Annotated in this window: 54 protein-coding genes and 1 tRNA gene (1 of these 55 running past the window's edge); 17 read left to right on the plus strand and 38 right to left on the minus strand. The window is 66.2% G+C overall.

The features are described 5' to 3' along the window. From ACO6D6_RS13160 to ACO6D6_RS13175, 4 genes are all read left to right on the plus strand, one after another. On the plus strand, positions 1 to 204 hold a 204-nt coding region (locus tag ACO6D6_RS13160; RefSeq protein ID WP_484785701.1), incomplete at its 5' end, for a TOBE domain-containing protein. Beyond that, complete coding sequence (modA, locus tag ACO6D6_RS13165) at positions 201 to 1010, plus strand: molybdate ABC transporter substrate-binding protein (protein ID WP_484785702.1); 810 nt, start codon at positions 201 to 203, stop codon at positions 1008 to 1010. The genes ACO6D6_RS13160 and modA, both read left to right, overlap by 4 nt. Beyond that, complete coding sequence (locus ACO6D6_RS13170; RefSeq protein WP_484785703.1) at positions 1007 to 1771, plus strand: ABC transporter permease; 765 nt, start codon at positions 1007 to 1009, stop codon at positions 1769 to 1771. Before modA ends, ACO6D6_RS13170 begins: the two co-directional genes overlap by 4 nt. Continuing rightward, positions 1768 to 2478 (plus strand): ATP-binding cassette domain-containing protein, encoded by a 711-nt coding sequence (locus tag ACO6D6_RS13175; RefSeq protein WP_484785704.1) that lies wholly within the window; start codon positions 1768 to 1770, stop codon positions 2476 to 2478. Before ACO6D6_RS13170 ends, ACO6D6_RS13175 begins: the two co-directional genes overlap by 4 nt. A gap of 139 nt (positions 2479 to 2617) precedes the next feature. On the opposite strand, the gene ACO6D6_RS13180 is transcribed toward ACO6D6_RS13175, so the two are convergent. Genes ACO6D6_RS13180 through ACO6D6_RS13190 form a run of 3 tightly spaced genes read right to left on the minus strand, consistent with a single transcriptional unit; the run spans position 2618 to position 5799 of the window. Further along, complete coding sequence (locus ACO6D6_RS13180; RefSeq protein ID WP_484785705.1) at positions 2618 to 3418, minus strand: ABC transporter ATP-binding protein; 801 nt, start codon at positions 3416 to 3418, stop codon at positions 2618 to 2620. A gap of 30 nt (positions 3419 to 3448) precedes the next feature. After that, positions 3449 to 4624 carry a FecCD family ABC transporter permease gene (locus ACO6D6_RS13185; RefSeq protein WP_484785706.1) on the minus strand — a complete coding sequence of 392 codons (1176 nt, stop codon included), beginning with the start codon at positions 4622 to 4624 and terminating at the stop codon, positions 3449 to 3451. Then, the gene (locus ACO6D6_RS13190) at positions 4621 to 5799 is read right to left on the minus strand and encodes an ABC transporter substrate-binding protein (RefSeq protein ID WP_484785707.1); all 1179 of its coding nucleotides are present in this window, start codon (positions 5797 to 5799) and stop codon (positions 4621 to 4623) included. Before ACO6D6_RS13190 ends, ACO6D6_RS13185 begins: the two co-directional genes overlap by 4 nt. A gap of 276 nt (positions 5800 to 6075) precedes the next feature. Here ACO6D6_RS13190 and ACO6D6_RS13195 point away from each other — a divergent pair, with 276 nt between their 5' ends. Then, entirely contained in the window at positions 6076 to 6450 is a 375-nt protein-coding gene (locus ACO6D6_RS13195) for a hypothetical protein (RefSeq protein WP_484785708.1), read from the plus strand. A 1-nt stretch (position 6451) separates the two neighbouring features. On the opposite strand, the gene ACO6D6_RS13200 is transcribed toward ACO6D6_RS13195, so the two are convergent. Further along, on the minus strand, positions 6452 to 6733 hold the full coding sequence (locus tag ACO6D6_RS13200) for a hypothetical protein (protein WP_484785709.1): 282 nt from the start codon (positions 6731 to 6733) through the stop codon (positions 6452 to 6454). Between the two features lie 124 nt (positions 6734 to 6857). Here ACO6D6_RS13200 and ACO6D6_RS13205 point away from each other — a divergent pair, with 124 nt between their 5' ends. Then, positions 6858 to 7853, plus strand: a complete 996-nt coding sequence (locus ACO6D6_RS13205; protein ID WP_484785765.1) for an ISL3 family transposase — start codon at positions 6858 to 6860, stop codon at positions 7851 to 7853. Positions 7854 to 7871: 18 nt separating this feature from the next. Here the strand turns inward: ACO6D6_RS13205 and ACO6D6_RS13210 are convergent, their stop codons facing one another. The 8 genes from ACO6D6_RS13210 to ACO6D6_RS13245 form a co-directional block, all read right to left on the minus strand. After that, a complete protein-coding gene (locus tag ACO6D6_RS13210; RefSeq protein ID WP_484785710.1) occupies positions 7872 to 9011 on the minus strand; it encodes a glycoside hydrolase 5 family protein in 1140 nt (379 codons plus the stop codon). Positions 9012 to 9081: 70 nt separating this feature from the next. Continuing rightward, on the minus strand, positions 9082 to 9969 hold the full coding sequence (locus ACO6D6_RS13215; protein ID WP_014845895.1) for an alpha/beta fold hydrolase: 888 nt from the start codon (positions 9967 to 9969) through the stop codon (positions 9082 to 9084). A gap of 347 nt (positions 9970 to 10316) precedes the next feature. Then, positions 10317 to 10448, minus strand: a complete 132-nt coding sequence (locus ACO6D6_RS13220; protein WP_484785711.1) for a hypothetical protein — start codon at positions 10446 to 10448, stop codon at positions 10317 to 10319. Positions 10449 to 10471: 23 nt separating this feature from the next. After that, positions 10472 to 11245: a hypothetical protein gene (locus tag ACO6D6_RS13225; protein ID WP_484785712.1), complete on the minus strand. Its 774-nt coding sequence runs from the start codon at positions 11243 to 11245 to the stop codon at positions 10472 to 10474. A 12-nt stretch (positions 11246 to 11257) separates the two neighbouring features. Next, on the minus strand, positions 11258 to 13303 hold the full coding sequence (locus ACO6D6_RS13230) for a beta-galactosidase (RefSeq protein WP_484785713.1): 2046 nt from the start codon (positions 13301 to 13303) through the stop codon (positions 11258 to 11260). 24 nt (positions 13304 to 13327) lie between these two features. Next, a complete protein-coding gene (locus tag ACO6D6_RS13235) occupies positions 13328 to 14302 on the minus strand; it encodes an ABC transporter permease (RefSeq protein ID WP_484785714.1) in 975 nt (324 codons plus the stop codon). After that, a complete protein-coding gene (locus ACO6D6_RS13240) occupies positions 14299 to 15774 on the minus strand; it encodes a sugar ABC transporter ATP-binding protein (RefSeq protein WP_484785715.1) in 1476 nt (491 codons plus the stop codon). Before ACO6D6_RS13240 ends, ACO6D6_RS13235 begins: the two co-directional genes overlap by 4 nt. A gap of 74 nt (positions 15775 to 15848) precedes the next feature. Continuing rightward, positions 15849 to 17009: a substrate-binding domain-containing protein gene (locus tag ACO6D6_RS13245; RefSeq protein WP_484785716.1), complete on the minus strand. Its 1161-nt coding sequence runs from the start codon at positions 17007 to 17009 to the stop codon at positions 15849 to 15851. 141 nt (positions 17010 to 17150) lie between these two features. Between ACO6D6_RS13245 and ACO6D6_RS13250 the strand changes: the two genes are divergently transcribed. Beyond that, positions 17151 to 18176 (plus strand): LacI family DNA-binding transcriptional regulator, encoded by a 1026-nt coding sequence (locus tag ACO6D6_RS13250; RefSeq protein ID WP_484785717.1) that lies wholly within the window; start codon positions 17151 to 17153, stop codon positions 18174 to 18176. Positions 18177 to 18526: 350 nt separating this feature from the next. Here ACO6D6_RS13250 and ACO6D6_RS13255 read toward each other — a convergent pair whose 3' ends face one another. Genes ACO6D6_RS13255 through ACO6D6_RS13305 form a run of 11 tightly spaced genes read right to left on the minus strand, consistent with a single transcriptional unit; the run spans position 18527 to position 29763 of the window. After that, positions 18527 to 18766 carry a MoaD/ThiS family protein gene (locus ACO6D6_RS13255; protein WP_484785718.1) on the minus strand — a complete coding sequence of 80 codons (240 nt, stop codon included), beginning with the start codon at positions 18764 to 18766 and terminating at the stop codon, positions 18527 to 18529. Continuing rightward, positions 18763 to 19608, minus strand: coding sequence for an NTP transferase domain-containing protein (locus ACO6D6_RS13260; RefSeq protein WP_484785719.1), 846 nt, complete (start codon positions 19606 to 19608; stop codon positions 18763 to 18765). The genes ACO6D6_RS13255 and ACO6D6_RS13260 overlap by 4 nt, the downstream gene beginning before the upstream one ends. Further along, a complete protein-coding gene (gene moaC / locus ACO6D6_RS13265; protein ID WP_484785720.1) occupies positions 19601 to 20071 on the minus strand; it encodes a cyclic pyranopterin monophosphate synthase MoaC in 471 nt (156 codons plus the stop codon). The genes ACO6D6_RS13260 and moaC overlap by 8 nt, the downstream gene beginning before the upstream one ends. Further along, complete coding sequence (locus tag ACO6D6_RS13270) at positions 20068 to 21303, minus strand: molybdopterin molybdotransferase MoeA (protein ID WP_484785721.1); 1236 nt, start codon at positions 21301 to 21303, stop codon at positions 20068 to 20070. The genes moaC and ACO6D6_RS13270 overlap by 4 nt, the downstream gene beginning before the upstream one ends. A gap of 1 nt (position 21304) precedes the next feature. Beyond that, the gene (locus ACO6D6_RS13275) at positions 21305 to 22051 is read right to left on the minus strand and encodes a HesA/MoeB/ThiF family protein (RefSeq protein WP_484785722.1); all 747 of its coding nucleotides are present in this window, start codon (positions 22049 to 22051) and stop codon (positions 21305 to 21307) included. Then, positions 22051 to 22305, minus strand: a complete 255-nt coding sequence (locus tag ACO6D6_RS13280) for a DUF6457 domain-containing protein (RefSeq protein WP_484785723.1) — start codon at positions 22303 to 22305, stop codon at positions 22051 to 22053. The genes ACO6D6_RS13275 and ACO6D6_RS13280 overlap by 1 nt, the downstream gene beginning before the upstream one ends. Then, complete coding sequence (gene narI, locus ACO6D6_RS13285; protein WP_484785724.1) at positions 22302 to 23039, minus strand: respiratory nitrate reductase subunit gamma; 738 nt, start codon at positions 23037 to 23039, stop codon at positions 22302 to 22304. Before narI ends, ACO6D6_RS13280 begins: the two co-directional genes overlap by 4 nt. A gap of 3 nt (positions 23040 to 23042) precedes the next feature. Beyond that, a complete protein-coding gene (gene narJ, locus ACO6D6_RS13290; protein ID WP_484785725.1) occupies positions 23043 to 23750 on the minus strand; it encodes a nitrate reductase molybdenum cofactor assembly chaperone in 708 nt (235 codons plus the stop codon). Beyond that, positions 23750 to 25339: a nitrate reductase subunit beta gene (narH, locus tag ACO6D6_RS13295; protein ID WP_484785726.1), complete on the minus strand. Its 1590-nt coding sequence runs from the start codon at positions 25337 to 25339 to the stop codon at positions 23750 to 23752. Before narH ends, narJ begins: the two co-directional genes overlap by 1 nt. Before the next feature lie 21 nt (positions 25340 to 25360). Then, positions 25361 to 29065 carry a nitrate reductase subunit alpha gene (locus tag ACO6D6_RS13300; protein WP_484785727.1) on the minus strand — a complete coding sequence of 1235 codons (3705 nt, stop codon included), beginning with the start codon at positions 29063 to 29065 and terminating at the stop codon, positions 25361 to 25363. Further along, complete coding sequence (locus ACO6D6_RS13305) at positions 29062 to 29763, minus strand: helix-turn-helix transcriptional regulator (protein WP_484785728.1); 702 nt, start codon at positions 29761 to 29763, stop codon at positions 29062 to 29064. The genes ACO6D6_RS13300 and ACO6D6_RS13305 overlap by 4 nt, the downstream gene beginning before the upstream one ends. Before the next feature lie 187 nt (positions 29764 to 29950). On the opposite strand from ACO6D6_RS13305, the gene ACO6D6_RS13310 reads away from it, so the two are divergent. From ACO6D6_RS13310 to fni, 8 genes are all read left to right on the plus strand, one after another. After that, the gene (locus ACO6D6_RS13310) at positions 29951 to 31249 is read left to right on the plus strand and encodes an MFS transporter (protein ID WP_484785729.1); all 1299 of its coding nucleotides are present in this window, start codon (positions 29951 to 29953) and stop codon (positions 31247 to 31249) included. A 19-nt stretch (positions 31250 to 31268) separates the two neighbouring features. Continuing rightward, positions 31269 to 32627: an MFS transporter gene (locus ACO6D6_RS13315; protein ID WP_484785730.1), complete on the plus strand. Its 1359-nt coding sequence runs from the start codon at positions 31269 to 31271 to the stop codon at positions 32625 to 32627. Between the two features lie 74 nt (positions 32628 to 32701). Further along, positions 32702 to 32777: transfer RNA gene (locus ACO6D6_RS13320), tRNA-Arg, on the plus strand. A gap of 298 nt (positions 32778 to 33075) precedes the next feature. Beyond that, positions 33076 to 33228, plus strand: coding sequence for a hypothetical protein (locus ACO6D6_RS13325; RefSeq protein ID WP_484785731.1), 153 nt, complete (start codon positions 33076 to 33078; stop codon positions 33226 to 33228). A 328-nt stretch (positions 33229 to 33556) separates the two neighbouring features. Next, positions 33557 to 34519, plus strand: coding sequence for a mevalonate kinase (gene mvk / locus ACO6D6_RS13330; RefSeq protein ID WP_484785732.1), 963 nt, complete (start codon positions 33557 to 33559; stop codon positions 34517 to 34519). Then, positions 34516 to 35499: a diphosphomevalonate decarboxylase gene (gene mvaD, locus ACO6D6_RS13335; RefSeq protein ID WP_484785733.1), complete on the plus strand. Its 984-nt coding sequence runs from the start codon at positions 34516 to 34518 to the stop codon at positions 35497 to 35499. The genes mvk and mvaD overlap by 4 nt, the downstream gene beginning before the upstream one ends. Further along, the gene (locus tag ACO6D6_RS13340) at positions 35496 to 36590 is read left to right on the plus strand and encodes a phosphomevalonate kinase (protein WP_484785734.1); all 1095 of its coding nucleotides are present in this window, start codon (positions 35496 to 35498) and stop codon (positions 36588 to 36590) included. Before mvaD ends, ACO6D6_RS13340 begins: the two co-directional genes overlap by 4 nt. Beyond that, on the plus strand, positions 36587 to 37675 hold the full coding sequence (gene fni / locus ACO6D6_RS13345) for a type 2 isopentenyl-diphosphate Delta-isomerase (RefSeq protein ID WP_484785735.1): 1089 nt from the start codon (positions 36587 to 36589) through the stop codon (positions 37673 to 37675). Before ACO6D6_RS13340 ends, fni begins: the two co-directional genes overlap by 4 nt. Positions 37676 to 37945: 270 nt before the next feature. Here the strand turns inward: fni and ACO6D6_RS13350 are convergent, their stop codons facing one another. Together ACO6D6_RS13350 and ACO6D6_RS13355 are read right to left on the minus strand one after the other, a co-directional pair. After that, on the minus strand, positions 37946 to 39310 hold the full coding sequence (locus tag ACO6D6_RS13350) for a tripartite tricarboxylate transporter permease (RefSeq protein WP_484785736.1): 1365 nt from the start codon (positions 39308 to 39310) through the stop codon (positions 37946 to 37948). Continuing rightward, positions 39307 to 39597: a hypothetical protein gene (locus ACO6D6_RS13355; RefSeq protein WP_484785737.1), complete on the minus strand. Its 291-nt coding sequence runs from the start codon at positions 39595 to 39597 to the stop codon at positions 39307 to 39309. Before ACO6D6_RS13355 ends, ACO6D6_RS13350 begins: the two co-directional genes overlap by 4 nt. 325 nt (positions 39598 to 39922) lie before the next feature. Here ACO6D6_RS13355 and dsdA point away from each other — a divergent pair, with 325 nt between their 5' ends. Next, positions 39923 to 41278, plus strand: a complete 1356-nt coding sequence (dsdA, locus tag ACO6D6_RS13360; protein ID WP_484785738.1) for a D-serine ammonia-lyase — start codon at positions 39923 to 39925, stop codon at positions 41276 to 41278. 70 nt (positions 41279 to 41348) lie between these two features. On the opposite strand, the gene ACO6D6_RS13365 is transcribed toward dsdA, so the two are convergent. Together ACO6D6_RS13365 and ACO6D6_RS13370 are read right to left on the minus strand one after the other, a co-directional pair. Beyond that, the gene (locus tag ACO6D6_RS13365) at positions 41349 to 41567 is read right to left on the minus strand and encodes a CsbD family protein (RefSeq protein ID WP_484785739.1); all 219 of its coding nucleotides are present in this window, start codon (positions 41565 to 41567) and stop codon (positions 41349 to 41351) included. 113 nt (positions 41568 to 41680) lie between these two features. Continuing rightward, a complete protein-coding gene (locus ACO6D6_RS13370; protein WP_484785740.1) occupies positions 41681 to 42340 on the minus strand; it encodes a TetR/AcrR family transcriptional regulator in 660 nt (219 codons plus the stop codon). A gap of 83 nt (positions 42341 to 42423) precedes the next feature. On the opposite strand from ACO6D6_RS13370, the gene ACO6D6_RS13375 reads away from it, so the two are divergent. Next, positions 42424 to 44667 (plus strand): FAD-dependent oxidoreductase, encoded by a 2244-nt coding sequence (locus ACO6D6_RS13375; RefSeq protein ID WP_484785741.1) that lies wholly within the window; start codon positions 42424 to 42426, stop codon positions 44665 to 44667. 10 nt (positions 44668 to 44677) lie between these two features. Here ACO6D6_RS13375 and ACO6D6_RS13380 read toward each other — a convergent pair whose 3' ends face one another. The 11 genes from ACO6D6_RS13380 to ACO6D6_RS13430 form a co-directional block, all read right to left on the minus strand. After that, a complete protein-coding gene (locus ACO6D6_RS13380; protein WP_484785742.1) occupies positions 44678 to 45529 on the minus strand; it encodes a hypothetical protein in 852 nt (283 codons plus the stop codon). Positions 45530 to 45830: 301 nt separating this feature from the next. Then, a complete protein-coding gene (locus ACO6D6_RS13385) occupies positions 45831 to 46736 on the minus strand; it encodes an ABC transporter substrate-binding protein (protein ID WP_484785743.1) in 906 nt (301 codons plus the stop codon). Then, complete coding sequence (locus ACO6D6_RS13390; protein ID WP_484785744.1) at positions 46733 to 47425, minus strand: ABC transporter permease; 693 nt, start codon at positions 47423 to 47425, stop codon at positions 46733 to 46735. The genes ACO6D6_RS13385 and ACO6D6_RS13390 overlap by 4 nt, the downstream gene beginning before the upstream one ends. Beyond that, complete coding sequence (locus ACO6D6_RS13395; RefSeq protein ID WP_484785745.1) at positions 47422 to 48132, minus strand: ABC transporter permease; 711 nt, start codon at positions 48130 to 48132, stop codon at positions 47422 to 47424. Before ACO6D6_RS13395 ends, ACO6D6_RS13390 begins: the two co-directional genes overlap by 4 nt. Further along, on the minus strand, positions 48129 to 48974 hold the full coding sequence (locus tag ACO6D6_RS13400) for an ABC transporter ATP-binding protein (RefSeq protein ID WP_484785746.1): 846 nt from the start codon (positions 48972 to 48974) through the stop codon (positions 48129 to 48131). Before ACO6D6_RS13400 ends, ACO6D6_RS13395 begins: the two co-directional genes overlap by 4 nt. Continuing rightward, on the minus strand, positions 48971 to 49528 hold the full coding sequence (locus ACO6D6_RS13405; RefSeq protein ID WP_484785747.1) for a MarR family winged helix-turn-helix transcriptional regulator: 558 nt from the start codon (positions 49526 to 49528) through the stop codon (positions 48971 to 48973). Before ACO6D6_RS13405 ends, ACO6D6_RS13400 begins: the two co-directional genes overlap by 4 nt. A gap of 127 nt (positions 49529 to 49655) precedes the next feature. Continuing rightward, positions 49656 to 50669, minus strand: a complete 1014-nt coding sequence (locus ACO6D6_RS13410; protein WP_484785748.1) for a dihydroorotate dehydrogenase-like protein — start codon at positions 50667 to 50669, stop codon at positions 49656 to 49658. Continuing rightward, the gene (gene nifJ, locus ACO6D6_RS13415) at positions 50657 to 54244 is read right to left on the minus strand and encodes a pyruvate:ferredoxin (flavodoxin) oxidoreductase (protein WP_484785749.1); all 3588 of its coding nucleotides are present in this window, start codon (positions 54242 to 54244) and stop codon (positions 50657 to 50659) included. The genes ACO6D6_RS13410 and nifJ overlap by 13 nt, the downstream gene beginning before the upstream one ends. Further along, the gene (locus ACO6D6_RS13420) at positions 54244 to 55875 is read right to left on the minus strand and encodes an NAD(P)-binding protein (RefSeq protein WP_484785750.1); all 1632 of its coding nucleotides are present in this window, start codon (positions 55873 to 55875) and stop codon (positions 54244 to 54246) included. Before ACO6D6_RS13420 ends, nifJ begins: the two co-directional genes overlap by 1 nt. Before the next feature lie 245 nt (positions 55876 to 56120). Next, entirely contained in the window at positions 56121 to 56486 is a 366-nt protein-coding gene (gene trxA, locus ACO6D6_RS13425; RefSeq protein ID WP_484785751.1) for a thioredoxin, read from the minus strand. Between the two features lie 79 nt (positions 56487 to 56565). After that, positions 56566 to 57215 carry the 3' portion of an iron-dependent transcriptional repressor DtxR gene (locus ACO6D6_RS13430; RefSeq protein ID WP_484785752.1) on the minus strand. The gene runs 40 nt beyond the window's last position, so 650 of the gene's 690 nt are visible here — the last part of the coding sequence; the start codon falls outside the window, past its right edge — the gene reads right to left on this strand; its stop codon occupies positions 56566 to 56568.

Genomic DNA, 57215 nt, shown 5'->3' on the forward strand with positions numbered 1-57215 from the left:
CGCAACCGCCTGACCGGGTTGGTGATGGCCGTCAAGAAGGACAAGGTGATGGCGGAGGTGCAGTTGCGATGCGGTCCCTTCGTCCTCACATCCCTGATGAGCACGGAGTCCGCGGATCGGCTCGGGCTGGCACCGGGAACGCTCGCCACGGCCGTGGTGAAGGCCACCACGGTGATCATCGAAACCCCGGAAGGACTCTCGTGAAGAAACTCGCCCTGGCTCTCGCGGGCCTGCTGGCCCTGACCGCCTGCGGCTCCCAGACCGCGTCCAATACCGAGCAGAGCGCAACACAACAGGCGGCGTCCTCCGCCGCACCGGGCGGCACCGACCAGACCAGCACGACCCTGACGATCTTCGCCGCGGCCTCCCTGAAGAACGTCTTCCCGAAGATCTACGAGGAGTTCAAGAAAACCCACCCGAACTACACCATCGAGTTCTCCTTCGGTGGTTCCTCGGAGCTGGCCACCCAGATCAACAACGGAGCCGAGGCCGACATCTTCGCCTCCGCCAACGAGAAGCAGATGAAGGTGGCCTCCGACGCCGGGAACGTCGATGCCGCAGGCACGAAGATCTTCGCCACCAACACCCTGACGCTGGTCACCCCTCCCAGTAACCCGGCGGGAATCACAAAACTGGAGGATGTCACCAAGGAGGGCGTGAAGCTGGTCGTGTGCGCCGAGCAGGTTCCCTGCGGCGCGGCCACCAAACAGCTCGCGGAGGCCACCGGTTTCACCTTCACCCCGGTCTCGGAGGAGCAGAAGGTCACCGACGTGCTGGCCAAGGTCACCTCGGGTGAGGCCGACGCGGGCCTGGTCTACGTCACCGATGCCGCGGGCGCGGGGGACAAGGTCAAGGTCGTCGAAACCCCCGAGGCGGACAAGATCGTCAACAAGTACCCGATCGCGGTGACGAAGTCCGCGCGCCAAGGAGCCCAGGCCTTCGTCGACTTCGTGCTCGGCGAACAGGGCCAGTCCATGCTGCAGGACGCCGGTTTCGGCGCACCCAGGTGACAACCCCCAGATGGGTGGTGCTGCCGGCGGCACTCGGCATGCTGCTGGTGGCGCTGCCCCTGGCCGGGTTGCTCAGCAGGGTGCCGTGGCCCGGTCTGTGGGAGCTGCTGACCTCGCAGTCGTCGCTGGCGGCGTTGCAGCTCAGCATCTTCACCGCGAGCATCAGCACCGTCTTCTGCATCGTCCTCGGCGCGCCGATGGCGCTGATCCTGGCGCGTCACGGGTTGCGCTGGCTGCGCCCCCTGGTCCTGTTGCCCCTGGTGCTGCCCCCCGTGGTCGGGGGTCTGGCGCTGCTGTTCACATTCGGGCGGATGGGGCTGATCGGGCAGCACCTGGAGGCCGCCGGCATCAGGATCGCCTTCAGCACCGTGGCCGTAATCCTGGCGCAGACCTTCGTTTCACTGCCCTTCCTGGTGATGGGCCTCGAGGGGGCGCTGCGCACCGCCGGGGACCGCTACGAGAGGGTGGCCGCCACCCTGGGGGCCTCCCCCACCCGGACCCTGTTCACGGTGACCCTGCCGCTGGTGTTCCCGGGGCTGCTGTCGGGGGCCGTGCTCAGTTTCGCCCGGGCGCTGGGGGAGTTCGGCGCCACCCTGACCTTCGCGGGCTCCCTGCAGGGCAGGACCCGGACCCTGCCGTTGGAGATCTACCTCCAGCGGGAGGCCGACCCGGATGCAGCCATCGCCCTGTCGCTGCTGCTGGTGATCTTCGCGGGGATCGTCATGGTGATCGCATACGGAAAGGGAAGGATCAGGTCGTGAAGGGACTGCACTGGGAAGGAACCCTCAATTCCCGCAACCACGAAACCGGCCTGGATGTGCCGCCGGGGCGGGTGCTCGCCGTGGTCGGCCCGAACGGGGCCGGGAAGTCGACGCTGCTGGATCTGCTGTGCGGGCTGCTGAAACCCGACCGCGGCCGCCTCGACATCGACGGCCAGGTCCTGGTCGACTCCCGCCGTTTCGTTCCCGCCCACCGGCGGCGCATCGGCCTGCTCGGGCAGCAGCCGCTGCTGTTCCCGCACCTCGACGTGCTGGGCAACGTCGCCTACGGACCCCGCGCCCAGAAACTCCGGCGCGACGAGGCCAGGACGTTGGCGCTGGAGATGCTGGAGCGCCTGGATGCCGCCGCTCTGGCCTCCCGCAGACCCGGAGAACTCTCCGGCGGCCAGGCGGCGCGGGTCGCGCTGGCCCGGGCGCTGGCCACCAGACCCCGCGCAATGCTGATCGACGAACCCTTCGCCGCCGTGGACGTCGAGTACACGCCCCGGCTGCGGGTGGCGGTCAAGGCGGCCCTCGCCGAGGTCGGCTGCCCCTGCATCATCGTCACCCACGACCCGGCCGACGTCGCGGCGCTGGCCGACGACATCGCGGTGCTGGAAAACGGCCGGATCGTGGAACACGGCCCGGCCACCGAGGTCATGGCCCGCCCGGAAAGCTCTTTCGGGAAGCTGCTTTTCGACCGGGACTGACCCGGGCGACCTCCTTGGCGCCGCCTGTTGACACCACCTGTTTTTCGTTCACCATGTGGTTGAGCCGGGCTGTGACTTCGTCACAGCCCGGCTCAACCAGCTTCCCGAGGGCAGCTTCCGGAGAAGCCGCGACGAGCCCCTACCGGGCAACGACCGTGAGCACCCCCTCCTCGTCCGTGTTCACCGCCACCTCCGTGTCGTAGACCCGGCTCAGGTTCTCCGAGGTGCAGACCTCGTGCGGGGTGCCCTGGGCAACCACCTCACCGGCGGCCATCAGCATCACCTCGTCGCAGAACCGGGTGGCCAGGTTGATGTCGTGCAGGACCACCAGGGCCAGCCGGGAGGACGGCTCCCCCGCCTCCGTGTCCTTTCCGTTCCGTTTCTCGGCGACCGTGGCCTCGGAACCGTGGACGTGTTTGCGGACGCTGCGCAGCACCCGGACCTGGTGTTTCAGGTCCAGGGCGCTGGTCGGTTCGTCGAGCAGCACCAGTTCGGGTCCGTGAACGAGGGTCTGCGCCAGGGAGATGAGCTGCCGTTGGCCTCCCGAGCACTCCCCCAGATAGGTGTTGGCGAGCCTGCCGATGCCCAGCGCATCAAGGGCCGCGTAGGCGCGTTCCACGTCCTTTTTCGGGACCCGCCACGCCGAGCCGCCACGCTGCGCCGAGACCAGCACCGATTCCATGGCGGTCAGGGCGATGTGCCCCGGGATCTCCTGGGGCATGTACCCGGTGACGTCCTGCAGGGCACGACCGCTGCGTTTCCCGTAGCTGACCGAACCGTGGCAGTGCTGGGCGCCCGCGATGGAGCGGACCAGCGTCGACTTCCCGCAGCCGTTGGGGCCGAGCAGCCCCGCGACTACGCCCTCCTTGATGGTCAGGTCGAGACCGGAGAGCACCGCGTGTTTTCCATAGCTCACGCTGATGGATTCAAGGTTGAGCATGAGTTCCGAACCTCTTCTCGTGAGCGTGGTCTAGTTGGAGATGGCGGAGGTGGTGCGCCGCCTGCCCAGGATGATCAGCACGAACACCGGGACACCGACGAGGGCCGTGAGGATGCCGACCGGGAGTACCACACCCGGCACCACGATCTGGGCCACCGCATGGGCGCTGGTGAGCACCAGAGCACCGCAGGCCATTGCCGTCGGCACGAAGAGTCGCTGGTCCTCCCCCACCAAGATGCGCGCCACGTGGGGACCGACCAGGCCCACGAAACCGATGATCCCGACGGAGCTGACGGTGAGCGCCGCGATCAAGGAGGCCCCCAGCAGGGTCCACATGCGGACGTTGTCGACCTTCACACCCATGGCCCGGGCCCGGGCCTCACCGAGCGAGAGCGCGGTGAGTTTCCACTGGTTGATCGAGAACAGCGGAATCACCACGACGAGGGAGACCAACACCATGGTGATGGAGAACCAGGTGGCACGTTCCAGCGAACCCATGGTCCAGAAAACCATCCGCTGGAGGGATTCCTGGGAGGCCCGGTACTGGAGCAGCATCAACAGCGCCTGGAACCCGAAGACCAGGGCGATACCCAGCAGGATGATGGTTTCGCGACCCGAACGCCGCAGCCGCGACACCAGCGCAATCACCCCGCTGGCGATCAGGGCCAGCGCCGCGGCGCCGATCGGCACGGAGGCCTCGGAGAAGACGGGGAAACTGATCCCGGTGGCTATCACGATGGCCGCACCGCAACCCGCAGCGGCGGAGACACCAAGGGTGTAGGGCTCCGCCAGGGGGTTGTCGAGAATGGTCTGCATCTGCGCACCGGCAAGGGCCAGTGCGGCACCTGCCACCACCGCCATGAGCGCGGGCGGGGTGCGCAGATCCATCACGACGGTACGGGTCCGCCCGGACACCTCGGAGGCCCAACCGGCATCGACCCCCAGCTGCTGCAGCCCCTCCGCGATCCCCCTGAGATAGGTGCTGGCGATGTCAGCGGCGCTGATGTCGAGCGGCCCCACCAGCATGGCGATCACGAACATGACCACCACGGACACGAGAATGCCGATGAGGATCAGCATGCGTTTGGTCTTGATCCGCCAGAACTCGGCGAGTGCTTCCTTCTGGGAACCACTCTCCGGCACCGCCGCTTCCGCTGAAGCGGCGGTGCTCTCCGAGACGGTCCCGACTGCCTCGGTGTCGGTCATGACAGCTTGGCGGCGAAGATACCCTCGGCCTTGAAGGGCATGAACTTGTCGTGGAACTCGCTCCAGGCGGCGTCCACATCGGGCACCCCGTCGACCTTGAGTCCCTGCCACTTGGCGAAGGCGATGTAGGCGAGGAAGTTGTACGGCGCGTCGTAGAGCTGGTGGTAGATGGCGTAGACCTGCTTGTCGCTGAACGCCTTCAGCTCGCTGTACCCGGTCTCGTTGGACAACTGCCCCAGGGTCTGGTTCGTTTCCTCAGGGGTGGCGTTGTAACCGAGTTTGACGTACTTGATGACCGTCTTCTCGCTGACCTTCTGCTTTTCCCAGTCGCCGCCCGTGGCGATGATGATTTCCGGCTGGGATGCGATCAGCTGCTCGGCAGTGACGGTGCCCGCGTCCCCATCGATCAGTTTGGTACCGAGGTTGTTGCCGCCGCTGGCGGTGACGATCTGGCCGAAGTTGGATTCCCCGAAGGTGCGGCCGGGTTCGGAGATGCCGGGGGAACGCCACACGAACACGCTCGGGCGATCCGCCTCGGCCTTGGCCTTGGCGGCCTCCAGGACCGGGTTGACCAGGGAGTCGTAGTAGGTGAGGAACTCGTCCGCCTTGTCGGAGACGCCGAAGACCTGGCCCAGCAGCCGGACGCTGGTGTGGGTGTTCTCCACCGGTTTCTTGCGGAAATCGGTCACCAGGTAGGGGACCTTGGCGGAATCCAGTTTCGCGTCGAACCCTGCCTGTTTGGCGGCCTCGTACTGTTCCAGGGTCATGAGGAACAGGTCGGGGTTGTGTTCGAGGAGGTTCTCCACGCTCAGGTCTCCCTTGGCGACGCTGCCGACGGTGGGCAGGTCTGCCGCCTTGGGCTGCACCTTCACCACGCGATCGTAGATGTCGGGTGCGGCGCTCTGGAGGTCGGTTCCCCAGGCCACGACCTTGTCCATCAGGTTGTCACGCTGGAGGAAGAGCAACGAGTAGGCCTGCCGGGACTCTCCCAGGATGATCTTGGAAGGAGCGGATTCCAGGGTGACGGTACGGTCCGCGACATCGGTGATGGTCAATGCGCCGCCGGCGGAACCCGAAGCGGAGGTCGCGGCCGGTTGGTTTCCGTTGCTGCACGCCGAGACGGCGGCCACCCCCAGCGCCCCCGCGGCTCCTGCCAGAAAAGTCCTGCGTTTCATATACATGCCTCCTGCCGCCAAGACGGCGCAATTGTGTTTGGTGATGTTGGTCAGATCGAACTGCCCGGGACGCCGATGGCGTCCTCTCAGAGTGAAAGCTAGGCAACCCTAAGAGCAGATCACCGGATTGCGCAACTCAAGCAGCACATCTTCTGAGACGCCGCCCGGGATGGAGATCTGTGTGGTAATGCGCTTCACGCACGTCTCGTTTCGCCGGCACCGCCCTGTTCCGCCACGGTGAACGGCCCCCGCCCGCAGCCCCTAAACTCATGGGACATGAAGCAGACCGAGAAGGCCGTGCCCAAGGACTGGATCACGCACCTCGGCGGGGCGAACCGCGAGCCCATCGGCTGGATCGCACCCCGCGGCGAGGGTTTCGTCGCCATCGACCTGCTCGGCCGGGAACGCAGCGAAACAGTGGACTGGCTCGAAGCGGAGGAGACCCTCGACGAGCTCGGCATCCGCTACCTGGCCGCCCCTTACGAACTCGCGACCGACTCGGGCACCTCGAAGGTCTACATCGCCGAGGCCACCCCGGATTTCGTGCGCGTCAAGGAGGATGACTTCAACGACATCAATTCCGACCAGACCTTCCACACCCTCCCGTTCCCTGTCCCGGAGGAGTTGCTGCGGGAACTTCCGGGGCGCTGAATCAGCCCCCGGAGAAGGGCGGCAGGACGTCGACCCCCCGCACCCCGGTCAGGTCGTGGTCGTCCGGCAGGCCCGCCCTGCCGTCGACCAGCGTGGAACCCGACTTGTGACAATTAGTGCGGTTGTTGTCGGTTGTCGCGGAGCTTGTTGAGGGCGTCTTGGGCGTCGTCGGGCAGGATGTCTTCAGCGGGATGGTGTGCTGGCCGGCTTGGATCTGAATGGTGCGGTAGCGGCACATCATGGTGACGAACTTCTTGGCGCTCCAGCCGGTGGCCTGTTCCAAGTGGCGAGGGCCGCGAACACGATGGCAAGGTGGGCCTGGTTGGATTCCTTGAGATGTTGGTAGATCGGCCTGGCGCGGAGGTCGTTCTTGGACATTCGAATCGACCCGAGCCTGCTGGTGGGCGATCAACCAGCTCCGCCGCGAGCATGCATCGGTCAGCGGCCTGGCGCAGCAGCTCGGGACGACGTGGAACACGGTGGGGACCTCGATCGAGCCGCTGCTGCAGGCGATGACCGACGACGAGGGGCGCTTCGCCGGCGTGAAACGGCTCGGTGTGGACGAGCACGTGTGGCACCACGTCAGCGAGTTCCCGATCGAGGACGGCGACTGTGGACCCAAGCAGCTGACCGGGATGGTCGACCTCACCCCGGATCCCGACACAGGCAGGCCGCAGGCGCGGCTGCTCGACCTGGTCCCCGGCCGGTCGGGCAAGACGTACAGCGACTGGCTCGAAGAACGCGGCGAGGACTTCAAGGACGGGGTCGAGGTCGCCGCGCTGGATCCGTTCCACGGCTACAACAACGCCATCGATGACCAACTCGAGGATGCGGTCGCTGTGCTCGACGCGTTCCATGTGGTCAAGCTCGGCACCCAGGCCGTCGACGAGGACCGCCGGCGTGTGCAGCAGGAGATCCACGGCCACCGTGGCCGCAAGAACGACCCGCTCTACGGCATCCGCACGATCCTGCGCTGTGGTCAGGAGAAGCTCACCGACCGGCAACGTGCCCGGCTGGACCGCGCGATCGCTGCCGACCAACGCCACGACGAGATCCTCGTCGCCTGGCTGTGCGCGCAGAAGCTGCGGTCGGCCTACAGGGCTAAGAGCCCAGCCCAGGGACGCCGCATCGCCGACGACCTCATCCGCTCGCTGCCGACGTGTCCGATCCCGGAGAGCAAGCGGCTGGGCAAGACGTTGAAGCAGTGGCGCGACGCGTTCCTGGCCTACTTCGACACCGGCCGCGCCAACAACGGCGGCACCGAGGCGATCAACGAACTCATCGAACTCCACCAACGCATCGCCCGCGGATCCCGCAACCGCTACCGTTCCGGCACGCAGTCCCCGGTCATCGGCGGCGGACTCACACCCCCACCTCAGGTAGGACAGAGTGGGGTAACTTGACCTCTGCTCGCTTGGGCTTTACTCCATTCGCATGCCAACTGCGGTCTGGGCGGCTGCATTAGCCTCCCGGATGCGGTCAGTGAGATCGGAGTAGAACTCATCGTAGGGGTCCTTGATTCCCCAGCCTCGGCCCAGGTTTTCGATGTATCCGCACCAGTGCCAGCCGATGATCCAAGGTTCGGCCATAACTCTGGCAAGACCTTGTGCATAGTCCTCGCCACGCTCAGCATGCGTCTGCATGTCGCTCGTGCGGTGCGGGTTCATCTCAGTGGGGACCCAGTTTCCGATATCGGCGATCACCACGGGTTTGCCCGTGATGTCATGCCACTGACGGAGGTCGGAGATCATCTTCGTGTACTCAGCCTCGGCCTTCCCAGTGAAGTACTGAACCGAGAGCACATCGACGAACGGCGCCATGGCGCGCAGAACAGTCTCGGGAATTCCCTTGTTGCCGTTGTAGCGGTCGCCGAGGATAAGGTGGTTTGGATCGTATCGGCGGATCGCTTCGGTCACGGTCTTGTAGTACTGCGTGGCCACCTCGAAGAGCTTCGCGTCGTGTTCTTCGGGCGACAGGCCTTCGAAGCCAGGCCAGAAACGACCAGAAGCGTGGGGCAGCCAGGCGGGAATATCAACCAAGAAATACCCGATCAGGTTCCGACTGTTCTTGTGGTCGGATGTCATGCGCCGTGCGATCCAGTCTGCATACTTTTGGAAATCTTCGCTGTATACGTCACGAAATGCCGGGTGACCGTTCCAGTCCTCGATTTCCTGCACCCGGATCTGCACCACGTAGGGCATGCCGGCGTCGAGCAGGAGCTCATCGGGCCAGGGCGACGAGTGGCCGAGGTCGATGGGATCCCCGAACCAGTCCAGAGCCTTGCCCCAGTCTCCGCTGACGTATTGGCAGGTCCATCCGATGGTGTTGAAATTGAGATCTTCAAGATCTCGGACAACACCCTTCGTCCAGTTCCTACGGGTGCCGTATTTCCGGTCGAATACGTCCACGTTGTGCGGATAGCGCAGGTCGCTGTCATCGAGGTGGTTCAGCGCAAGAGATACGAAGGGCTCACCAAACGGATCTACGAATGCCCAACCACCTGACTTGCTCTGTTGTACTCGAAAGCAGCCCGCATCCTCGGAAGCGTAGTTCTTTCCCACGACTGTTCTCCTTGCAGAGGGTTAGATATTGCTTGCCATGCGAAACATCAGCGCGAATCACGCGATGCCGTCAGTCTCCACGACCGAGGAAGTCGAGGTAGGCGGCCGCGAGACCTTCGGGATCCTCTTCCGCGAGCTGGTGCCCCCACGGAAGAATTACGGCGCTCACATCCTCGGCGAGCTCACGCATCTGCCGTTCGTTGTCTGCCCCAATGAAGTACTCACTGCCCACCGCAAGTACCGGCATCTTGAGTTTGGTCTTGGCAGCTTCCCGGTTCTGGTCAGCATCGTCCAGCGTTGCGCGATAGATCTCGCACATGCTTCGAATGCCGCCAGGCGCCGAGTAACAACGCACGTATTCATCCAGCGCATCCGGGGTGATTGCTTGAGGATTATGCGTCTCGTGCTTCATGAAATAGTTGAAGTACTCCCTCTCCCTGCCCGTGATGAGCATTTCAGGGAAATTCGGAACACTGTAGAAGTTGATATGCCAAAGCCAGACGTAAGTGCTGACGTTCTCTCGCGTGAGGAAAGAATAATCCTCAAGGCCAAACCCCGGAAGGATCATTTCCTGGAAAATCAGCTTCTTGACACGTTCCGGGTACTGCGCGGCCAGTTGATAGGCGGCGGCGGCGCCCCAATCCTCACCCGCAATGAGAAACTCTTCATACCCCAAATGGGTGGCCAGTTGCGCGATGTCCTCCGCCATGTTCTTCATATCGAAGCCGCCCGGTGGGCGCTCTGAGTCGCCAAGACCGCGGAGATCCGGCGCAATGACAGTGTAGTACGGCGTGAGGAGGGGAATCACTCGGCGCCAGTGATAGGAAGTCTTCGGCACCCCGTGCAGCAGGAACAGTGGTTCGCCTTCACCCGCCACGGAATAGTGGAGCCGTACTCCATTGACGAGTGCGCGGCCATGCTTAGCGGGAACTCCATTGTGGTCGGCAATGATCTCCATGAGCTATCTCCTTTGATAGTGTATTTACACGTTGCTTTTGCAACAGTGAGTCTTGATCAGAATAGTGCGGGCCCCTCCCTGGTGTCAAGTGGCGGAAGCAACGAGTAGGCGTTCGTATGCTTCGCGTGGGATGAGCTATCCCAAGGCTGCTCTGGGGCGTTCACCCAAGCTCTTCGGCGGCGGTTTCGAGGGGTCATTGCAACAGTGGGTGTGGAATGCTACACAGAAATGTCACAAGTCGGGTCACATCCATCGCGGCGCATGCCTCCGGGATCAGGATTCCTTTCTTGACCCTGGGCCAAGAGCGTTCATGGGTGACCCCAAGCATTTGAGCCCACCAAATACATTCAGGCCACCTTCAGTCTCTCCACGAATTTCTCGAACGTGGAGTGCTTTTTGGTGGCGAGCAGCCGGTAGGCCTCTCGGTAGCTGGTGGCCCCCTCCGGGTATCGGCGATCACCGCCCGGGCTGGTGTTCACCAGCCCGGGCGGACGCCGAGGGGTCAGCGTTGGCTGATGGAGAAGGCCTCCCCCAGTTTGGCCCGTGCCGACCGTTTGTCGGAAGCGGCCAGGAACTCCCGGGCGGCATCCAGCGTCGCGTCGACCACCAATCCAACCTTGCCTTCACGGCCCTCCGCGAAGGTCACGAGACGTTCGACGACCTCGGCCCGAGTACCGTGGATGTCGATGAGACTCGGGTCGGCGGTTCCGATCGAAACGATCTTGAGGTCGGCGTCGAATGCGAGGATCAGGCTGGTCCACAGGCTCTGATCGTGATGGACGGCGAGCACGGCGGTCGAATTGGGTTCGACCATTGCTTTGATGGCCGCCTCGACCTGCTCGTGGGTGGCTCCGAGGCGCCATTGGAGGCCAAGCGTCTCTCGCGCGGGCTGGGGATAGGTGACGATCGAGTCAGTGTAGTCGTCCAGGAGCGCGTAGGTCCGGTGGACGAACACGTCCAGGTCTTCGTCGGCGGTCCAGGCGTTCTGGAAGGCAGAGAAGTATTCGTCGGCCGCATCGCGCTCAAGGATGAGCACGAAATCGGTTCCCGCCGCGTTTGCCTCGTAGAGCGAACGGGCGGCCTCTGACAGGTCATCGACTCGTTGGGGGGCACCGATGACGGGTTGTCCCGTCGTGTGCACGCACTTGACGACCTCGCCCTTCTCAAGCATGACGATGAGGCGCTTGGCCTCCTTCGCGGATCGCAGAACCAGGTCCTGGGCGTTCCGCCACTGGTCGACATCGATATCGGCCATGAGAACATCACCGTGAAGCATAGTTGTCTCCTTTCAGGAAAGCCGGCAGTCGTAGATATGAATGGAATAGGGCGCCAGGGATGCCCTAATCGTCTCGTTGTCGGTGTGGCCTTCGGTTCCGGTCCAGAGCTCCTGGACCGAGGAGAGGCTGTGCCCGAGGGAGACACTCGCTTGAACCGTCCGGCCGGTCGGGTTCACGACGAACACGACCCGCCGAGCCGGATCCGTGTTGTCGACATGCACGATCACGTCGAGATCCAGGTCGTTCTTCAGCACCGCGGGGACCGCGGCGTCGGCACAGGCGCGGTGGATGGCCTGGGCGGCTTCGTCCTTCGTCGCGACGAGGACGATACCGCGGGCACCCGCGGCGATGGCGTCGGCCAGGATGGTGCAGGGTCGCATCAGGCTGTCGAAGCGAGGAGCCCGCGGACCCATAACGACCACACCACCAGCGGCGGCGTAGTCGACGAGCGACTGTTGCAGCGTGGCATCCAGGTAGTCGAGGGTGGTCAGGACGACCACCTTGTGCGCGCCCCAGCGCTTGGGATCGAGCGAGGTGTCCGAGAGCAAGAAGTCATGGTCACCGCTGTTCAGCGCCGTGTAGAAAGCCCCGAACCATTCCGACTTCTCCAGCTGGGGAGCCTTGTCGAAGCCGAGCGTATGCTCGCTGATCGTGAGCGGGCCGGCGTATTCGGAGAAGCCCGAGGGGGTCTCGAGGAAGTCGCCGGGGAAGGACACCAGGACGCTGGCGGCCTCCAGGCGGTCGTACTCACGGTTTGCCAGCAGCAGCACGGATGCGTCCCGGCGCAGATCGCCGAATCGCCCATCGAGTTGCATCCTGTTGGCCGCGCCAAACATCTCGGCGTGGTCCTCACGGACTCGGCCATCACGACGGATCGGCGAGTCGAGCCACCGGTCCCGCTCCACGAGCATGTAGCGGCTGAAGCCTTTGATGCCCTGGGCCAGGGCAGCCTTCGTGACGAATTCCTCGTCGTAGAGGGTTCCCGGATGCAAATACCATGGCCACACTCCGGCGATGAACTCCGGGATGTACGGGTAGCGGCTGGTGCCCACCACATAGCTGCCCACGGTCTTTACGTGGGAATAGAGCTCCTTGCGGGAGTAGATGTCAAACCCGACGAAATCGAGCTTCTCCTCCAGCTTGGCGATGTTGAACGGCGTGGTGAACCCCGAGGCTGCGCCGCCAGGGCCGAGGGGGTGCGGGTAGTTGTGGAACAGGGCGATGGTGTCAAGGCCACGTTCCCTCATCATGTCCGCAAGACGCGCCATGGAATCGATCAGGTAGTTCTCCCGGTACTCGATCCAGTCCGCGTAGCGGGGAATCTCGGACGCTTTGGTGGCCTCGAAACGGCGGGGAGCGTCCACCTCGTCCATCGTCGCCGCAGTTGTCCCGTGAGCCTCGTTGATCGTCTCCAGTGAGCCGTACTTGCTGGACAGGAATGCCCGGTAGTTGCGCAGCGACGCATCGCTGAAGTCGGCGGCATAGGCGTTGATGCAGAAGAAGTAAGCCATCTCGTTGTCGACCTGCGCTGCCACGATGCCTCCCTTCGGGTGGGCGTGGCGTGCCAGGATCTCGCAGATGGCGTCGTACCAGAGCGCTGTCTCATCGAAGAACTCGTCCTCGGCGTAGTTGAGCGCCGGGATGGGTTTGGGCACCTGGGTGAGCACCGTCCGCGCACCCTTGGCGTTGCGGGCCTGCAGCCGTTCATTCTCCAGGATTCGTTTGGGGTAGCCGAACCAGGTCAGTTCGGAGTTGATCTGGGGGCCGGGGCGGACGATGATCGCGAAGCCCTTGCTCTCGCACAGGGTCAGGAACGCATCGATGTCCTTGTTCCCCGAGAAGTCGAATTCGCCCTTCGACACCTCGTGGATCTCCCACGGGATGTAGATGGAGATCATGTTGAACCCCATCGACTTGACGGACTCCAGGATCGAGTCCCATTTGTTCCGGTCGAGCCGCCAATAGTGGACGGCGCCGCCATACAGATTGCGCTGCTCACCGTTGATGAGGAATCGGCCCCCATCCACCGTGATGTCGCGCCCATGGGTCTTACTCATGTCACTTCCTTTCGTTGATGTTGGTTACTTCTGGCGTGCCAGCGCGACGGCCAGCACGATGATGATTCCGCGGATAATCTGCTGCTGGCTGGTATCGAGCCCAGCCAGGATCAGGCCGTAGTTGATGGTGGCCATCAGCAGGGCACCAAAGAACGTGCCGATTACCGAACCACGTCCGCCCGACAGCGCCGTTCCGCCCAGGATGACGGCCGCGATGGCATTCATCTCGTCGCCTTGGCCCCACTGGAAACGCCCGGACTGTAGGCGGCCGGCGTAGAGCATGCCTGCCAGGGCGGCCCCGACCGAGCAGATCAGCATGACGCGGAAGCGAATCCAGCGCGTCTTGATGCCCGAATACTCCGCCGCTACCTTATTGGCCCCCGTGGCGAGCACCTGACGGCCGAAGCGCATCTTCTTCAAGACAACCGATCCAATGACGACCACCACCAGCATCCAGACGATGAGTACCGGGATGGGCCCGATGGAACTGCCGCCGAACGCATTGTTGTAGGTCATGTCCAGGATGGGTTGGGGCGCGGACGCCGTGATCCACTGGGCGATGCCGAAGGCGATCCCCATCATGGCGAGCGTCACCAGGAAGGAGGGGATCTTAGCGAAAGCCACCAGGGCACCGTTGATGGCTCCGATCGTCACGCCCACGAGCAGACCGGCGAGGATGCCCAGCACAAGCCCGAACTGAGACAGGGCCATCGCCGTCAGCACCGAGGCCAGACCAGCGACAGACCCCACGGAAAGATCGATCTCGGCTGCCGCTATGACATAGGTCATTCCCACAGCAATGACGGTGACGATCGCGGTCTGTCGCAAAATGTTCATCAGGCTCGTCGTTGAGATGAAGCCCTGGTCGCGCAGAAGGATCGAGAACACGATGACCACGGCCACGAACCCGACGTAGATGATGTCGCGCCGCCAGTCGAAAGTGATCCTCCGGCGCACGGTGGTTGGGGTTTTCCCCAGTGCCTTGTCGGTCGTGCTCATGATGACACTCCTTGGACTTCGAGTTCGAGGGCCTGCTCGTCCGTGATCGACGAGCGGTCCAGTTCGCGGACTATGGTGGAATCGCGCATGAGCAGCAGCCGATCGCTCATAGCGAGCAGTTCGGGATACTCCGACGAGATGACGAGAACGGCCATGCCCTGGTCGGCATACGACCTGACGGTGGCGATAATTTCGGCTTTGGTCCCGATATCGACCCCCGCCGTGGGCTCGTCCATGATCAGGACGCGGGGCGTGCGGCTGATCCATTTGGCGATGACGATCTTCTGCTGGTTTCCACCGGACAGGAGACGCGCGGAGGCGTCGGGGTCGGCGACCTTGATGGCGAAGTCGTCGATGAGGGTATTGGCCAACTCGGAGGCCGCCTTATCGTCCACAAATGGCCCCGCACGGAGATCGCCGAGATGTGGCAACACCAGGTTCCCGGCCACGGAATGGTCGAGGATGAGGCCCTGCAATCGCCGGTCTTCCGGAATGAGGCAGATCCCATGGCGGAGGGCATCTGCGGGCGATGCGAGCGACACCACGCGTCCATCGACCGAGAGCGTGCCCGCAGTGATCCGATCTACGCCATAGAGGGCCCGGGCGAGTTCGCTTCGGCCTGACCCCATCAACCCGGCGAGCCCGACCACCTGACCGGCTCGAAGAACGAGATCGACATCGTGGATGCCGCTGGCGCTGGCGAGACCAGCGGCTTGCAGAACCACAGGTCCATCGGTGTCGGATTGTTCGGCAATGGCCGCGAGCTCCACTTCTTTGCCAACGATGCCCTCGACGATCTGGGCTGGCGTGATGTCGGTCAAGCGCCGAGTCAGAAGCCTCTTTCCGTTGCGCAGGATGGTGATCCGATCAGCGATCGTGTACACCTCTTCCATGCGGTGGGAAATGTAGATGACGGCGATTCCCTGGTCCTTGAGCCGACCGATCAGGTCGAACAGGGCTTGCGCCTCGTGCCTCGCCAGGGACGCCGTCGGCTCGTCCATGATGAGAACCCGGGCGTCCTCCGACAGTGCCTTGGCGATCTCGGTCAGTTGCCAGTACGCGGTGCTGAGCGTCCCGAGCGATTGCTCCGGATCGACGGGGATCTGCATCCGCTCGAAAATCTCCCGAGCACGTTCGACCATCGCCCGGTCGTCGATCAGGCCGGCTTTGCGAGGTTCGGCGTTCAGGAAAATGTTCTGCGCCACCGTCAGCGTGGACACCAAGCTGAACTCCTGGAAGACCATGCCGATTCCAGCCTTCTTGGCGTCGTGAATGGACGCGAAAGAGACAGCGCGCCCGGCGACATCGATGGTTCCCGCGTCAAGGCTGTAGACCCCCTGGAGGATCTTCATGAGCGTGGACTTCCCAGCGCCATTGCCCCCTGCGAGCGCGTGTACTTCGCCGGGAAGCACCTCGAAGTCGACATCATCAAGCACCTGCACCCCGTCGAATGCCTTGTGGATGCCGGCCATGCGGACGATTGGGGCCCGCGCGGCAGCTGCGGGGTCTCCGTGCCCGGGGGCGCCCACCCCAGTTGCATGGCTGCTCATTTCACGTAGGCCTTCTGAAGGTCCGCAGGAGCTTCGACGTTGTACACCTGCTTCCACGCTTCCAGCACATTGGAGTGGTCAACCGGGAGGGCACTCAGCGCCACGTAGGCTGGCGCCTTCTTGCCCAGCAGCGCACCGCCCGCGATGTTGGCCTCAGCGACCCCTTGCTGATATGGCTGCTGAGCGCCCAAACCCACGACGAGCTGATTCTGGGCCAACGCGATCGCGGCATTGGTCCCCAGATCCTCGGTGGCGATCTTCAGGTTGGTTCGCCCGGCCGACCTGGCCGCCGCCATGACACCCTCGGCAGGCACATCCCAGACAGCCCACACGCCCACGAGGTCGGGGTTCTGGCTGAGCATGGCGTCGGTCACCTTCTGGGCATCACCGGCGAAATCGGGACCGGCGATTCCCTGGGCCTTGACGATCTCCATGCCGGGATAGTCCTTGGCGATTGTCTCCGTGAAGCCCTGATAGCGCTGTTTGGTGACGAAGAAGTCGGCCTCGTGATAGATGACACCGATCTTCCCCGCGCCGCCGAGGGACTTAGCGAGCAGGTGGGCAGAAACCACACCGTTGCCGTAGTTGTCGGCAGAGACGACCGACTCATAGTCCTCGCCCGCCACGAGTCCGTTGGGGACGTTGTCCATGAAGACGAGCTTCACTCCGGCTTCCGCTGCCCGCTTATAGGCCGAAGCCGTGGCCACGGGGTCGGTCGGGATGGAGACGATGATGTCGGGATCCTTCGCTAGCACGGTCTCGATGTTCGACACCTGCTGACCCGGGTTGAAGTTGGCATCGGTAACGGCAACCACTTCGATGCCCAACCGCGCAAACTCTGCTTTCAACCCATTCACCTGGGCAGTCGCCCAGTCATTGCCCGCGTAGTGCATCACGATGGCTGCCGTAGCCCCCTTGGCCTTGACCTGAGCGACCTCGGCATCGGAAAGCATCACCGCATCTCGTGTTGACGGCTCCTCGCCGTGGGGCCCCTTGCTGAGAACTTTGCCCTGGATCTCTTTCAGCGCCGCGTCTGCCTTGCTCGACACAGCCGCATCGTTGTTACTGGTCGTTGCGCTGTCACTCGTGCATGCCGTCAATGACAGGCTCAACGTTAGGGCGACTGCCGTCAGCCGGGCAGCAAGCTTCCTGTTCATGTTCCTCCTTGAATCTTGATCGAGAAGCGCCCGTGTGAACGTTCGCATGCCTAGAGTGTGAACGTTCGCATGGGGTTCTGTCAAGAGCAATGTCCTCTGCTAAGAACGTCGCGCCGTTAAGCTGGGGCGATGCTTGTATCCATGCCCCCCAAACGGCCGGGCCTTCGCGACGTAGCCAAGATCGCTGGCTGCTCCTACCAGACGGTCTCGCGTGTCGTGAATGACGACGCCCGGGTCAGCGAGGAGACCCGTGAGCGGGTCCTCGCGGCGATCGAGGCCGTCGGATACAGACGCAATGCGGCAGCCCGCGCTCTGGTGACATCGCGCCCGGGAGCGATCGGCGTTGTCAGCGACGGGTCGTGGCGCTATGGCCCCATGGGTGCCCTCTACGGGGTCGAGGAAGCCGCACGCAACGCCGGCTACTCGGTGCTTCTCACCGTTCAGGAGCGCGACGCCTTCAAGTCCCTTGAAGCCACTTTGCACCAGTTCGCCGACGCCTTCGTCGACGGCATCGTCGTCATCGCCCCTCTCCAGGCCGAGGCGAAGACGACACGCAAGGTCGCGGCGTCCTTCAGCTGGGCAAGCGGCCTGCCGGTGGTCATGCTGACGCCGGACCCTCGGCCCACCCCTGGCATCCGAGTCGTAACCGAAGACCAGAAACTCGGGGCCCGACTCGCCACCCGCCACCTGGTGCGACTCGGCCACCAGCACATCGTTCACCTGGCGGGCGACCAGAAATGGTTGGACGGTAGCGTCCGGCTAGAGGGCTGGCGGGAGGAGTTGCTGAGCACTGGGCTCCCGGTCCCGGAGCCTATTTTCGGCAATTGGACGGGCCAGAGCGGTTATCACGCGGGCGTTCGGATGATCAAGGAGGGCCTGCCCGATGCTGTCTTCGCGGCCTCTGACCTCATGGCCCTGGGCATGATGCGAGCGTTCAACGAAGCTGGCGTTCGAGTTCCCGAGGACGTCAGCGTCGTGGGCTTCGACGACCACGAATTCGCCCGTCAGTTTTCCCCCCCACTCACAACGGTGCGCCAGGATTTCAAAGCGCTAGGCCTCCGGTGCCTCGAAGTCCTCCTCAGCGGCAGTGACGACACCCACCTGAGAGAACCCATCCGCCCACGCCTCCTTGTCCGGCTGAGCACCTGCCGCAAAGCGCGGCCATAGCCCCGAACCGGTCACACCAGGCAGCCTGTGGGTAGCGCCACCGGCGGCTTCCTCGTCTGCAACAGACTCACCCGAGCCCGGGGCGCTGGCGACCTCGCGAGTACCCCCTCTCGTCCGCCCGGTCACCCCGTAGTTCCGGGTATGGGCCGTGGGGGCGGTCGCCGGGTCTCGGGTGAAGCGTCCCGGGTTTCGTGCCGGTCCTTATCTTAGGTGGGAAACCTGGGACGTTTCATGTAGGGCGACATCCCACACCCCAGAAGAACCAGCACTAGTGCGCACCAACACGATCAACACCTCTGGCCAGACCCACATCAACACCACAAACAGCCAGCAGTGTCACAAATCGGGAATCAGCCCCCGGCGAAGGGCGGCAGGACGTCGACCCCCCGCACCCCGGTCAGGTCGTGGTCGTCCGGCAGGCCCGCCCTGCCGTCGACCAGCGTGGAACAGCGCCCCAGCACCGCCCCGAACTCCTCGCCGTGACGGGCCACGAGAATGTCCTTCAACTCACCGAGGGTGGCGGCCTCAACCTCCTCGGTGCCGGTCCCGGCGGCGGCCTCCGCGGCCGCGAACAGCCGAACGAGGATCATTTCCCCTCCTTCTCCGGCGGCAGGGGCGCCGAGGTGGCGGCGTCCTCCACCACCCGGCGCAGGTAGTCGAGGTCGCGTCCCGGGGTGGCCCCGGCAGCCAACCCCCACAGGTGAGCGCTCACGGGGGCCATGGGACGCGCCCCCGCGTGGGCGATCTCGCGGCTGAGCTCCAGCACCCCGTGAATGTCCACGCGTGCCGGGTCGATCTCCAGGGCCGAGCAGGCCCGGTCCACGAACTCCTGCCACCCGGTTTCGTCCTGACTCATCTTTTCCCTCCAGAACTCGTTCCAGTGGGCGTGATCCACCCAAGTGTCCACGTCACGCCCGTCGTCGCCGGCATCGGGCAGCAGCCCCAGCCGCATGCCCGCCAGCAGCCCGCGAACCGATCGGTTCCGCGGGTCGCCGTAGGCCCGGGCCACCGCCCGCAGCCGCGCGGTGCGGTGGATTCCCAGCAGCCACTGCGGGTTTCCCTCCGCCGAGGCCAGGCAGTAGCCGTCCAGGTCGTCGCCCCGCGTGGTCGCGGCGAGCAGCCGGGGCACGGCCGCCTGCACACCGGGCAGGTCGCAGGCCAGCACCACCGTCCATTCCGCGGGCCGTTCAACGGCCTCCAGACCGGCGACGATCCCGGCGGCCGGCCCGGTTCCCGGCGGGTCCTCGACGGTGGACAAGACCCCGTCGGGCACCGCCACCGGGCCGACCACCACCGTCGTGCGGGCGCGCCTGACCGCCTCGAGCACCACGTCGAGCAGTCGCCTGCCGCCGACGACCAGGTCGGCCTTGGACACCCCACCGAGCCGCGAACCGCGGCCACCCGCCAGGATGATCGCGTCGAACTCAGGCATCGCGCCGCCAGCTGCCCGACCGGCCGCCCTCCTTGGCGAGCAGCTTCACCTCGCGGATGTGGGCGTTCCTGTCGAGGCCCTTGACCATGTCGATCAGCGCCAGCGCGGCGACGGATGCGGCGGTGAGGGCCTCCATCTCGACGCCGGTGCGGTCGGCGGTGCGCACCGTGGCGACCACCTCGACGCTCTCCGGGCCGAGGGTCAGGTCAACCGTGGCGCCGTGCACCCCGATCACGTGGGCCAGCGGCAGCAGTTCCGGGGTTCGTTTCGCCGCCGCGATCCCGGCGATCCGCGCCACCGCGAGCACGTCGCCCTTCGGCATCTCCCCGGATGCGATGCGCCGCAGGATCTCCGGGTCACAGACCACCGTCGCGGAGGCGGTGGCGGCGCGTTTCGTCGGTTGTTTGTCGGTGACGTCGACCATGCGGGCCTGGCCGGCGGAATCGAGGTGGGTGAACTTCACAGGTACCTCCGGAAAGAGACGAGATCGCCGGGCCGGACGTTGTCCGTCGGTTCGTCAAGCAGAGCCAGGCCGTCCGCCCGAGCGGCGGCCGAGACCAGGTGCGAGGCCGAGATTCCCTCGTGGGCGGGCACCACGACCAGGCGCCCCGCCTCGTCGGTTTCGACGATGACCGGCACCACCTGGCGACGCCCCCTGGGGGCGGGCCAGGGACGCCCGGTGATGGCCCGCAGCCAGGGCCGCGGGGCGCGGCCCAGCATCGCGTCGATCAGCGGCTCCACGAACAGTTCGCAGCTGACCATCGTGGACAGCGGATTGCCGGGCAACGCCACCAGCGGCACCTCCCGCTCCCCCGCCCGCCACAGCGCCCAGCCCTGCGGTTTCCCGGGTTGCATGACGACGTGGACGAAACGGGACCGCACCGCGGCGGAGGAACCGATCTCCCCGCCCAGCACCTGCCGCACCACGTCGTGGTCGCCGACGGAAACCCCGCCGCTCAGCACCACCAGATCCGCCCCTGCCGCCGCAGCGTCCAGCCCGGCGGCGAAACTTCCCGGCTCGTCGGAAAGGACCGGGGCCGCGACCACCTCGGCACCCATCCTGGTCAGCTGCCCGGCCATGAAGGTGCCGTTCGACTCGTAGATCTGGCCCCGGGCCAGCACCGCACCTGCGGGGCGCAGCTCATCGCCCGTCGCGATGACGGCGACGCGGGGTCGCCGCACCACCGTCACCTCCCCCCGCCCGCAGGCGGCCGCTACCCCGAGGGCCCGCGGCCCCAGCCGCAGCCCGGCCGACAACACCTCGGCACCGGCGGAAAAATCCTCCCCCGCCGCCCTGACGTGGTTCTTGACGCCCGGTTCCCCGACGATCCGGACGATCCCCCCGGATTCCTCGGTCAGTTCGACGGGCACCACCGCCTCGGCCCGCGACGGCAGGGGCGCACCCGTCATGATCCGCACACACTCGCCGGGACCCATCGCCGGGTCCAGCGGTGAACCCGCGGCGACCACCCCGACGACCCTCAGCTCAGCGCCCCGGTGCCGGTCGGTCTCGTGGACCGCGAAACCGTCCATGGCGGAGTTCGCGAACACCGGAACGGCCGCGGCCGCGGTCACCGGAGCCGCCAGAACCCTCCCGTCCGCCCGCCCCAGGGGCACGGTCTCGACATCCGTGATCCGCGTCACGAGCCCGAGCAGTTCGTCCCGGTACTCCTCGATGCTCAGCCTGTCTCGCATGTCACTTCCTCCCGGCAAGCGGCAATTCCACCACCCTCGCTCGGAGGGTGTCGATGTACATCACACGCCCCAGCAGCGGTTCCCCGACCCCGGTGAGCAGTTTGACCACCTCGGTGGCCATCACCGAACCCACCCAACCGGTCATGGGACCCAGCACCCCGACCTCCGCGGCCGTCGGGCAGCTCAGCGGGGGGTCGGGGAACAGATCCGACAGGGCCAGTTTGTGACGTTCCCACAGCACCGTGACCTGCCCGTTGACGGCCTGGACGGCACCGAAGACCAGCGGCAGGTCGAGACGCTGACAGGCCCCGGCCACGGCCAGCCGGGTGGGCAGGTTGTCCACCGCATCCACCACCACGTCGCAGCCGGCGAGGACCGACTCCGCCGTGTCCTGCGTGACCCGCAGGGACACGGGAATCACCTCGACCATGGGGTTGAGGTCCGCCAGCCGCGCGGCGGCGGCAGCGGCCTTGGAGGCCCCCAGGGTGGTGGTGCCGTAGAGGGTCTGGCGTTGCAGGTTGCGTTCCTCCACGATGTCGTCGTCGACGACGATCAACCGCCCCACCCCGGAGGCGGCCAGGTACTGCAGCACGGGACCGCCGAGACCTCCCGCACCGATGCAGCACACCGTCGCGGCCTTGAGCCTGCCCTGGGCCTCCTCCCCGAAACCGTCGATGGCCATGGTCCGCTGGTAGCGGTCGCGTTCGGCTTCGGTGAGGGGCTCAGGAACGGCGATGACCGGCTGCATCAACCCTCCGGGAGCGCGTCGAGAATGACCCGGGCCAGCTCCCCGGGGTCGCGGTCCGGGTGGGTGGCGATCGCCAGCCCCCACAGGTAGGCGGAAACCGGCGCCATGGGGCGCTGGTAGCGTGCCGCGACCTGGCCCGTCAGGTCGTGAACGGCCCGCGGCGAGACCGCCGAGGCGTCCACTTCCAGGGCCGCGGCCACGTGTTCCACCCAAGGGGCCCAAGCGGTCTCGTCAATGGGCTCCCGACCACTCACACCTGCTCCTTCAGTTTGGGTTTGTCCCACAACCCGGCGGGAACATTGGTGTTCCGGGCCGGTGTCTTCCCGGCGGAGCGGTAGACCACGTAGGGCCGGGTCACGTACCCGACCGGGATGCTGAAGGCGTGCACCAACCGGGTGAACGGCCAGATCAGCAGGATCAGGAACGCCAGGAAGGCGTGCGCCTGGAAGGAGAACGGCGAGTTCACCATCAACTCGATGTCCGGTTGGAAGGTGAAGATGCTGCGGAACCAGGGGCTCACCCCCTGCCGGTAGTTGTAGTGGTGGTCGAAGGTGGTGGTCAGCGTGTTCCACGCACCGGTGACGAGGATGGCGGTCAGCACCACGTACATCACGACATCCCCGATGGTGGTGGCCTTCCGCACCGCGGGCACCGCGATGCGCCGGACGATGAGGATCAGGTACCCGACGGCGATCATGATCCCGGAGATCCAGCCGCCCACCACCGCAACCAGGTGGTAGGTCTCCTGTTCGATGCCGAGCGCATCGGTCCAGGCCTTCGGGATGACCAGGCCCATGAGATGCCCACCGAAGGCGAACAGCAGGCCGAAGTGGAACAGCGGAGCACCGATGCGCAGCAGCCGCGACTCATAGATCTGAGAGCTGCGGGTGGTCCAGGAGAACTGGCTGAATCGGTATCGCCAGATCATGCCGACGACGAAGACCGCCATCGCGATGTAGGGGAAAACCCCCCAGAGCAGAGTGTTCATGGATCAGACTCCCAGCAGTTCAGCGTCTTCGTCGGGACGGGGGTTCAGGAACGGATCGATGCCGTAGGGTTCCAACCCCACGTCCTCGGTTTCGGGGCCGTCACGGAGCAGTTTCGCGACGGCTTCGGCCTGCTCACCGTCGATGGCGGGCAGGCTGGCGCGCAGGGCGGCCAGCGCCCCGCGCCAGGGAGATCCCCGGTGCTCCAGGGCCATGGCGAGCAGTTCCACCCCTGCGCGGTGCCGGTTGATCAGCTCCCAGGCGACGTCCAGGTCGCCGAGGGCCCCGAACTCCAGGACCACCGACAGGTGATCGGGCAGCTCCTCGTCGCTGACCTCCATCCCGGCGCGGCGGTAGGCCTGTTTGAACTGCACCAGGGCCACTCCCCGTTTCCGGCTGTCGCCGTGGGCGTAGTAGGTCAGGTGCAGGGCGCACTTGCGGGTGTGGTCGAAGGTTTCGACGTAGGCCTGCCGGGAGGCCTCCAGGCCCTGCTGTTCGAGGTGGTCGATCACCCCGATCAGCGGCTCCCCCACCGTGGCGGGCAGCCGCCCGGCCGTATCACGAAGCCGCGTCAGGTTCCGGAACAGCTTCACCGAGGGGTAGTCCAGCAGCAGGGAGACGGCCTGCCATGTCACGCGCAGCTGGTCGTCGGGCAGCTCCCGGGCCGGGACGTTCGGGGCCCGGCGTCCGATTCCGGGCAGCCAACGTCTCATCACTTCACCCCCGAGGTCGGTATGCCGTGGCCGTCCCAGTCGAGGAAGGTGCCCTGCCCCTGGGAGGCCTCCCGCCGGGCCTTCGCGGCCGAGTAGCTGCCGATCGTCACGGCCACGGGACCGCTGCCGGGGGCCGTGCCACCCTCGCCGACGGGGCATTCGGTGGAGATCGACTCCAGGCTGTGGGCCTGTTCCTTGTGCGACGGCGGGATGACGTAGCGCTCGTCGTACTTGGCGATCGCGAGCAACCGGAACATGTCCTGGATCTCCTGGCCGGTCATGCCGACCTTGGCGGCGATCTCCTCGTTGCCGGCCCCTCCGAGGTTGATGTCGCGCATGTAGGAGCGCATGGCGGCCATCTTCTCCAGGACGGCGCGCACCGGGGCGACGTTGCCGGCCGTGAACAGATTGGCCAGGTACTCCATGGGAATGCGCAGCACGTCAATGGCCCCGAACAGGTTGTCGACATCCTCCGCGTCGTATCCGGTGGAGGCGACGGAGTCAACGATCGGCGACAGCGGCGGGATGTACCAGACCATCGGCATGGTGCGGTACTCCGGGTGCAGGGGAAGCGCCACCCGGTGATCCATGATGAGTTTCTTCACCGGGGAACGCCGGGCCGCCTCGACCCAGTCGTGCGGAATGCCCTGGCGTTCCGCCTCGGCACGGATTTCGGGATCCTCCGGGTCGAGGAAGACCGCGAGCTGTTTCTCGTACAGCTTGTGTTCGTCGCGTTCGGCCGCTGCAACGAGAACCGCATCGGCGTCGTAGAGCATCAAACCGATGTAGCGCAGCCGCCCGACGCAGGTCTCCGCGCAGACCGTGGGGATCCCCAGCTCCACGCGCGGGTAGCAGAAGGTGCACTTCTCGGCCTTGCCGGTGTTGTGGTTGAAGTAGACCTTCTTGTAGGGGCAACCGGAGATGCACATCCGCCAGCCGCGGCAGCGGTCCTGGTCCACCAGGACGATGCCGTCCTCGGCGCGTTTGTAGATCGCGCCGGAGGGGCAGGAGGCCGCGCACGCCGGGTTGAGGCAGTGTTCGCAGATGCGCGGCAGGTAGAACATGAAGGTCTGTTCGAACTCGAACTTCACCTTGTCCTCGATGCCCTTGAGCATCGGGTCCTTGTGCCCGTACTCGACCACGCCGCCCAGGTCGTCATCCCAGTTCGGGCCCCACTTCGGGGTCATCTTCTCGCCGGTGATAAGTGAGTGGGCCGTGGCCACCGGGAAGTGTTTCTGCCCCGCCGGCGCGTTCAGCAGGTTCTGGTAGTCGTAGGTCCACGGCTCGTAGTAGTCGTCGATCTCGGGCATCTTCGGGTTGCCGAAGATGTTGAGCAGTTTGTGGAACCGGCCGCCGCCCTTGAGGCGCAGCCTGCCGCGCTTGGTGACCTCCCAGCCACCCTGCCACTTCTCCTGGTTCTCGTACTCCCGGGGGTAGCCGAGACCCGGGCGGGTCTCCACGTTGTTGAACCACACGTACTCGGTGCCGGAACGGTTGGTCCACGCCTGCTTGCAGGTGACCGAACAGGTGTGGCAGCCGATGCACTTGTCGAGGTTCATCACCATCGCCATCTGGGCCATGATTCGCATGTTGATTAGGTCCTTTCCGGCTCAGAAGTAGGTGACGTCCTGGGAACGCCTGCGGATCATCGTGACTTCGTCACGGTTGTTGCCCGTGGGTCCGTAGTAGTTGAACGCGAAGGCGATCTGTCCGTAGCCACCGGCAATGTGGGTCGGCTTGATCATGATGCGGGTCATCGAGTTGTGGATACCGCCGCGGCGCCCATTCCGCTCCGTCAACGGCACCTCGATGAGGCGATCCTGGGCGTGGTACATGTACACGGTGCCCTCGGGCATGCGGTGCGAGACGATCGCACGGCAGCTGACGACGCCATTGCGGTTGACCAGCTCGACCCAGTCGTTGTCCTTGATCCCGACCTTGGCCGCGTCCTGCGGGCTGATCCAGATCTGCTGACCGCCGCGAGAGAGCGTCTGCATGAACCAGTTGTCCTGGTACTGCGAGTGGATGGCCCACTTGAAGTGCGGCGTGAGGTAACGCACGGACACGCCGAGCTCGTTGACCTCACCGGGCGGGGCCTCGCCGAACAGCTGGGTCATGTTCAGGGGGCCGCGGTAGGTGGGCAGCTGCTCGCCGAGCGCGATCATCCAGTCGTGGTCGAGGTAGAAGTGCATGCGCCCGGTGAGCGTGTGCCACGGCTTCATGCGTTCGACGTTGATGGTGAACGGGGCGTAGCGACGGCCTCCCGACTCCGAGCCCGACCATTCGGGCGAGGTGATCACCGGCTGCGGCTGGGCGACGATGTCCTGGAACTTGATGTGCTTGCCCTCGTGCTCGGCCGCCAGGTCGTGCAGCTGCACGCCGGTCCGTTTCTCCAGGGTCTTGAACCCCTGGGTGGCCAGGTGCCCGTTGGTGGTGCCGGCCAGCGACATGATCGCCTCGGCGACGTCGATCCCGTTGTCCAGCTGCGGACGGCCGTCGGCGGGGCCGCCGCGGCGGGTGCCGTTCTTGCCCTTGAGGTACGCGATGGCCGACGTGACGTCGGTGACGAGGCCTTTCTGGGCGGTACCGAGTTTGTCGAGCAGCGGACCAACGGTGCCGTATTTCGCCCCGATCGCGGTGTAGTCGCGTTCGATGACGGTCAGGCGCGGCATGGTGACCGCCGGGATCGGATCCACCTCGCCCTTGCTCCAGTCCCTGACCACACCGTGAGGCATGGCCATCGCATCCGGCGAGTCGTGCATCAGCGGGGTGGCCATCACGTCCTTGCGCACCCCGAGGTGGTCCTCGGCCAGCTCGGAGAGTTTGTCGGCGATCAGCTGGAACGTCTCCCAGTCCGTCTTCGCCTGCCACGGCGGGTTGATGGCGGGGGTGAACGGATGGATGAACGGGTGCATGTCGGTGGTGTTGATGTCGTGCTTCTCGTACCACGTGGCCGCGGGCAGCAGCACGTCGGACATCAACGTCGAACTGGTCATGCGGAAGTCCAGTGTCAACAGCAGGTCGAGTTTGCCCTCGGGCGCCTGCTCCCGCCAGACCATGTCCTTGGGGCGCATCTCCCCCTCCGCCTCGGCGGCGGTGACGGCGTGGTCGGTGCCGAGCAGATGCCTCAGGAAGTACTCGTCGCCCTTGGCGGTGTTGCCGATCAGGTTGGAACGCCACAGGGTCAGGGCCCTGGGGAAGTTCTCGGGATTGTCGGGGTCCTCGACCGCGAACTTCAGCCTGCCCTGTTTGAGCTGGTCGACGATGTAGTCGGGGGCCTCCTGCCCGGCGGCGGCGGCCTCGTCGGCCAGGGTGAGGGGGCTCTTCTCGAACTGCGGGAAGAACGGCATCCAGCCCAGTTTCGCGGACTGCACGTACAGGTCGGAGGTGACCTTCTTGTTGAACAGGTCGTTGCCGAACTCCTTGGCGGAGAGGGTGTCGGCATCGAAGGTGTCGTAGCGGTACTGGTCGGTGTGGATGTACCAGTAGCCGGTGTGGATCATCTGCCGGGCGGGGCGGTGCCAGTCCAGCGCGAACGCCATCGCTGCCCAGCCGGTGATCGGGCGGGCCTTCTCCTGACCGACGTAGTGGGCCCAGCCGCCCCCGTTGCGGCCCTCGCAACCGCAGAACTGGATCAGCGTCAGCATGGTCCGGTAGATCACGTCGGCGTGGTACCAGTGGTTGGTGCCGGCCCCCATGATGATCATGGAGCGTCCGTTGGTGTCGATCGCGTTCTGCGCGAACTCCCGGGCCACCCGGATGACCTGTGCGGCAGGAACGTTGGTGATGGTCTCCTGCCACCCGGGGGTGTAGATGCCCTCGATGTCGTCGTAGTCCTTCGGCCAGTTGCCGGGCAGACCCGGGCGGGCCACGCCGTACTGGGCCAGCAGCAGGTCGAGGACGGTGGTGACCAGCCGGTCCCCGACCCGCCGCACCGGCACCCCGCGCCGCAACCCGAAGGGCTCCTCGGTGTCGTTCGCGAAGCAGGGCAGCTCCACCTCGACCATCTCGTGTCCGGGGGTGTCCATCATGGTCAGGGCGGGTTTGAGGTCACCCAGGATCAGGTTCCACCTGCCCGCATCGGCGTCGCCGAAACGGTGCCCGAGGGTGCCGTTGGGGCTGGCTATCCGGTCGGTGTTCTCGTCCCAGACGAGCGGCTTGAACATGGCATTGGCCTGCTCGGCCAGTTCCCCGCCGACATCGCCCGCGACGAGGTTCTTGCCCGGCCGGTACACCCCGGGGGCGTGTTCGTCGAGGGTGATCAGGAACGGGGAGTCGTTGTAGGTGCGGTTGTACTCGTCGAAGAAAGGCACCCGCCGGTCGGCGAAGAACTCCTTCAGCACCACGTGTCCCATGGCCATGCCGAGGGCCGCGTCGGTGCCGGGTGCGACCGGAACCCACTCGTCGGCGAACTTGGTGGCTTCCGAGTAATCGGGCGACATGACCACGACCTTCTGGCCGCGGTAGCGGGCCTCGACCATCCAGTGGGCGTCGGGCGTACGCGTCAGGGGCACGTTCGAACCCCAGAGCATCAGGTAGCCGGCGTCCCACCAGTCGCCGGATTCACGCACGTCGGTCTGGTCGCCGTAGACCTGCGGCGAGGCGGGCGGCAGGTCGGCGTACCAGTCGTAGAAGGACAGCATGCAGCCGCCGATGAGGCTGTGGTACCGGGCACCGGATGCGTGGGAGACCATCGACATGGCCGGGATCGGCGAGAAACCGGCGATCCGGTCGGGACCCCAGCGTTTGATGATGTAGGTGTGGGCGGCGGCCACCATCTCGACGGCCTCGTCCCAGTTCGCCCTGACGAAACCGCCCTTGCCGCGGGCCCGTTTGTAGGTGCGCGACTTCTCCTCGTCCTGGACGATGGAGGCCCACGCCAGCACGGGATCGCCGTATTGGGCCTTGGCCTCCCGGTACATCTCCAGCAGAACACCCCGGATGTAGGGGTAGCGCACCCGGGTCGGGGAGTAGGTGTACCAGGAGAACGACGCGCCGCGCGGGCAGCCGCGGGGTTCGTACTCGGGCCGGTCGGGACCGACGGAAGGGTAGTCGGTCTGCTGCGCCTCCCATGTGATGATCCCGTCCTTGACGTAGACCTTCCAGGAGCACGACCCGGTGCAGTTCACCCCGTGGGTGGAGCGGACCACCTTGTCGTAGGCCCAGCGGTCCCGGTAGAAGGAGTCGCTGCGGCCGCCCTTCTTGTGGACGGTGCGCCCGTCACGTGAGACCTCACCCCGCGTGAAGAACCGGCCGGTGTCAACCAGCAGATCCGTGAGCGGGCCGTCCATGCCCACCTCGTACGTGTTGGTCATTGCTTCTCTCCTTCGTGTCCGGTTTCCCGGCTCAGCCTCAGGCAGCAGGATCCGCCTGAGAAATCTGCTTCGAGTTCGACCTCCGTGTCGGGTTCCCCGAGTGCCCCCAGAGCCCCACGGATGAGCCCCCGGTGTGCGCCACACACAGCCTCGGGGGACGAGAAAGCGGTCCCGCGAAGCGGGCAACCACGCAGGTCCGCGGCCATGCGGCACGGCCCGACCTCCGTCACCCGGGGGTCGTACCCCCAGGACCTCAGCAACCCGATCACGACCTCGACCTTGTCCTGCCAGCCCGCCTCGGAGGACGTGGACAACCCCAGGACGTCGGCGTCCAAGGTGCGCGTCGCCCATTCCCTGAGCACATCCTCGGTCTTGGTGCTCTCGGCGTCCAGCACCTGAGCGAGCACCTCCGTCAGCAGCTGGTAGTCGTCCTGGAGGGGGACCCGGGGGACGTTTCGGGGCACCGGGAAGTAGCGGCGTCGGGGACGCCCGACCCCCACCCGCTCGTCGCGCTGCAGGAGTCGCTCCTCGGCGACGAGCCGGTTGAGATGCACCCGAACCGTTGTGACGTGCAGGTGAAGGTTCTCGGCGACCTCGGCAGCGGTGAGACCCTCGGGATGGCGCGCGAGGAGATCGAGGGCAGGATCCTGCACGGGGACGGCTTCTCCGCCCCCGGCCAGCTGCCTCGCGATGGTCACCGATGTCCTCCCGACACGGAATAAAAAGGGGAGCCCCAGCAAGCCCGAAACAGGGATTTAGCAATGAACTTCTTGCTTAAAATCCTTGCCGGCAGGCGCTCCCGGCCTCGTTTGTTGACTTGATACTACAGCCACACATAGGCTCCTGCCAGCAATTAAAAGGGACCACTCCATTGGAGGGAGCGCCGTGAGCGCCGACACAACCAGACATCACGAGGCCCCGGGCGCTGTGCGCGTCCTCACGATGTCCAGCATCTCGTTCACCCTGATGTTCGCCGTATGGCTGATGTTCGGGATCCTCGGCAAACCCATCCAGACGGAGTTCGGCCTGGACTCCGTGCAGCTGAGCTGGATCAGCGCCGTCGCGGTCCTCAACGGCTCCATGTGGCGCCTGCCCGCCGGGATCCTCGCGGACCGCTTCGGCGGCAAGATCGTCTTCACCGTGATGATGGCCTTCGGGGCGGTTGCCTCGCTGGCGGTCTCGTTCGCCGAAAACTACGCCATGCTGCTGGTCCTGGCCTTCTGCGTCGGCATCGTCGGCAACTCGTTCTCGGCCGGTGTCGCGTGGAACTCGGCCTGGTACTCCCCGGAGCACAAGGGCTTCGCCCTCGGGGTTTTCGGCGCGGGCAACGTCGGCGCCTCCGTCACCAAGCTCATCGGTCCCGGCATCATCGCGACCACCGCGGGCAGCGCCGTGCTCGGTTTCCTCCCCGGCGGCTGGAGACTCATCCCCATCGTGTACGCGGTCCTGCTGGTCGTGGTCGGGATCCTCCAGTGGTTCATCACCCCGTTCCCGGACCGCAAGCCCGGGGCGAGCGCCAAGATCTCCGAGATGCTGACGCCGCTCAAGGACATCCGGGTGTGGCGTTTCAGCCTCTACTACGTGATCGTCTTCGGGGCCTACGTCGCCTACTCGGCCATCCTGCCCACCTACTACCAGGACGTGTTCAAGGTTGATCTCGGCACCGCCGCCCTCCTGACCACCACCTTCATCTTCCCCGCATCCCTGCTGAGGCCGCTCGGCGGCTGGGTCTCCGACCACTGGGGCGCCCGCACCGCCATGTACGCGACCTTCGTCCCGATCGGCGCTTTCTTCACCGTCCTGTGCATCCCCAGCGGGGTCGACGAGCAGGGCAACGCCTACGGCCTGCCGCTGTGGCTGGTGGTGACGCTGGTCTTCCTGATCGGCTGCACCATGGGCGTCGGCAAGGCAGGGGTCTACAAGCACATCCCCACCTATTTCCCGCACCACGTCGGCTCCGTCGGGGGCCTCGTCGGCATGCTGGGTGGCCTGGGTGGCTTCTTCCTTCCCCCGATGTTCGCCTACATCGAGAAGTTCACGGGACTGGCCTCCACCCCCTTCATCGTCCTGACCGTCCTGACAGGTCTTACGCTGATCTGGATGCACCTCGTGATCTCCCGCATGAAACGGGCGAACCCCGAAATGGACCTCGTCGAGGTCCCCCACGGCGTCCAGCCCGCGTAGGTAAGGAGAAAGAAAACCAATGAGCACGCCAGCAGAGAAACCCCGCTCCAAGGAATGGCTCAAGGACTGGGATCCCCAGGACGAATCGAAGTGGGACCCGAAGATCGCCTGGACCACCCTGACCATCACGACGTTCTCGCTGACCATGGCGTTCGTGTCCTGGTTCCTGCCGAGCGCGATAATCCCGAAGCTCACATCCATCGGCTTCACCTTCAGCAAGGACGAGCTGTACTGGATGACCTCCATGGTGGGTCTGTCCGCCGGCATCCTGCGTCTGGTGTGGATGGTCCTGCCACCGATCCTGGGCACCCGGAAACTGGTGACCATCACGTCGGTGCTGATGATCCTGCCGCTGATCGGCTGGGGGTTCGCCGTCCAGAACCCGGACACCCCCTACTGGCTGTTCATGGCCCTCGCCTTCCTGGCGGGCATCGGCGGCGGCGCGTTCTCCGGTTTCATGCCGTCGACCTCCTATTTCTTCCCGAAACGTCTCCAGGGAACCGCGCTCGGCCTCCAGGCGGGCATCGGCAATTTCGGTGTCTCGCTGGTGCAGCTGCTCACCCCGTGGCTGATCGGCTTCTCCATGGTGTCCTGGCTGGGCGCCGCCCAGCACGGCCCGAAGGGTGACGTCTGGTACCAGAACGCGGCCTTCGTGTGGGTGCCGTTGCTGGTGGCCATCGCGGTGTGGGCCTGGCTGACGCTCAAGTCCGTGCCGATCAAGGCCAACATCAGGCAGCAGTTCGACATCTTCAGCAACCCCGACACCTGGTGGATGACCTACCTCTACATCATGACCTTCGGCACGTTCTCGGGCCTGTCGGCGCTGTTCGGCCTGCTCATGACCAACCTTTACGGTTCGGGGGCGGGCCTGGATGACCTCGTCGCCCAGGGTTACGTGCTCAAGGACCCGGCGGTCTACGCCTTCCTGGGCCCGCTGGTCGGCGCCGGGGCGCGGGTGGCATTCTCACCACTGACCGACAAGATGGGTGGCGCGATCTGGACCCTGATCTCCGGGATCGGGCTGTTGATCTCCATTCCGGTCACCATTCTCGGCCTGACCCCTGACAAGAGCTCGGTGGCGGCCCTCGACGGCAGCTTCAACCTCTACCTGTGGGGCATGCTCGCGATCTTCCTGTTCTCCGGGATCGGCAACGCCTCGACGTTCAAGCAGATGCCGATGATCTTCGAGCCGCGGCAGGCGGGCGGTGTGATCGGCTGGACGGCCGCCATCGCCGCCTTCGGGCCTTTCCTGTTCGGCGTCGGAGTGAGCCTGCTGGGGGCCATCGCGTTCTACTGGGTCGGCGTGGTCTTCGCCCTCGGCGGGGTGATCATCACCTGGCAGCGCTACGCGCGCAAGGGCGCCCCGAAACCCAGCTGATCACCACCGATTGGCGGTCCGCGCGGCTCCTGCCTCGCGCGGACCGCCACCGGATGGGATAAGCTGCCACAGTTGGCCCCGTAGCTCAGGGGATAGAGCACCGCTCTCCTAAAGCGGGTGTCGTTGGTTCGAATCCAACCGGGGTCGCCAGTGAAACGCCTGGTCAGATGCGACCGGGCGTTCGTTGCATCCACCCCGTTCCCTCGGATTCCACGCCGGATCCCGCACCATGTATCAGAGGCCGTGTCTTCCCGAAGCTGGTTGAAACGGCCAGCGCGCTCCAGCGAACCGGCCGTGTCGAAACCACCCTGATCGAATCATGAACCGTCATGGTGGTTGGTTCATCCCCGCCTCAACTCACTCCACAGACTCAGCGGGCACACAGAAACCCCACAGCCGGGAGCCGTTGAATGAAATCAGCAACCACCCGCGCAAAGGGGAACAGACAATGACGACCTTCATCCGCAACACGAAGATGTGGGCTGCGGCGGCCCTGACGACCTTGTTCCTGGGAACCGCCGGCCTCGCCTCGGCCTCACCTGCCGCCACGGAAGCAGCCCAGCGATCCGAAGTGGTGGCGGTCAGTACTGAACGCGTCTGAACGGCTCCGGACCTCCGGCACACGGTGTCCCGGCGGCCCGGGAATCCATCTGGTGAACCTGGTCCGGGAATGTGGTGGGCTCGTCGAGGAGCAGCACACGCGCCTGCCGTGCCGGGGTGATGCTCACCTGCGAGACGCGCCTGTCCCCCACCGTTCTTCCTGCCGGAGCGGGGCTTGCAACCGGACGGACGGGGCCGATACTGTTTTTCCGTTTCCGCCCACCTCCGATCTCGAGAAATTCGAGGGCCGTCAGCAGCGCGGAACGACGCACCGGGCATCCCGGTCCGGTCCGTTTCCTGCGCTCCCGGGCCACAGGCAAGGAAAGAAATTGGAAAGGCACTCCCCCACCCGTGAGGGACGCGGTCGCACCTGGGCGAAGGCCATTCTCCTGGGCGACCACTCCGTCGTGTACGGGCATCCCGCCGTGGCCGTGCCGCTGCACGACCTGCAGATGCGGGCGACGGCCACCCCCGGCCCCGGCCCCTCACAGCTGAACTGCCTCGACCACCGAGGCCCAATGGAGCAGACCGCCCCCCGGTTCGCCTGCATCGTGAAGGCCTTCGATGCGGCCCGGGAATTCTCCGGCTGTCAGGAGCAGTCCTTCGAGATCACCACCCACAGCGACTTCCCCCACGAGCGCGGGCTGGGTTCCTCCGCGGCCGCGGCGGGAGCGATCATCCGCGCCGTCCTGGACGCCTGCCAATGCGACGCCTCCACCGACGAGTTGTTCGCACTGACGCAGCTCGCCGAGCAGGTCGCGCACGGGAAACCGTCCGGGCTGGATGCGGCGGCGACCAGTTCCCCCCACCCCATACGGTTCCAGGCCGGCCGGATGCGTCCCCTCGACCAGCGCATCGAACAGGCCCATCTGGTCATCGCGGACTCGGGGGTCCACGGCAGCACCCGTCAGGCCGTCGGCGGCCTGCGCCTGCGCTACGAGGAGAACACCGGAACCATCGGCCCTCTCATCGACGAACTCGGCGCGCTCACGCAGACGGCTGTGACCGCACTGGGTGAGGGTGATGCGCCTGCCCTCGGGGCGGCCATGGACCGGGCGCACACGGTGCTGGCGGAACTCGACCTGAGCCTGCCGGTCCTGGACGAACTCACGGCCTCCGCCCGCCGGGCCGGGGCACTGGGCGCCAAGCTCACCGGTGGGGGTCTCGGCGGGTGCGTGATCGCCCTGGCGGACAGCGCGCAGGCTGCGGATCGCGTCCGCTCCGCCCTGGAACGCTCGGGTGCGCCCGCGACGTGGGTTCACAGGATGCCCGTCAGCGAGGTGGAAGAGTGACGATCACCGCGACGGCCAGCGCGAACACCAACATCGCTCTGATCAAGTACTGGGGCAAGGCGGACGAATCGCTGGCGATCCCCGCCACGTCGAGCCTGTCACTCACCCTCAGCGGAACCCGGACCACCACCACGGTCTCCTTCGACGGCGGTGCCGCGGGCGAGGACGCGGTCACCATCAACGGCACCACCCCCGGCGGGACGGCCCGGGAACGGGTCGTCCGGTTCCTCGACCTCGTGCGCTCCCGGACGGGCATGACGATCCCGGCGAGCGTCACATCCTCCTCCACCGTGCCGCTCGCGGCCGGTCTGGCGAGTTCAGCGGCGGGTTTCGCCGCACTCGCCGCGGCCGCCACGCGCGCGGCGGGCATGCACCTGGACGAGCGTGCACTGTCCCGGCTCGCCCGGCGCGGCTCCGGGTCGGCCACCCGCTCGATCTTCGGCGGTCTGGTGCTGTGGAACGCCGGTGTCGACGACGAAACCTCCTACGCCGAACCCGTGGGCTGCGACCTGGACCTGGCCATGGTCGTCGTCGTTGTCTCGGCGGGACGCAAGACCATCAGCAGCACGCAGGCCATGCGCCACACCATGCACACCTCACCGCTCTACCCGGCCTGGGTCGAGGCCAGCCGCGACGACCTGCAAGGGGCGCTGGCCGCGGTGCGCGCCCGCGACCTGCCGCGCCTGGGTGAGATCGTCGAGGGCAACGCCTTGGGGATGCACGCCGCGATGATCGCATCACGCCCCTCCGTCGTGTACTGGCTGCCGGAAACGCTCGACGTGTTGCACACGGTCCGCATCATGCGTGACGAGGGGTTCCCCGTGTGGGCCACCATCGACGCGGGCCCGAACGTGAAGGTTCTCACCGCCGGGGAGGAGGCTGATCGGGTCGCAGCCGTTCTCCGGGACCGGGTCGCCGGTGCCACGGTGACGGTCAGGCGCCCGGGAGGCGGCGTGCGCGTGGAGAAGGTCACCCCGTGATCTCGGTCAGCGCCCCCGGGAAGCTCTACATCGCGGGTGAATACGCCGTGGTCGAACCGGGTCACCGGGCGGTGTTGGTCGCGGTCAACCGCTTCATCACCGTCCGGGTCGCGGCCGCCGAACACGCCGGCCGTATCACCTCCGACCTGTATGCGAAACGTTCCATGACGTGGTACCGGCGCCTCGAGGACGACGTGTTGGAGGTCGAGGAGCAGTTCGACGACTACGTGGTCTCGGCGATCCGCGTCGTCGAGCAGATGGTGCGCGAGGCGGGCGGCGCGTTGAGGTTTTTCGACCTGGATGTCTCCAGCGAGCTGGACGACGGTGGTGGCCGCAAACTCGGTCTGGGATCCTCCTCGGCGGTGACCGTGGCCACGGTGCGGGCGGTGGCGGGTTTCTACGGCTTGCCGCTGGACGACCTGGCCGTCTACAAGCTGGCGCTGCTGGCCAGCGACTCCGTGCAGCCCATCGGTTCCGGGGGCGACATCGCCGCCAGTGCCTTCACCGGCTGGGTTGGCTACACCTCCCCCGACCGCGCGTGGCTGCGCCGGAAACGTGCGAGCACGAACACGGAGAACGGCATGAGCAGGCTCGTGGGGATGGACTGGCCGCTGCTGGAGATCCGCCGCCTGCCCGCCCCCGGCCTGAGTCTCCGCGTGGGATGGACCGGCGCCCCTGCCTCCACCCCGCGGTTGGTCGCCGGCGTCCAGGCGGGCGCGCACAGAACCGATGACGCCGCCTACACGGCCTTCCTGTCCAGCAGCGAAAACTGCCTGGGATCCCTGGTGCAGGCGCTCCGGGAGAATGACACCGCGGAGATCGGTCACCGGATCGAGGAGAACCGGCGGCTCCTGTCGGATCTCAGCCGCACCAGCGGGATCACCATCGAAACCCCCCAGCTGCGAAGGCTCGTGGAGATCGCCCGGGAGCACGGGGTGGCGGCCAAGAGCTCCGGCGCCGGGGGCGGGGACTGCGGAATCGCGCTGTGCCCGCCCGAAACGGACACCACCGCCTTGTGCGCCGCCTGGGAGAAGGCGGGCATCCACCCCCTCGACCTGTCGGTCCACTTCCACCCCGAGGTCACCCCATGATCCCCGATAGCAGCACCCCGGGACACGCATCCCGGAAGGACGAACACCTGGCACTGGCCCTGCGCCTGCACGACCGGGACCGGTCCAATGGTTTCGACGACGTCTCCTTCATCCACCACGCCCTGCCCGGCACCTCCGTCGATTCGACCGATCCGGGCACGACCGTGTTCGGTGCACGCTGGGAGGCCCCGTTCTACATCAATGCGATGACCGGGGGCACCCGGTCCACGGCGGAGATCAACGCCGGCCTGGCCGGGGCCGCCGCGGACGCGGGTGTGGCGATCGCCTGCGGCTCTCAGCACATAGCTCTGAGGGATCCCGGGCGCGCGGAAGGTTTCCGCATCATCCGCCGCGAAGCCCCGGACGCCTTCGTGCTGGCCAACGTCGGCCCGACGGCCACCCCCGGGGAGGCGGTGCGTGCCGTCGAGATGATCGAGGCCAATGCCCTGCAGATCCACATCAACGTGGCGCAGGAACTGGTCATGCCCGAGGGGGACCGGGATTTTCGCGACTGGCCCGAGCGGGTGGCGACCATCGTCGCGGCGGTGCCCGTTCCCGTCGTGGTCAAGGAGGTGGGTTTCGGTCTTTCCCGCCGCACGATGACGATGCTGGAGCAGGCAGGTGTCGCGGCCGTCGACGTGGCGGGCACGGGCGGCACGGATTTCATCGCCATCGAGAACGAGCGGCGCTCCCGCCGGGACTACTCGTACCTGACCGGTTGGGGACAGTCGGCTGCACTGTGCCTGCTGGATGCGCTGTGGGGGAACGAACCAACGGGCCTGCCGGTGTTCGCGTCCGGGGGGGTGCGCACTCCGCTGGACGTCGTGCGTTCGCTCGCGCTGGGTGCGCGCGCCGTCGGTGTCTCGGGCCATTTCCTGCGCACCCTGGTCAAGCACGGGCCTGATGAGTTGAGGCGCGAGCTGCGCACGTGGACCGATCACGTGCGCACCCTCATGACCCTGCTGGGGGCGGCCGATGTCGGTCAGCTGCGCGACACGGATGTGCTGGTGACGGGGGAAACCGCCGAACGGGCCCGTCTGCTCGGCGTCGATCTGGCACAGCTCGCCCACCGCTCGATGCGTTGACCCCCGGCCAAAACCTCCCCGCACCCGACCACCCTCACCACGGTTTCGAAACGACCAGCCTCCGCTCCTCCGAAGCTGGTTGAGCCAGCACGTGAGGCTCACGCGAACGGCTGAGTCGAAACCCCCACCCGACGAGCAGACCCAACCACCAGTCCCCGAACTAGGTCACCACGGTTTCAACACGACCAGCTCGCAGAGCGAGCAGGCCGGCTCAACCAGCTTTGGGGAAGAGTGGCCGGCTCAACCAGCTTTGGGAAGGGAGTGGCCGGCTCAGGTGATGGCGGCCAGGGCGGTGACGATGCCGGGGGAGGCGTAGAGGGTCATGAACTGTACGCCGTAGGAGACCCCTAGCCGGTTGAGCGCCCCGCACACCACACCGACGAGCAGCACCCCGAACATGTTCGGGACGCCAGCGTCGATGTAGGCCAGCAGCAGGATGAAGACCACGAACAGTGTCAGTACCGCCTCGTGCGGGATACGTCGCATGACGAAGTAGGTGATCTGCGACGACCAACGAACCGCGATCACGTAGGTGATCACGACCGAGATCAGCGCTCCCACGGCGACTGCGACAATGAAACCGGGCAGCTGCAACCGGTGGTGCAGATTGTTGCCCAGGTCGTAGACGGGGGGCGCGTTGAACAGCGGGCCCGCAGGTCCCGCGGAAACACCCGAGATGGGAATGCCCAGGGCCACGAGCGGAATGATGACGCCTGCGAGATAGGTCGAGTGCGTCAATGAGCTCATCACGGTCACGGCGCGTTGCGCGCGACGCACGGGGTCCTTCTTCTGGCGTGCCACCGACGCCTCGCCGAGCAGGAAGGTCAAGCCGACTGGGCTGAGCACGAACAGCGGCGTCGAGACGGCTGCCATCAGGGCGCTCCACCTGCCCTCGGACCGGGTGATCATGTGGCCCGGCATCAGCGCCTGGGATTCGAATCCGGAGCGCAGGAGGGACGTTCTGGTCCTGGTCCCGTGCGGCAGGGCCGCGCGACGTTTGGCGTTTAGCAGCTCGAGCAGGGTGATGAGCATGGGCCCAACCGTGATCCCGAGGAAGAAGGAGATGTTGACGTTGCCCTTCTCGCCGATGATGTTGATCGAGCGGTAGAGCGTGGGCAGCGCCTGGAACATCAGCGCCAGCGGAATGATCGCCACCAGCGCGAGGATCCGGTTGCTGCCGAGCAACGCCAGGAGCACCGTTCCCGCCGCGAGTATCACCGGGGTCTGGGCCTTGATCGGGTCGGCTATGGGCGTCAGCAGCCCCGCCAGGATGAAGCTGAGGGGAATGGAGACCACGGTTCCGATGGCGGAACCCACCGCCATTTTCCGGATCGTCTCGGAGGCCAGGCCCCTGTTGCGCAGGAGGACGGAGTGCTCCATCAACGGAGCCGACATCACCCCGCCCGGTAGGCCGACCAGCGCGGTGGGGATTCCGTTCATCAGGTTGAGCGTCACCACCGCCGAGACGAAGAAGGCGAGTACCACTTCCGGCGGGGCCCCGGACAGCACGACGGCCAGGGTGATGGGTGCGAGCACGCTCGTCTCGTCGGTGCCGGGAATGAAACCGATGAAGGTGTAGAGCACGACGGCGCCGAGCACCGCCATCAACATCATGCCAATGAGTTCCGGGCTCACTTGGCACCACCCTCACCGGCGTCGACAGGGTCCATCTCGTCAATGATCTCCACGTCCCGTTTGGGGGTCACGAGGAAGCAGTTCAGGACGAAACCGACGACCGAGGCCCCCAATCCCCAGTAAAGCGTCTGCCCGCCGGTGTTCGCGGCGATCAGCACCGCAGCGACGGCGCAGACCGCCGAGACCGCCAGACAGGCCATCAGGTCCTTGGGTGAGACGAGGTCGTTCCACACCTCGATGTTCCGACCTTCCAGGCCCTCGATTCCGGCTTCGGGAGTATCGCGCACGGTCGGCCATGTTATTCCAGATTCCCCGAACGCACCATATGTCGTTCGCCGTGCTCCCCGCCGGGTCGATCGGTTCGGTTCCCGGTTGCCTCACCCCTCACCGTCGCCGGACCCATGACCATCGGCATTTTCGTCTCGCGAGGGGCGCCCCGGTGTTTTCAGGGAGACCGTTCGAAGCAGCGACGCGGGCGGAGGACGGGCGTCCCGAAGCACGCCACCGAAGAAGACCAAACGGCCGACGCATCCTCAAGGCAGCCGCGGTACCGATCCACCCGGGAAGACCTCTAAGCTGTGGAGCGGATCTGAGGCAACCGCAGGAGCAGCCATGACGAGCATCGCTGGAAAGGAACCATCCACCTGGGAAGCGAAGTTCCCCCTGATCCGGGAGCTCGTCGCGTACCAGGAGACGTCTTGGTTCAACCCCGGGATCAGGTCAGGCAAAGCCGCATTGACAGGGCTGGGGCTCACGGTCGCCGACATAGACGACGCGGCGGCCCGCCTGAGGCGCTTCGCCCCCTACATCGCGCAGGTCTTTCCCGAAACCCGCCTTTCCGCCGGGATCATCGAGTCTCCCCTGTACGCGGTTCCGTTCATGCAGGCCGCGATCGAGCGGCGGGAGGGCATCAGAATACCCGGGAAGCTCTGGGTGAAGCTGGACGCCGAGTTGCCGATCTCCGGCTCCATCAAGGCCCGCGGGGGGATCTACGAGGTGCTGCACCACGCCGAACGGGTCGCCATCGACGAAGGTCTGATCACCCGGAACTCCGACTACCGGGAGCTGGACTCCCCCCAAGCCCGGGAACTGTTCTCCGAACACTCGATAGCGGTCGGCTCCACCGGGAATCTCGGTCTGTCGATCGGGATCGTGGGCGCACGGCTCGGTTTCAACGTCACCGTGCACATGTCCGCCGACGCCCGCGCCTGGAAGAAGGAAACGCTCCGCAGGCACGGCGTCGAGGTGGTGGAGTACGAGTCCGACTACTCGGTTGCGGTGACCGCGGGTCGCAAACAGGCCAGGGCGGATCAGTCCATGCACTTCATCGACGACGAGAACTCCACGACCCTGTTCCTCGGGTACGCGGTCGCTGGGCGGCGCCTGGCCGGTCAGCTCCAGGCCCTCGATGTCCCGGTGGACGAGGAGCACCCGCTCTTCGTGTACCTGCCGTGCGGGGTGGGGGGTGGTCCCGGTGGCATCACCTTCGGTCTCAAAACCGTCTTCGGTGACGCCGTCCACCCGGTCTTCGCAGAACCGACCCACTCCCCCAGCATGCTGCTCGGCGTACGAACCGGGCTCCACGACGGGGTCTGCGTGCAGGATTTCGGCATCGACAACGTCACGGCTGCCGACGGGCTGGCGGTCGGCCGCCCGTCGGGTTTCGTCGGCAGGTCCTTGGAGCACGCCATCGACGGCTATTACACGGTCAGCGACGAGAACCTCTACCGCTATCTCACCCTACTCCGGGAAACCGAGGGGTTGAAGGTGGAGCCCTCCGCCGTCGCCGGTTTCCTCGGCCCGCAGCGGGTACTGGACGATGCCGCCTACCTGAAACGCGCCAAGCTGACCCCGAAGGTGCTCGCCAACGCGACCCATCTGGCCTGGGCGACGGGCGGATCGATGGTGCCACCGGACGAGCTGAACGAGTACTTCCGCAAGGGGGTCGAGCTGCTGCTGGAGTTCTGAGGAGACCACCGGGAAATGACGAGGCCTCCGGGGCCGTTGAGGTTCCCCGGAGGCCTCGCTCATATCGGGCTCACTTTCCGGTGAGCTTGTCCTTGACTTCCTCGACCTTGTCGGCGACACCGCTCGCGACGTCACCGAGCTTCTCCTTGGCGCTGTCGACCATTTGACCCATGCTGCCCTTCACACGGTCCTTCTGCCCTTCGGCGCGGAGGTCCTCGTTGCCGACGGCCTCGCCGACACCTTCCTTGGCCTTGCCTACGGTTTCCTGAATCTTGTCATCGAGTCCCATTGCATCCTCCTGATGGCTGTTGCGTGCATTGGATCGTTCCTCAGCGTACAAGGCAGTCCACGTTCACCCAAGGTTTTCCGGGTTCTCCCCGCCGAGGGACGCGCTGCCCAAGGTCACCAGAACCAGGCTCCGGGGTCGTCTCGTTTCGCGCCTTCCCCACGAGACATCAGCGCTCCGGCACTCAATTGGTTCACCCGTCGCGCGTAGGCCAACCGATCCTCCAGGGTCGGGAGTTCATCTGCCATGAGACCGTCGAGAAGCAGGACCGCCAGCCCGTGGACGCCTGCCCACAGGGCGGTCTCCTGCTCGGGGGTGGCGCGCTCACCAGCAATGATCTGCGCGAATCGGCGGAGCTCGTCGCGGGCCCGCTCACCGGCCGCCAGAACCTCGGGGAACCGCGCAGGGTCGCACATGTCGCGGCGGAACATGACCCTGAACACCCCCGGATTGGTCAGCGCGAACTCGACGTAGGCGTTCCCGGAAGCCTCCGCCACGGCCCTGAGATCCTCGGTTCCCACCTTGTCACGCGCTTCGCGCAGCCGGTTCGCCAGCTCGTCGAACCCCGCCTCGACGAGCGCGGCGAGGATCGCCTCGCGGTTGGTGAAGTAGTGGTACGGAGCCTGGTGGGTGCAGCCGGCGCGACGCGCCACCTCCCGCATGCTGAGCGCGGCCGGCCCGCCCTCGTCCAGCAGTTCGCGGCTGGTGCGCAACAGGTTCTCGCGCAGATCGCGCGTCTCACTGGTTCTCGGCCTACCCGGCGCTCTCGTGGTCATGACCCGATTCTACGCCATGCTTGACGCTGTCAACCAGCTCGCTAAGCTGTCGCTTGACAATGTCAAGGGAGATCGGAGCGGGAATGTACGACGCCATCGTCATCGGTTCGGGGATAGGTGGGTTGACCACGGCAGGGCTGCTCGCCCGGGTCGCGGGCAGGAGGGTTCTCGTACTGGAGAAGCACACCGAGCCGGGGGGATTGACGCACACGTTCCGCCGCGACGGCTTCTCCTGGGACGTCGGGCTGCACTACATCGGGCAACTCGAACCGGGCAGCCCGCTGCGCGCGTACCTCGATCACCTATCGGGTGGCGAACTGGTGTGGAACCGCGTACCGGATGCCTACGACCGTTTCGTCTACCCGGGCATCGACTTCTCCGCGCCCTCCGATCCCGCCGAGTACCAGCGGAAACTCATCGACGCCTTCCCCGCCGAGGCCCGCGGCATTCGCCGATATTTCCGCGACATCCGCAGCGTCAACAGGTGGAACACCCTCTATTTCGCCGAGCACATGGTGCCTCGCCCCGTCGCGCCACTACTGCGGGGCGTCCAGCGGGTCTCGGGCCGGATGGCGCTCGGAACCACGCAGCGCTATCTGAAAAGACGTTTCCGCTCCCCCAGGCTCCGGGCCCTGCTGGCCAGCCAGTGGGGTGATTACGGGCTGCCGCCGGCGCTCAGTACCTTCGCAACGCATACGATGATCGTCGGGCACTACCTGAACGGTGCCTGGTTTCCCGAGGGCGGCAGCGCCCGCGTTGCCCGGACCTTCGAGAAGGGCATCGAACGGGCCGGCGGTGCCGTGCGGGTTGCCCAGGACGTGCAGGAGATCCTCGTGGAGAACGGGAGGGCGGTCGGGGTCCGGGTGCTGGATCGCCGCGGCCCCGTCACGCGAGAACGGATCCATCGCGCGCCAGTGGTGATCTCGAGCGCGGGTGCTCCCGTGACCTTCTTCGATCTGCTGCCGACCGACGGACCGGTGGGGGCGGCCACCGCCGGCCTGCGCGACACGATCCGGCGGATCGGAACCGGTACCTCGGCCGTCACCGCCTACCTGGGGTTGCGCGACGACCCGCGCGGCATCGGGGTGACCGGCGGGAACGTGTGGGTCAGCAGGGACCTCGATCACGACGACCTCCCTGGCCAGTCCACCGCGCTGCTGTCCGGGTCACCCAAGAATGCCTTCGTTTCGTTCCCGTCGGTGAAGTCGGGAGAGAAGCACCACACCGCGGAGATCATCTCCTTCGTCGACGCCGACGCATTCAAGGCGTGGCGGAACACTCCCAAGGGCAATCGCGGCGCCGACTACTCCGCTCTCAAGCGGCGGATCGGGAACGGGTTGATCGACCTCGCTGAGACCGCCGTGCCCGGTTTGAAGGACCTGATCGACTACGTGGAGGTGTCCACCCCCCTGACGGTCGAGCACTACACCTCGCACCCTCAGGGGGCCTTCTACGGCATCCCCGGCACCCCGGAACGCTACCGTTCCCCGCTCGGACCGGTCACCCCGGTGGAGGGGCTCTACCTGTCGGGCCAGGACGCGGGCAGCTGCGGGATCGCAGGTGCGATGATGGGCGGGGTGGCGGCGGCCTGTCAGATCCTGGGGCCCAAGGGGTTCATGGAGATCCGCGCCGCGATCACTTCCGGACCACGAACAATCTCCCCGTCCGGGTGGCCGCTGCCCAAGGGCAAGCATCGCGCCACGTTGACGGCCAAGCGGCGCCTGACCGAGAGCATCTGGGAGGTCCGCTTCGAGGTGGATGACGGGATCGGGGACTGGGCTCCCGGTCAGTTCGCCCGGCTCCACGTCGGCAACCACGCCTGGCGGGATTACTCGATCGCGGGAGTCGAGGGAAATCAGGTGCGGTTCTTGATCAGCACCCGGACCCGAGGGCAGGGATCCCGGTTCGTTGAGACCGCCGAACCCGGGACGTGCACCACGATCGAGCTTCCGCTGGGCCAATTCACCCCGGTCCCGTCGGATCGCCGCCGGGTCTTCGTCGCCACCGGTACCGGACTGGCGCCGCTCCTGCCGATGTTCACCGCCCCGGGGAACCGGGATGACGACCTCCTGGTCTTCGGTTGCCGCACCGGCGAGGACGACCTGACCGCGCTGCTGCCCGACCCGATGCCGACGGTGCTGCGCTGCATCAGCCGGGAGGATGTCGACGGTGCCCTGCACGGCCGGGTGACCGACGCCCTGGAAACCCTGGACCTCGATCCTGCAGGAACCGACTTCTACCTGTGCGGATCGTCGGCCATGGTCGCGGACGGCGTGGCCCTGCTGGAACGCCGGGGCGCGAAACATCTGCTCACGGAACCGTATTGACGGTGGTGGTTCAGGTCACCGGGTGGGAGGCTATCAGCAGCAGGAAGGCGATGGCCCACACGAGGTTGATGATGTTCAACAGCGCCCCGTCGAGGAGGGGTTTGCCCGGGTAGGGCAGACGCATGAGCGCGAACCACGGCAGGGCCTGGACGGGCGGCGTCAGGAGCAGGGACCACCAAGGAAATACGGTGGCCCCGGAACCCAGCGCGATGCACACGAGGATCCAACCCAGCGCGGTCAACCCGACGGCGGGAGTCCAGGCGGCCATGAGGAACCGGTAAAGCCGGCGCGCGTGTTCCAGGACCGCCCCGTCCGGTTCCTCCCTGTCCCCGGCCGAGGTGTAGGCGGCGTGTGCACGCTCAGAGGCCAGGGCCAGCGGGTAGAAAGCGGCGTGGGCGAGGGGCGACAGGCAGAATCCGATCCCCAGGAGCACCACTCCCGCCACACCGAACACCGAGCCGCGCAGCAGCACCCAGTGGGCGTAGAGGCCTGCGAGCATGAGCGGTATGGAATAGTTCGCCACCAGCGCTCCCCACCTCAGGCGGGGTTCGTTGATGCGCGTGTAGAAGGCGTAGGCGTCGTCGCCCATGAGCTCGATGAACTCGCCGTGCTCGCGCCTGTCGGGTTTGCGGAAACCGACGATGAGGGCATCCCCTGCGATCCAGCACAGAGAACTGATCAGGAAGGCGAGAATGGACCAGGTCACCAGCATGTGCACCACTTCCTCGTCACGGGTGGCCAAGTAGACCACACGACACCCGGCTCCCGCACCGCTGCGTTCCCAGCCCAGAGAAGCCGCGGGATTCACCGGGAAACGTTCCGAACCATAGTCCAAGATCCCGTCAACGAGAGTGGGTGCCACGTTTGGGGACGGGACCTGCCCGAAACGGCTCAGATTGCTGCCCGGGGTGGTTGATCCAGATGGATCGCCGCCCGGACACATTGCAAGGCGGTCGTGGTCCTACCGACCGCCTTCACCCCGTCCAATGCAATCGCGGGTACGACGCCAAACAGTTCATCAAATTCGTCATCGCCGATTCGTCGCCGACACACGCTAGAACCATGCCACTCGCAGGTTTTGAGCCATACCACTCGCAGATTTCCAAGGTGTAACGGCGCGACCCCCGCGGCTCGGCGGGGGTCGCGTCGGATGGTTCTGTCTCTCAGGCCAGGCCCTTGGACTTCAGCCAGTCGCCCGCGATCACCGAGGCCGACGCCTTCTCGTCGACGGACCGTTTGTTCATGGCGATCAGGTCCTCGGGGGTCAGCTCCTTCGACACCTTGTTCAGGGTCTCCGCGGTCTGGTCGTCCACCTTGCTGGAGACGATCGGCACCACGTTGGAGGACAGGAACAGGTTCTTCGGATCCTCCAGGGCCACCAGGTCACCTTCGGCCAGCACCGGGGCGGCGGTGTAGATGTCGGCGATCTGCACCTCCCCGTCGCGCAGGGCCTTGACGGTGAGCGGGCCACCCGAGTCCTCGGCGGGTTTGATCGTGGTCTCGACCCCGTAGGTCTCGCGGAGCCCCTTCGGCCCGTATGGGCGGGACTCCAGCTCGGAGTTGCCCGCGATCTTCAGGTCCGGCACCGAGGCGAGATCCCCGATCTGTTTCAGCGAGTGTTCCTCCGCGAACGCCTTGGTCACCACGTAGGAGTCCTGGTCGGTTGCCGGCGCCTGCTCCAGTGCCTTCAACCCTCCCGGCAGGGCGCCGGTCAGCTCAGCGTGGACCTGCTCCGAGGTGCGGGCCGTGGTCTCGGGTTTGTAGTACTGCAGCAGGTTGCCGCTGTACTCGGGGAAGATGTCGATCTTCCCGGCCTGGAGTTCGGGCATGTAGACCTCCCGCTGTCCGATCTTCAGCTGTCGGTCCACCTTCTTGCCCGACTTCTCCAGGGACTGGGCGTAGATCTCGGCGATGATCTCGTTCGAGTAATAGTCCTGGGAGCCGATCACCAGGGTGTCGGAGGATTTCGTGTCGTCGCTTTTTCCCTCGATGTTCGAGGCACTGCCGCAGCCCACCAGTGCCAGGGCTGCTGCGATTCCGAGTGCGGCGAGCTTGGTCGTGGATTTCATCGGGACTCCTTCGCGGAAGCGATTTGGGTACTTGGGTCGAGTTTTCGGGTGATCATGTGTTTGGTCTGTACCAGCAGCAGGTCCAGGACGAGGGCCAGGGCGACGACCAGCAGCGCGCCGCCGACCATCTGTGCGTAGTCGCGGGTCTTGAGACCGGTGAAGAGGAACCGCCCCAGCCCCACGTCGGCGGTGTAGGCGGCTAGCGTCGCCGTGGCGACGACCTGGAGGGTGGTCGATCGCAGCCCCTCGAGAAGCAGCGGAACGGCGGCGGGCAGCTCCACCTGGGTGAGTACCTGCCACGAGGACAGGCCGATGGCGCGGGCCGCATCCACCGTGACCGGTTCGGCCGAGGTGATTCCCGAGTAGGCCCCGGCGAGCATCGGGGGAATGGCCAGCACCAGCAGCGCGCAGAAGGGAGCCACCAGCCCCAGACCGGACCACAGACCGACCAGGGTCAGCAGGCCGAGGGTCGGGAGGGCGCGCGCCGATGCCGTGATCATGGGGACCACAGCCACCCCGCGCCGCGTGTGGCCGATGGCCACCCCGGCCGGGAGCGCCAGCACGCAGGCCACTGCCACCACGGCGAGAGTGAAGTAGAGGTGTTGCTGCAGTCGTGACGAGATGCCACCTGCCCCGCCCCAGTTCTCGGGCGCGAACAGCCAGCCGAGGGCGTCGAGGAAGAGATTCATGCCGTCACCTGCTTCCGTTTACGAAGCCACGGGGTCAGGGCTCTGCCGAACAACACGACGAGCAGGTCGAAGATCAGGGCCAGCAGCAGGGTCGCGCCGAGCCCGGTCAGCAGCGATTCGACCAGTTGCCGCTGGAAGCCGTCGGTGAACAGGGTGCCGAGCGACTGCACACCGACCAGCGCGCCGACCGTGACCAGGGAAACCGTGGACGCGGTCACCACGCGCAACCCCGCGATCAGCACCGGCACTGCGAGCGGCAGCTCCACCTGCCAGAATCGCCGCCACGGATCGACCCCGAGGGCGTTGGCGGCCTCGACGACGTCCTCGGGCAGGGAACGGAAGGCCTCCGCGACCTGGGTGACGAGCACCGAGATCCCGTACAGGGTCAGGACGATCACCATGTTCAGCGGGGAGCGCACCGGCACCCCCAGGATGACCGGGATCACCACGAGCATCGGCAGGGAAGGAACCGCGTACAGGAGCGAGAAGGCGCCGAGCAGAAGTCCTCCGAAACGCCGGGTTGCGACCGCCAACCGGGCCAGCGGCACCGACAGCACGGCGGCCGCGACAACAGCACCCAGCGAGAGCAGGGCGTGGATCAAGAAATAGCCGCCCACCTGCCCCAGATTGTTGACCAACCAGTTCGCGGTGCTCACCAGCGTCTTGACCAGTTCAACCTGCCCCAGGGTGTCAATGAACCAGTTCACGACGGCCCCCCACCCGAGGCTCCTCCACCGCCTTCACGGAGGGTTCCCAGGGGCCGCCCATCGGCGTCGATCACGAGCCTGGAGCCGTTGCGTTCAATGCTCCGCAGCTGGCGGCGGCTCGTGTCCGCCCCGACGAAATCGGCGACGAACTCATCGGCCGGGTTGGAGAGCAGCTCCTCTGGGGTGCCGACCTGCGCCAGGACACCGCCGGTGCGCAGCACCGCCACCTGGTCGCCCAGGAGGAAGGCCTCGTCGACGTCGTGGGTGACGAACAGGATGGTGGTTCCCAGGCGCCGCTGCAGGTCTCGCAGTTCCCGTTGCAGGTCGGCGCGGACCAGCGGGTCGAGGGCACCGAAGGGTTCGTCCATGAGCAGGACCTTGGGGTCATTGGCGAGCGCCCGGGCGACTCCGACGCGCTGCCGCTGCCCGCCGGAGAGCTGCGACGGGAAACGCCCGGCCAGGTCGCGGTCGAGCCCGACCATGTCCATCAGCTCCAGGGCGTGCTCGCGCGCCTTGGCCTTGGGAACCCCGTCGAGGATCGGGACCGTGGCGATGTTGTCGACGACGCGGCGGTGCGGGAACAATCCGCCGTCCTGCAGGACGTAGCCGATGGAGCGCCGCAACGCCACCGTCGGTTGCACCGCGACGTCCTCCCCGGCCAGCAGCACGGCACCCGAGGTGGGCGTCACCATCTTGTTGACCATCCGCATCAGAGTGGTCTTGCCGGACCCGGACGAGCCCAGCAGCACGGTCGTGGAGCGCTCGGCGACATCCAGGGTGATGCCCCCGACCCCGACGGTACCGTCCGGATAGATCTTCTGTACGTCCTCGAACCGGATCATGATTCAGCTCCGTTCTCGTTGGTCAGGGCGACGAACCCGCCACCGGGCAGGGGCTCGTCGAGACGGGCGCCCTGCATGGCCGGGACGATGTCGGCCCGCTGGCTTGCGCCGGTGGCCACCCGGGTCAGGTTCTGGATGAGCACCACAAGCTCCTCGTGACGGAAGTCGGCGAGCACGGTGCGCAGGGTGTCCTCGAAGGTTCCGGCCGCGCTCTCCATCCGTACCCGTCCCTTGTCGGTGAGGCTCAGCCGGCTGGAGCGCCGATCCTTGGGGCAGGGGGTCCTGAGCACGAGCCCGTCACCGACCAGGCGATCAACGAGCCGCGAGGCCGCACCGACCGTGGTGCGCTGGTGCCGGGCGATGTCCTGGACCCGGGGACCACCATCGGGTGCTGACGCGTCGATCTGCTTCAGGACGAGGTAACGCGCCAGGGTGGCGGAGTTCGCGGTTCGCCAGAGGTCCTTCTCGAGCCGGTTCCACAGCGCCACCTCCGCGTGCAGGAGCGCTTCGAAGAGGGCTCCGTGTTCCCCGAGGGGCGTTGCTGTTTCCTTCACCCAAGAAACATTACATGTAACTCACTTACATGGAAAGCATTTGCCCGGGCCCGAGTCGGCTGGATTCCGGAAACAGCAACGCCGGCCGGGCCGTGAGAACCCAACCGGCGTCGCGGAGCGCATCCCGTCAGGACAGCGACCCGTAGGTCGTCTTCGCCTTCTCCAATGCGGCGACGTACCCCGCACGCTCGTAGGCATCGACCGGGGTGTTGGCCGGCACGGCCAACATGCCACGGGCCTGGTCCAAGGTGAGCCGCCGGCTGTCGAGCCAGGAATCGAGCCCCTCGACCAGGCGGGTGGCGTGCTCGACGCCGTGACGCACCAGCGCCGAGGTGGTGCAGACCACATCGGCCCCGGCCAGCAGGTGTTTCACGACGTCCTCGGGCTGATCCACCCCGGACGAGGCCGCGAGCGAGGCCTCCACGTGGTCGTGCAGCACCGCGATCCAGGTGCGCGGCAGGCGGGCGTCCACGGGCGAACTCAGCGTCACCCCGCTGACCACCTCCAGCCGATCCAGGTCGATGTCGGGTTGCAGGAACCGGTTGAACAGCACCAGGCCATCGGCTCCGGCCCGGTCGAGTCGCTGACACATCGCACCGACCGACGAGAAGTACGGGCTGAGTTTCACCGCCACCGGGATGCTCACCTCCGACTTCACGGCCCGGAGAATGTCGAGGTGACGCTGCTCCACATCTTCACCTCCCAGGGTTAGGTCACCCGGGACGTAGTAGATGTTGAGCTCCAGCGCGGCCGCCCCGGCGTCCTGCAGGCTGCGCGCCGAGTGCACCCATCCCCCGCGGGAGGCGCCGTTGAGGGAGGCGATCAGCGGCACGTCGATGGCCTGGGCGCCCTTCTCGACGAGCCGCAGGTAGTTCGTGACAGCATCGGCCTCTGCACGCGGCACCTCCGGGAAGAAGCTGACGGCCTCCGGGGTTATGTCGGCAAACTGCTCCTCCAGTTCCACCAAGCGCTCCGCGTCGCGGAACAGCTGCTCCTCGAACAGGGAGAACATGGTCACAGCACCGAGCCCCGCATCCGCCAGCGCCTTGATGTCCTCGACGCTCTGGCTCAGTGGCCCGGCCGAGGCGATGACGGGGTTGCGCAGTTCCAGTCCCAGGTAGCTGCTCCTCAGATCTGCCACGATTCCTCCTTGCGCGGGTCGGCGGCGAACTTCTCAGCGCCCCGGAGCGCCAGCTCCTCGTACTCGGCCCAGCGCCGGTCCACCTGCGCCTGGGCGATGTCGATGAGACGATTGGCCTCCTCCGGGTCGGCGGCGCGCAACACCTTGTAGCGCAGTTCGGCATCCTGGTACTCGCGCAGTTTCAGGCGCGGCCGGGGGCTGTCGAGCAGGAACGGGTTGCCGCCGTTCTCCCGGATCACCGGGTTGTAACGCATCAGCGGCCAGTGCCCGGAATTGACGGCCCGGTACTGCTGCTCCAGGCCCTTGCGGATGTCGATGCCGTGGGCGATGCAGTGGCTGTAGGCGATGATCAGGCTCGGCCCCTCGTAGGCCTCCGCCTCGCGGAACGCCTTCAGGGTCTGCTGCGGGTCCGCGCCCATCGCCACCCGCGCCACGTACACCGACCCGTAGGCCATCGCCTGCATGGCCATGTCCTTCTTGTTGGTGAGCTTGCCCGCGGATGCGAACTTCGCGACCGCCCCCAGCGGGGTGGACTTGGACGCCTGACCACCCGTGTTGGAGTAAACCTCGGTGTCCAGCACCAGCACGTTGACGTTGCGCCCCGAGGCCAGCACGTGATCGACGCCGGAAGAACCGATGTCGTAGGCCCAGCCGTCACCGCCGACGATCCAGACGGAACGCCGCAACAGATGGTCGCAGACGCTCTTGAGGTCCTCGATCTTCGGGCCCTCCAGCTCCGCCAGCCGCGCCTTGAGACGGTCGACACGGGCGGCCTGCCGGGCCAGGCCCGACTCCATGCGCTGTTTCGCGGCCAGCAACGAGTCGATCAGTTCGTCGTCGTCGATCTCGGAGCGCAGTTCCTCCAGGAGGTGACGCGCCATGTCGCGGTGCAGGTCGGCGGCCAGCCGGAGCCCGAGCCCGAACTCGGCGTTGTCCTCGAACAGCGAGTTCGACCATGCCGGTCCGCGCCCCTGGGCGTTCTTCGCCCACGGGGTGGTGGGCAGGTTGCCGCCGTAGATCGACGAGCAGCCGGTGGCGTTGGCGACGGTGACGCGGTCCCCGAACAGCTGGGTCAGCAGCTTCAGGTACGGGGTTTCGCCACACCCGGAGCAGGCCCCGGAGAACTCGAACAACGGCTCCAGGAACTGGGTGCCACGCACGGTGCCGAAGTCCACGTTGCGGCGGTCGTTGAGCGGGATGGTCTCGAAGAACTTGACCGCTTCCTTTTCCTTCTCCCGTTCCAGCACCGGCTCCAGGTTGATGGCGCGCCGGTTCGGCTGCCCGACGGGCCTGACGGGGCAGGCCTCGACGCACAACCCACAGCCCGTGCAGTCCTCGGCGTAGACCTGCAGCGTGTAATTGGTGTCGGGCAGGCCCGCGGCGTCGAGCGGTTGGCTGAGGAAACCCTCGGGGGCGTTCTCGACCACCTCGGAGGGGTAGTACTTGGCGCGCAGCACGGCGTGCGGACACACGAAGGAACAGTTCCCGCACTGGATGCAGGACTCGTTGTCCCACACCGCGATGATCTCGCTGATGTTGCGTTTCTCGTAGCGGGTGGTGCCCGACGGGTAGGAACCGTCGACGGGCAGCACCGAGACCGGCAGTTCGTCACCGCGCCCGACCAGCATCGTCGCGGTGACCTCCCGCACGAACTGTGGGGCGTCCGAGGGGACGGGTGGGATCAGGTCCCGCTGCCCGGTGGCGCAGGTGGGTACCTGAACCTCGTGCAGGTGGGCCAGGGATGCGTCGACCGCCTCGTGGTTCTTCTGCACGATGGCCATCGACTTGCGGGCGTAGGTCTTGGTGATGGCGGCCTTGACCTTCTCAATGGCCTCCTCACGCGGCATGACACCGGAGATCGCGAAGAAACAGGTCTGCAACACCGTGTTGGTGCGCGACCCGAGACCCGCGGCCCGCGCGACCGCGGAGGCATCGATGACGTGCAGGGAGATGCCCAGCTCGACGATCTTCTCCTGCATCGGGCGCGGCAGCTGTTCCCACACCTGATCCGCCGGATAGGGGGAATTGAGCAGCAGCGTCGTGCCGGGCCGGGCGAACTCCAGCACGTCCACCCGCTCCAGGATCGACCAGTGATGGCAGCCGATGAAATCCGACCGGGTCACCAGGTACGGCGCCTGGATCGGGTTGGGGCCGAAACGCAGGTGCGAGACGGTGCGCGAACCCGATTTCTTGGAGTCGTAGACGAAGTAGCCCTGGGCGTAGGTATCGGGATCGGAGCCGATGATCTTGATGGTGTTCTTGTTGGCTCCGACGGTGCCATCCGAACCCAGCCCGTAGAACACGGCGCGGTGGGTCTGCGGGTCGAGGAGCTGGAAATCGGGATCGACGTCGAGGGACAGGTGGGTGACGTCGTCGTTGATGCCCACCGTGAAACGCGGCCGGGGGTGTTCCTTCGCCAGCTCGTCGTAGACCGCCTTCGCCATGGCGGGGGTGAACTCCTTGCTGGACAGGCCGTAGCGACCGCCGGTCAGCACCGGCATGACATCCCGGTCCCCGCGGGACACGGATTCCCCGATGGCGGAGGAGACATCGAGGAACAGCGGTTCGCCCCCCGCACCGGGCTCCTTGGTGCGGTCCAGGACCGCGACCTTCCGGACGGTGGCGGGCAACGCGGCCAGGAGGTGTTCCTTCGGGAAGGGCCGGTAGAGCCGCACGAACAGGACACCCACCTTCTCCCCCGCCTCGTTGAGGTGCCTGACCACGGGGATCATCGTCTCGATCCCCGAACCCATGATCACCACCACCCGGTCGGCCTCGGGATGGCCGTGGTACTCCACCGTGCGATAGCGGCGACCCGAGACCTTCTCGAAGTGTTCCAGCACCTCGGTGAGGATCCCCGGCACGGCGTCGTAATAGCGGTTCGCGGTCTCGCGCGACTGGAAGTAGGTGTCCGGGTTCTGTGCGGTGCCGCGGATGAACGGGTTCTCGGGGCTCAGCGCCCGGGCGCGGTGCTCACGGACCAGGTCGGCGGGTACCAGTTCACGCAGCTGGTCGTCGGTGAGCTTGACCAAGGTGTTGAGTTCGTGGCTGGTGCGGAAGCCGTCGAAGAAATGCACGAACGGCAGCCGGGCGCGCAGGGTCGCCAGATGCGCGACGGCCGCCATGTCGTGGGCCTCCTGCACCGACGCGGAACTGAGCATGCAGCAGCCCGTCTGACGCACGGCCATCACGTCCTGGTGGTCGCCGAAGATCGACAGGCCCTGCGTGGCCAGGGAACGCGCCGCTACGTGGAAGACCGTGGAGGTCAGTTCCCCGGCGATCCGGTACATGTTGGGGATCATCAGCAGCAGGCCCTGCGAGGCGGTGAAGGTGGTGGACAGGGCCCCGCCCTGGAGGGCGCCGTGCATGGCTCCGGCCGCGCCGCCCTCGGACTGCATCTCGACGACGGTGGGCACCGTGCCGAAGACGTTCCTGCGCCCGTGGGAGGACCATTCGTCGGCCAGTTCGGCCATGGTGGAGCTGGGGGTGATCGGATAGATGGAGCAGAGTTCGCTCAGCCGGTAGGCAACGTCGGCGGCGGCCTCGTTGCCGTCGATGATGGTGCGCTGGTTCATCACTGACCCTCCGGGATCATCTCGATTGCGTGCACGGGGCACTGCTCGTAGCAGGTGGCGCATCCGGTGCAGCGTTCGTAGTCGAAGCGGTACCGGTTGCCGGGTCCGAGCTTGATGACGGCGTCCTCGGGGCAGGCGCCGTAGCAGCCGTCGCACTCGAAGCAGTTGCCGCAGGACAGGCAGCGCCGGGCCTCGAACTCGGCCTCCTTCGGGCTGAGACCCGCGACGATCTCACCGAAGTCGGACACGCGCGTCTCGGGGGCCTGCTCGGCTTGGACCCGGCGGGTGTGACCGCCGAAGTACCACAGGTTCATCTGGTCGAGGTGGACGATCGGGTGTTTCGGGGCGCGCGGGGTGACGTCGAGGTTCAGCCACTTGTCGATGCAGCGGGCGGCCTTCTTACCGTGTCCGACACCGACGGTGACGGTGCGTTCGCTCGGCACCATGTCACCGCCCGCAAAGATCCCGGGAACGTTCGTCATGAGGGTTTCGGGATCGACCTGCACCACGTCCTTGTCGAAGACCATCCCGGGAACTGCTTGGAGGAAACCGGTGTCGGCCTCCTGACCGACGGCCAGGATCACGGTGTCGGCGGCGAGTTTCTCGAACCGCCCGGTCCCGCGTGCCCTGCCCTCCTCGTCGAGTTCCATGATCTCGACGGTCAGGTCCTCCTCGCCCATCTCGGTGATGGTCCGCAGCCAGTTCATCCTCACCCCCTCCTGCTCCGCGCTCTCGCGTTCCTCGGCGTGGGCGGGCATCTGCTCGACGGTGCGGCGGTAGACGATCACCGACTCCTCGGCTCCCAGCCGGCGGGCCACGCGGGCGGCGTCCATGGCGGTGTTGCCGCCGCCGTAGACCGCGACCCGGCGCCCGATGACGGGCCTCTCGCCCCTGGCGACATCGCGCAGGAAACTGACTGCGTCGACCATCCTGGTGGCGTCGGCCGAGGGGATGTCAACGCGTTTGGACAGGTGGGCTCCGATGGCCACGAACACCGCGTCGAAACGGCCCTCCACCTGCGTGGCGAGCAGGTCGGTGACCGGCGCGTTGTTGCGGATCACCACACCCATGTCGGTGATCCGCGCCACCTCGGCGTCCAGGACGTCGCGGGGCAGCCGGTACTCGGGAATCCCGTAGCGCATCATGCCGCCGGGGGCGTCGGCCGAGTCGTGGATCTCCACCTCGTGGCCGAGGCGGCGCAGGTGGTAGGCGGCCGACAGCCCGGAAGGCCCGGCGCCGATGATCAACACCCGCCGTCCGGAGTCGCGGCGCGGCATCTCGAACCGCCAGCCACGTTCCAGGGCCAGGTCCCCCAGGTAACGTTCCACCGAGTGGATGGAGACGGCCGTGTCGAGATCCTTGCGGTTGCAGGCGGTCTCGCAGGGGTGATAACAAACGCGGCCGTGGATGGCCGGGAAGGGGTTGTCGGCGGTGAGCTGCCGCCAGGCCGCCTCGTGTTGGCCCGCTTTTATCAGGCGTAACCACTCCTGGATGTTCTCCCCCGCAGGGCATCCCGCGTTGCATGGGGGCAGCATGTCCAGGTAGATGGGCTTCCTGGATCGCACCGGAGCGACCCGCCCCGTGGTTGTCAACAAATTGGGCAGACCAGTCACATCATCGCGCTCGGTCATGGTTTCCCTCCGTCGCTACGACTACTGCCGTCAATAATAGGACGATTAAGGGACACCATGCCCCATAAATTCGCGAGGAAAACCGCGCCTATTGAAGCAAGGGTGCACTATGTCCCGCCGCGAACGCATCGGGGGACGAGACCACGTTTCCGCCGTCGCGTTTCCCGTGACAGGAAGACCGGTGACGGCAGCGGGGGCGCTGGATCACCCGATCCGGCGCCCCCACAACAGGACCTGAGCCCGAATCAGTCGGCGGAGCCCTTCCGCGCCTCCTCCTTCAGCTTCTCCGGGTCGAGTTCCTTGACCTGCTTGACGAGATCGTCAAGCTGGGCCCCGTTCAGCAGGCCGCTGTGCCTGAACACAAGGACACCGGCACGGAAGGCCATGATGGTGGGAATGGACTGGATGTCGAGGGCGAAGGCCAGATCCTGTTCGGCCTCTGTGTCCACCTTGCCGAAGACGACCCCGTCGTGACGACCGGAGGCCTCCTCGAAGATCGGCCCGAACCGACGGCAGGGCCCGCACCACGAGGCCCAGAAGTCGACGAGCACGACATCGGTTCCCTCGATGGTGGAGCCGAAGTTATCCTTGGTCAGATTTGTGGTTGCCATGTTTCCTCACTCGGGGTTTCGCTGTTCACTCCAACCAACGAAGACTTCACCCCATTTATTCCCCCCGGGGTATGAGGGATCAGGGGGCGGCGACGAAGAGCAGTTCCGCGACCGCCTCGTCCACCGTGACCGCCTCGTCGCCGACGCAGAACCTGAGGTCGATCCCCACGCGACGCACCACGAACTCCGCTCCCGGCCGGAGCCCCAGGGCGGCGAGAGCCGAGAGCACCTCCTCGTCGGCCTGGAGGTGCTCGCTCATCCGCTCCATGGTGACGGTCACCTCGCCCCGGTTCGGAACCACCTCGGACAACGGCACGACCCCTTGCCGGAAGGGCACGTGGTCGTGCTCAAGCCCGAGGTCCCTGAGCCCCGGGACGGGATTTCCGTACGGGGAACGGGTCGGCGAGTCGAGGATCCCGAGCAGCCGACGCTCAACCTCGTCCGAGATGACGTGTTCCCAGCGACAGGCCTCCTCGTGCACCTTCTCCCATTCGAGGCCGATCACCTCTGTGAGCAGGCATTCCGCCAGCCGGTGTTTGCGCATCACGTCACGCGCCAGCCGGGCGCCCTTCGGGGTGAGTTTGATCGTGCGGTCGGCCTTGACCGTGAGCAGGCCGTCACGCTCCATGCGCGCCACCGTCTGGGAAACGGTGGGGCCGGACTGGTGCAGGCGCTCGGCTATCCGGGCCCGCAGCGGCGGCACTCCTTCCTCCAACAATTCATACACCG

Source organism: Arachnia sp. (assembly GCF_057238465.1).

Bases quoted from the DNA above. Each gene is read 5' to 3' on its own strand.
- ACO6D6_RS13215 (WP_014845895.1), bottom strand. From the start codon at position 9,969: ATGGAGATCATTGCCGACCACAATGGAGTTCCCGCTAAGCATGGCCGC.
- ACO6D6_RS13300 (WP_484785727.1), bottom strand. From the start codon at position 29,065: ATGACCAACACGTACGAGGTGGGCATGGACGGCCCGCTCACGGATCTG.
- ACO6D6_RS13185 (WP_484785706.1), bottom strand. From the start codon at position 4,624: ATGACCGACACCGAGGCAGTCGGGACCGTCTCGGAGAGCACCGCCGCT.
- ACO6D6_RS13385 (WP_484785743.1), bottom strand. From the start codon at position 46,736: ATGAAATCCACGACCAAGCTCGCCGCACTCGGAATCGCAGCAGCCCTG.
- trxA (WP_484785751.1), bottom strand. From the start codon at position 56,486: ATGGCAACCACAAATCTGACCAAGGATAACTTCGGCTCCACCATCGAG.
- ACO6D6_RS13375 (WP_484785741.1), top strand. From the start codon at position 42,424: ATGTACGACGCCATCGTCATCGGTTCGGGGATAGGTGGGTTGACCACG.
- ACO6D6_RS13180 (WP_484785705.1), bottom strand. From the start codon at position 3,418: ATGCTCAACCTTGAATCCATCAGCGTGAGCTATGGAAAACACGCGGTG.
- ACO6D6_RS13315 (WP_484785730.1), top strand. From the start codon at position 31,269: ATGAGCACGCCAGCAGAGAAACCCCGCTCCAAGGAATGGCTCAAGGAC.
- nifJ (WP_484785749.1), bottom strand. From the start codon at position 54,244: ATGAACCAGCGCACCATCATCGACGGCAACGAGGCCGCCGCCGACGTT.
- ACO6D6_RS13245 (WP_484785716.1), bottom strand. From the start codon at position 17,009: ATGAACAGGAAGCTTGCTGCCCGGCTGACGGCAGTCGCCCTAACGTTG.
- fni (WP_484785735.1), top strand. From the start codon at position 36,587: ATGATCCCCGATAGCAGCACCCCGGGACACGCATCCCGGAAGGACGAA.
- ACO6D6_RS13400 (WP_484785746.1), bottom strand. From the start codon at position 48,974: ATGATCCGGTTCGAGGACGTACAGAAGATCTATCCGGACGGTACCGTC.
- narJ (WP_484785725.1), bottom strand. From the start codon at position 23,750: ATGAGACGTTGGCTGCCCGGAATCGGACGCCGGGCCCCGAACGTCCCG.
- ACO6D6_RS13240 (WP_484785715.1), bottom strand. From the start codon at position 15,774: ATGGCCGGCATCCACAAGGCATTCGACGGGGTGCAGGTGCTTGATGAT.
- ACO6D6_RS13190 (WP_484785707.1), bottom strand. From the start codon at position 5,799: ATGAAACGCAGGACTTTTCTGGCAGGAGCCGCGGGGGCGCTGGGGGTG.
- narH (WP_484785726.1), bottom strand. From the start codon at position 25,339: ATGCGAATCATGGCCCAGATGGCGATGGTGATGAACCTCGACAAGTGC.
- narI (WP_484785724.1), bottom strand. From the start codon at position 23,039: ATGAACACTCTGCTCTGGGGGGTTTTCCCCTACATCGCGATGGCGGTC.
- ACO6D6_RS13365 (WP_484785739.1), bottom strand. From the start codon at position 41,567: ATGGGACTCGATGACAAGATTCAGGAAACCGTAGGCAAGGCCAAGGAA.
- ACO6D6_RS13275 (WP_484785722.1), bottom strand. From the start codon at position 22,051: ATGCAGCCGGTCATCGCCGTTCCTGAGCCCCTCACCGAAGCCGAACGC.
- ACO6D6_RS13390 (WP_484785744.1), bottom strand. From the start codon at position 47,425: ATGAATCTCTTCCTCGACGCCCTCGGCTGGCTGTTCGCGCCCGAGAAC.
- dsdA (WP_484785738.1), top strand. From the start codon at position 39,923: ATGACGAGCATCGCTGGAAAGGAACCATCCACCTGGGAAGCGAAGTTC.
- ACO6D6_RS13255 (WP_484785718.1), bottom strand. From the start codon at position 18,766: ATGATCCTCGTTCGGCTGTTCGCGGCCGCGGAGGCCGCCGCCGGGACC.
- ACO6D6_RS13370 (WP_484785740.1), bottom strand. From the start codon at position 42,340: ATGACCACGAGAGCGCCGGGTAGGCCGAGAACCAGTGAGACGCGCGAT.
- ACO6D6_RS13260 (WP_484785719.1), bottom strand. From the start codon at position 19,608: ATGCCTGAGTTCGACGCGATCATCCTGGCGGGTGGCCGCGGTTCGCGG.
- ACO6D6_RS13420 (WP_484785750.1), bottom strand. From the start codon at position 55,875: ATGACCGAGCGCGATGATGTGACTGGTCTGCCCAATTTGTTGACAACC.
- ACO6D6_RS13250 (WP_484785717.1), top strand. From the start codon at position 17,151: ATGCCCCCCAAACGGCCGGGCCTTCGCGACGTAGCCAAGATCGCTGGC.
- ACO6D6_RS13235 (WP_484785714.1), bottom strand. From the start codon at position 14,302: ATGAGCACGACCGACAAGGCACTGGGGAAAACCCCAACCACCGTGCGC.
- ACO6D6_RS13325 (WP_484785731.1), top strand. From the start codon at position 33,076: ATGACGACCTTCATCCGCAACACGAAGATGTGGGCTGCGGCGGCCCTG.
- ACO6D6_RS13270 (WP_484785721.1), bottom strand. From the start codon at position 21,303: ATGCGAGACAGGCTGAGCATCGAGGAGTACCGGGACGAACTGCTCGGG.
- ACO6D6_RS13230 (WP_484785713.1), bottom strand. From the start codon at position 13,303: ATGAGTAAGACCCATGGGCGCGACATCACGGTGGATGGGGGCCGATTC.
- ACO6D6_RS13195 (WP_484785708.1), top strand. From the start codon at position 6,076: ATGAAGCAGACCGAGAAGGCCGTGCCCAAGGACTGGATCACGCACCTC.
- ACO6D6_RS13225 (WP_484785712.1), bottom strand. From the start codon at position 11,245: ATGCTTCACGGTGATGTTCTCATGGCCGATATCGATGTCGACCAGTGG.